21 protein-coding genes (1 of these 21 running past the window's edge) are annotated in these 57671 nt (G+C 72.9%); 4 read left to right on the forward strand and 17 right to left on the reverse strand.

Annotated features, from left to right (window positions below; translation table 11 throughout):
- Positions 1 to 18: 18 nt before the first annotated feature.
- The 6 genes from ABZ945_RS12965 to ABZ945_RS12990 all read right to left on the reverse strand — a co-directional run bounded on the left by ABZ945_RS12965 (position 19) and on the right by ABZ945_RS12990 (position 5443).
- A complete protein-coding gene (locus tag ABZ945_RS12965; RefSeq protein ID WP_361267664.1) occupies positions 19 to 252 on the reverse strand; it encodes an acyl-CoA carboxylase epsilon subunit in 234 nt (77 codons plus the stop codon).
- Between the two features lie 10 nt (positions 253 to 262).
- Positions 263 to 1810 carry an acyl-CoA carboxylase subunit beta gene (locus ABZ945_RS12970; protein WP_361267666.1) on the reverse strand — a complete coding sequence of 516 codons (1548 nt, stop codon included), beginning with the start codon at positions 1808 to 1810 and terminating at the stop codon, positions 263 to 265.
- A gap of 115 nt (positions 1811 to 1925) precedes the next feature.
- Positions 1926 to 2687 (reverse strand): helix-turn-helix domain-containing protein, encoded by a 762-nt coding sequence (locus tag ABZ945_RS12975; protein ID WP_361267668.1) that lies wholly within the window; start codon positions 2685 to 2687, stop codon positions 1926 to 1928.
- The gene (locus ABZ945_RS12980; protein ID WP_361267670.1) at positions 2684 to 3628 is read right to left on the reverse strand and encodes an ACP S-malonyltransferase; all 945 of its coding nucleotides are present in this window, start codon (positions 3626 to 3628) and stop codon (positions 2684 to 2686) included. Before ABZ945_RS12980 ends, ABZ945_RS12975 begins: the two co-directional genes overlap by 4 nt.
- A gap of 188 nt (positions 3629 to 3816) precedes the next feature.
- Positions 3817 to 4608, reverse strand: coding sequence for a TrmB family transcriptional regulator sugar-binding domain-containing protein (locus ABZ945_RS12985; RefSeq protein ID WP_361267672.1), 792 nt, complete (start codon positions 4606 to 4608; stop codon positions 3817 to 3819).
- A 55-nt stretch (positions 4609 to 4663) separates the two neighbouring features.
- Positions 4664 to 5443 (reverse strand): LuxR C-terminal-related transcriptional regulator, encoded by a 780-nt coding sequence (locus ABZ945_RS12990; protein WP_361267674.1) that lies wholly within the window; start codon positions 5441 to 5443, stop codon positions 4664 to 4666.
- Between the two features lie 666 nt (positions 5444 to 6109).
- Between ABZ945_RS12990 and ABZ945_RS12995 the strand changes: the two genes are divergently transcribed.
- Genes ABZ945_RS12995 through ABZ945_RS13005 form a run of 3 tightly spaced genes read left to right on the forward strand, consistent with a single transcriptional unit; the run spans position 6110 to position 10357 of the window.
- Positions 6110 to 8944 carry a non-ribosomal peptide synthetase gene (locus ABZ945_RS12995; RefSeq protein ID WP_361267676.1) on the forward strand — a complete coding sequence of 945 codons (2835 nt, stop codon included), beginning with the start codon at positions 6110 to 6112 and terminating at the stop codon, positions 8942 to 8944.
- Entirely contained in the window at positions 8938 to 9876 is a 939-nt protein-coding gene (locus tag ABZ945_RS13000) for an NAD(P)-dependent oxidoreductase (RefSeq protein ID WP_361267678.1), read from the forward strand. The genes ABZ945_RS12995 and ABZ945_RS13000 overlap by 7 nt, the downstream gene beginning before the upstream one ends.
- A gap of 10 nt (positions 9877 to 9886) precedes the next feature.
- A complete protein-coding gene (locus tag ABZ945_RS13005; RefSeq protein WP_361267680.1) occupies positions 9887 to 10357 on the forward strand; it encodes a nuclear transport factor 2 family protein in 471 nt (156 codons plus the stop codon).
- A gap of 77 nt (positions 10358 to 10434) precedes the next feature.
- On the opposite strand, the gene ABZ945_RS13010 is transcribed toward ABZ945_RS13005, so the two are convergent.
- The 5 genes from ABZ945_RS13010 to ABZ945_RS13030 form a co-directional block, all read right to left on the reverse strand.
- Complete coding sequence (locus tag ABZ945_RS13010; protein WP_361267682.1) at positions 10435 to 11463, reverse strand: polyprenyl synthetase family protein; 1029 nt, start codon at positions 11461 to 11463, stop codon at positions 10435 to 10437.
- 190 nt (positions 11464 to 11653) lie between these two features.
- Entirely contained in the window at positions 11654 to 25861 is a 14208-nt protein-coding gene (locus ABZ945_RS13015; RefSeq protein WP_361267684.1) for an amino acid adenylation domain-containing protein, read from the reverse strand.
- Between the two features lie 241 nt (positions 25862 to 26102).
- Positions 26103 to 27362, reverse strand: coding sequence for a cytochrome P450 (locus tag ABZ945_RS13020; RefSeq protein ID WP_361267686.1), 1260 nt, complete (start codon positions 27360 to 27362; stop codon positions 26103 to 26105).
- A gap of 55 nt (positions 27363 to 27417) precedes the next feature.
- Positions 27418 to 39162, reverse strand: coding sequence for an amino acid adenylation domain-containing protein (locus tag ABZ945_RS13025; protein ID WP_361267689.1), 11745 nt, complete (start codon positions 39160 to 39162; stop codon positions 27418 to 27420).
- A gap of 284 nt (positions 39163 to 39446) precedes the next feature.
- Positions 39447 to 50453: an amino acid adenylation domain-containing protein gene (locus ABZ945_RS13030; protein ID WP_361267691.1), complete on the reverse strand. Its 11007-nt coding sequence runs from the start codon at positions 50451 to 50453 to the stop codon at positions 39447 to 39449.
- A gap of 217 nt (positions 50454 to 50670) precedes the next feature.
- Here ABZ945_RS13030 and ABZ945_RS13035 point away from each other — a divergent pair, with 217 nt between their 5' ends.
- Positions 50671 to 51900, forward strand: a complete 1230-nt coding sequence (locus tag ABZ945_RS13035) for a cytochrome P450 (protein ID WP_361267693.1) — start codon at positions 50671 to 50673, stop codon at positions 51898 to 51900.
- Between the two features lie 142 nt (positions 51901 to 52042).
- Here the strand turns inward: ABZ945_RS13035 and ABZ945_RS13040 are convergent, their stop codons facing one another.
- From ABZ945_RS13040 to ABZ945_RS13065, 6 genes are all read right to left on the reverse strand, one after another.
- Entirely contained in the window at positions 52043 to 52645 is a 603-nt protein-coding gene (locus ABZ945_RS13040) for a hypothetical protein (RefSeq protein WP_361267695.1), read from the reverse strand.
- Positions 52642 to 53445, reverse strand: a complete 804-nt coding sequence (locus tag ABZ945_RS13045; protein ID WP_361267697.1) for an ABC transporter permease — start codon at positions 53443 to 53445, stop codon at positions 52642 to 52644. The genes ABZ945_RS13040 and ABZ945_RS13045 overlap by 4 nt, the downstream gene beginning before the upstream one ends.
- Complete coding sequence (locus ABZ945_RS13050; RefSeq protein WP_361267699.1) at positions 53442 to 54455, reverse strand: ATP-binding cassette domain-containing protein; 1014 nt, start codon at positions 54453 to 54455, stop codon at positions 53442 to 53444. The genes ABZ945_RS13045 and ABZ945_RS13050 overlap by 4 nt, the downstream gene beginning before the upstream one ends.
- Before the next feature lie 67 nt (positions 54456 to 54522).
- On the reverse strand, positions 54523 to 55767 hold the full coding sequence (locus ABZ945_RS13055; protein ID WP_361267701.1) for a cytochrome P450: 1245 nt from the start codon (positions 55765 to 55767) through the stop codon (positions 54523 to 54525).
- Between the two features lie 144 nt (positions 55768 to 55911).
- Entirely contained in the window at positions 55912 to 57048 is a 1137-nt protein-coding gene (locus tag ABZ945_RS13060; RefSeq protein ID WP_361267703.1) for a prephenate dehydrogenase, read from the reverse strand.
- Positions 57045 to 57671, reverse strand: the 3' portion of a protein-coding gene (locus ABZ945_RS13065; protein ID WP_361267705.1) for an aminotransferase class I/II-fold pyridoxal phosphate-dependent enzyme. It continues 1875 nt past the right edge of the window; the window shows 627 of its 2502 coding nt (coding positions 1876–2502); its start codon lies off the right edge, out of view; it ends in the stop codon at positions 57045 to 57047. Before ABZ945_RS13065 ends, ABZ945_RS13060 begins: the two co-directional genes overlap by 4 nt.

Genomic DNA, 57671 nt, shown 5'->3' on the forward strand with positions numbered 1-57671 from the left:
CGGCAACGACCGTGGCACCTAGCTGCCACCCGGGTGGCCGGCGGCCCTCCAGGACAGCGGCGGGAAGGCCTCGGGACGCCGCCAGCCGGCGGTGCGCACCGCCCGCGTGGGGCCGGCGCCGGCTTCGGCCGCGGCGGCCGCCAGCGCGGTGAACAGCGCGGTGAGGGCGGCGAGTTCCTCCGCCGACGGGGTGCCGCGGACGACCTCCAGGAGGGCGGGGCCGAGTGGCCCGTCGGACGCCGGCGTGATCATGCGGTCTCCTCTACACAGGGGGGTTGCCGTGCTTGCGGGAAGGCAGCGGAGCGTGCTTGGCGCGGAGCATGGACAGGGCGCGGGCCAGGGCCGAGCGGGTGTCCGCGGGGTCGATCACATCGTCCACGAGGCCGCGCTCCGCCGCGTAGTACGGGTGCATCAGCTCGGACTGGTACTCCTTGACCAGCCGTTCCCGGGTGGCCTCCGGGTCGTCGGCCTGCTGGATCTGCCGCCGGAAGACCACATGGGCCGCGCCTTCGGCGCCCATCACGGCGATCTCGTTGGTCGGCCAGGCCAGCGACAGGTCCGTGCCGATGGAGCGGGAGTCCATCACGATGTACGCGCCGCCGTACGCCTTGCGCAGGATCACCTGCACCCGGGGGACCGTGGCATTGCAGTACGCGTACAGGAGTTTGGCGCCGTGCCGGATGATCCCGCCGTGCTCCTGGTCGACCCCGGGGAGGAAGCCGGGCACGTCGACCAGGGTGATCAGCGGGATGTTGAAGGCGTCGCACAGCTGGACGAAGCGGGCGGCTTTCTCCGAGGAGTGGATGTCGAGCACGCCCGCAAAGGACTGCGGCTGGTTGGCGACGACACCGACCACCTGGCCGTCGAGCCGGGCGAGGACCGTGATGACGCTGGTGGCCCAGCGTTCGTGTACGTCCATGTACTCGCCGTCGTCGACGATCTCGGTGATCACTTCGCGCATGTCGTACGGGCGGCTGCCGTCCGGCGGGACCAGTTCCAGCAACCGCTCGCAGCGCCGGTCGGCCGGGTCCTGTGCCCGCGTGGCCGGCGGCATCTCACGGTTGTTGGCCGGCAGCAGGGAGAGCAGGTAGCGGACCTCGGCGAGGCAGCTCTCCTCGTCGTCATAGGCGAAGTGCGCGACTCCGGAGGTCTCCGCGTGCACGTCGGCCCCGCCGAGGCCGTTGTGCGTGATCTCCTCACCGGTGACCGCGCGCACCACGTCGGGGCCGGTGATGAACATCTGGGATGTGCCGCGGACCATGAAGACGAAGTCGGTCAGCGCCGGGCTGTAGGCCGCGCCTCCCGCGCAGGGGCCGAGTATCACGCTGATCTGCGGGATCACGCCGGACGCCTTGGTGTTGCGCTGGAAGATGCCGCCGTAGCCCGCGAGGGCCGAGACGCCCTCCTGGATACGGGCGCCGGCACCGTCGTTGAGGGAGACCAGCGGGGCCCCGGCGGCGATCGCCAGGTCCATCACCTTGTGGATCTTGGCGGCGTGGGCCTCGCCCAGCGCGCCGCCGAAGATCCGGAAGTCATGGGCGAAGGCGAAGACCGTACGGCCCTCCACCGTGCCCCAACCGGTCACCACTCCGTCGGTGCGCGGTCTCCTGGCCTCCAGGCCGAACCCACTGGCCCGGTGCCTGCGCAGCTGTTCGATCTCGGTGAAGGAGCCTTCGTCGAAGAGGAGCGCGAGGCGTTCGCGCGCTGTCAGCTTCCCCCGGTCGTGCTGGGCCTGGGTGGCCCGGGGCACTCCTTCGAGGACCTCGTCGCGGATCAGCGCCAGCTCGCTCACCCGGTCCTGCATCGTCATGGCAGACTCCTCATCTCGTCCGGCTCGTACCTGGGGCGACGACGTCGCACAGCGCGCGGAGTACCCGCGTGCGGGCAGGGAGGGCGGTTCGCCGCTGCCGGCGGGGCCGCAGCGGCTAGTGGGCCCGCGAGCGCAGCAGCATCCCGGATCTCACCATCTCGTCCCCGAGCTCGGCGGCGGCGTCGATCAGCGCCCCGAGCAGCGGCCGGCTGGGTGCCGGGAGCATCCGGGGCTGCGGCCCGGTGAGGGAGAGCGCGGCCACCACCCGGTCCCCTCTGGCGCGAACCGGCACCGCGAGTGACACATGGTCCGGCACCAGCGCGTCCGGGCCGTGGGCCCAGCCGCGGCGCCGTACGAGGGAGAGCTGGGCGGCCGTGAAGCGGGCGTCACGGAGCCGGTCGTACAGCTCCTCGGGCTCCGCCCAGGCCAGCAGGGTCTGAGCGGACGGGCCGGCCGTGACCGCGCGTGCCGAGCCGACCGGCAGATCGTCTCCGGCCTCGGTCGCCTCGACCGAGGTACCGACACAGATCTGCACGGCACCGCGGCGCCGGAAGAGACGGGCGTCCAGACCGGTCAGGGCCTGCAGGTCCGCGAGGACGGTCGGCGCGACACCCATCAGCCGGTCGTGCTGCACCTCGACGGCCATGTATCCCAGTCGCGGGCCGAGGACGAACCGGCCCTGGTAGTCCCGGTCGAGCAGACCGAGGTTCTGCAGCCCCTGCGCGATGCGGTGCACGGTCGGGCGCTTGTATCCGCTGGAGGCGACCAACTCGGCGAGGGACGCCGGGCCCTTCTCCACCAGTTCGAGAATGGCCGAGGCCTTGTCGAGCACCCCGATCCCGCTGATCCTCGCCGGCTGCTCCACCGCGACGCTCATCGCTCCCCCACCGGACGGGTGGGCAGGGCGGCCGGGGAGTCCACCGACAGGACGTCGGCGTCCGGGTGGATGCGCCGGATCATCCCGGCCAGGGACCGCCCGGGGCCCAGCTCGACGAGCCGGCGGCAGCCGAGTGGACCCGTGAGGGTCCGTACGCTCCGCTCCCACAGCACCGGGGAGGTGAGCTGCCGGACGCAGCGCGCCGCCCATCGGCCGTCGTCCGTGTACGGCGTCGCGTCGACGTTGGCCACGACCGGTAGGCGCGCGGGGGCGAAGGCCATCGTCAGCAGCGCGTCGCGCAGTGCCTCGGCGGCCGGGGCCATGCGAGGGCTGTGAAAGGCCCCGCCGACCTGGAGGCGGATCAGCTTGCCCCCGATCGACGGGGCTCGCTCCCCGAGTTCCGCGATCGCGTCGGGCGACCCGGAGACCACGGTCTGACCAGGTGCGTTGACATTGGCGATCCATATCTCGCCACCCTCCGCACGCATCTCGCCCACCAGCGCCTCCACCTCCGCCAGCGGCGCCGCCACCACCGCGCCCATCGTGCCCTCGCGGGCCGAGGCCGCCTCCCGCATGGCGCGTCCGCGAGTGGCCACCAGGGCCGCCCCCACGCCGACGGTGAGGGCTCCGGCCGCGACGAGCGCGGTGTACTCACCCAGGCTGTGCCCCGCGCAGGCGACGACGGGCCCGCCGAACGCTTCGGCCCGTACCGCTTCGGCATGAGCGATCAACGAGATGGTGAAGACCGCGAGTTGGGCCAAGTCCGTGCGCCGGAGCTGCTCACCGGAGGTGTGCAGGAGCAGTTCGGAGAGGTCTTCCCCGGTGGCAGCGGACACCTCCGCGGTGAGCTCCCAGGAAGGGGTGTTCCGCCAGGGCTCGCCCATTCCCTGTTTCTGTGTCCCCTGCCCGGGGAACACCAGACCGACCGGTACCTGATTCATCAACACGCCTTCCGCACGACGCTCATCGGGTGGCAGGCGGAGCCGGTCATCCGATGAGGGTGACCGGCTCCGCACGCGCCGACGGCATAGCCGGGGGTACCAGCCGCCGGAGAAGGGGCCGTCGTCAGGACGGCCCCTTCCTGGCGCTTCATACAACTGCGCGCGGCGGCCGGGCGGCAACGTACCTTTCAGGAAATTGCCAGGGAACCGCCGTACTCCGTGCCCGGACCCGCCGTCGGTGGCAGCAATCCCAGCTCGGCGGCCCGAACTCCCGCCTGGAAACGCGAGTTCGCCCCCAGGATGTTCATGATCTCCGCGACATGGCGTCGGTAGGTGCGGACGGAGACCGTCAGTTCACGGGCGGCCACCTCGTCCGTGACACCGCTCTGGAGCGCACCCAGTATCTGCCGGGCGAGCGCTGCCCGGTAGCGGTCTCCGAAGACCATGCGCTCGCCCGCGGGAACCGCACGGACCCACACGTTCTCGAAGAGGGTGTGCAGCGTGTTGAGCAGCTCCGGAACCCTGATCAGCGAGGCCCGGCGGCCGACCGCGGACTCCGCCACGACCAGCGCGGTGCTGCCGTCCACGATCAGCGCCTGCAGCGGGGGTACCCGGGCGACCCGGATGGCCACCGGGTTCTCTCGGCCCAACTGCTCGCGGACGTAGTCCTCGTCGAGCAGGGTGGGACTGGACAGCAGCCGCACACTCACGCCGTCTCGTGCCTCGTAGATCAGTTCCCGTTCGCTGCGGTCGGATCTCTCCTCGGAAGCGAGTCGACGTGCGTGCACGATGTCGATGCTCCGCGTGGCGCTCGCGATGAGCTGCTGCGCCTGGTCGAGAATGTCTTCGTAGCCGCTGTCGATGACGGTGATCAGGCTTTCCTGAAGACTCAGATCCCTGTGCAGGACGACTGTGGACTCGATCATCGCCCTCACCTGGAGCAGGGCGTCCTCCAACTCGTCGCCACCCCGGCTGGACATGCCGCATTCACCACCTTGCTTCTCACCTCGTGTCTCTGTCGGGTACGTCGCGGTGCTACGCCGAGAGCAGCCCGAACTCCATGGCCCGCACTCCGGCCTGGAAGCGGGAGCTGGCGTTGAGTTCGCGCATGATCTCGGCGACATAGCGCCGGTACGTCCGCAGGGACACATTGAGTTCGCGCGCCGCCGCCTCGTCGGTGTTGCCCGTACGCAGCCGCTCCAGGATGCGCACGGCGAGTTCGGTGCGGAGCCGGGGGCTCAGCTGGAGATGCTCGTCGAGCCTGCGGCCGCGGGACCAGGCGCCGGCGAAGAGCAGCTCCAGGGCCCGGACCGTGGCGGCGTCGTTGACGATGGCGTCCTGGCCGCCCGGGGTCTCCCTGGCGGGCACCAGCGCCGTCATGCCGTCGACCACCAGCGTCTCGCGCAGTTCGCTCTCCGACACCCGTACCTCGAACCGGCTGTCGGCCAGCTGGGCCAGCCACGGCAGCGAGGAGCTCGTCGTCGCGCTGGTGCACAGGATGCGCACGGCCGCCCGCTCGGGAATCCTGGCCAGCGACCGGGTCACGGCGTCGGCGAATCCGCTGGTCCCCGTCAGCGCGACGCAGACCGTGTGCTGCGTCCGGCCGATGAGCGATTCCAGTGCGTCGCCCAGGGGTACCACGCCGGTGCGGGCCACGGGCGTCGGTGACCCCGAGCGCTGCCGGTGCAGCAGCACCGTGGAGTCGATCAAGGCACTGGCCAGTAAAAGCGCCCGCTCCAGTCCGGCGGAGGTGTCGACCGCCGTCGACCCTCCCGCCCGGCCCCGGGCCCCTTGTTTGACTGCGGCATCCAACATCAAGCTCCCCCTTGGTTGGCTGGAACTCCCCGTCCGTACGGTGACGGCGACCGCGGACGTCCCAGCGCGCGACGACACAATCCGACCACCGGAACTGTTGAACACTGGATTGACTGCGCCGGCCGGACGGCCTGGCCAGTTCCAATGGCGAGATCACTCTACTGGTTGGTCACGCCTGACTCGATGGGTCGGATGCTGAACACCGGCCTCCGTATACAGGCCGGAATTCCTCGAAGTCCCGTGTCAGCAAACTGCACGGAAACCCGCGGAAGCGGCGGTTCGCCTTCCGCTTGCATCATGCTACTGCGGCGTAATATGTACGGAACGTCATGCCGCTGTCCGCTTGCGGCCAACCGTTTCGCCATGCGGTCAGGCTCTGCCTAAGGTCCCGCCGTGGCCATGCGGCGTGCACACGTCGGCGACCATTCCCGCACCGCGTCCGGTCGGCCGTCAGGTCGCGGGAATTCGGGTCAATGATCAGAAATGTCCATATGTGGGCAGCGCAGGCCGGCAGTGTCGATTCCCCAGCTTTCCTTCTTGATCATCCGAGGAATTCCGCGAGATTACTTCCCCGCATGCGTCTTTCGCCGTTAGCGCGTCCCGTTCCTCCTTCCTCGACGCGCGGGGGCCGCCTGACTGATGCGTCACCCGGTACTGGAGGCACACATGGAAAGCACATCCCAGAACATCGCCGACCTTCTCCTGCGTGCCGCGCGGCACCACCCCGCCTCCGGTATCCGCTACTGCCTCGGATCCGCGGGCGCCGACGCCCAGGACCAGAACCATCCGGAACTCCTCGACGACGCCCTCCGGGTGCTCGGCGCGCTGCGGGCCCGAGGCCTGCGCCCCCAGGACAAGGTCGTCCTGGTCCTGGAGCGGCCCCGGCAGTTCCTCACCGCGTTCTGGGCCGCGGTGCTCGGCGGTTTCGTCCCCTGCCCCATGGCACCGTTGCGGGGTGACCGGGAGCGGTGGGCCGCCCGACTGGCCCACGTCAACGACCTGCTCGACCGGCCCCTGATCCTCACCAGCGAGTCCCTGGCCGCCGAACTGCCGCCGGTGCCCGGGCTCGCGGTCGGCCAGCTGGAGCGGATGTACGCCGACGAGCCCGCCGAGCCCCATGCCGCGGCGCCCGAGCACACCGCGCTGCTCGTGCTGACCTCGGGTTCGACCGGGGACTCCAAGGCGGTCGTACTCAGCCACGCCCATCTGCTGGCCGCCATGGCGGGGAAGAACGGACACCACCGCCTCACGGCCGCGGACACCACACTGAACTGGGTCTCCTTCGACCATGTGGCCGCCCTCCTCGAATGCCATCTGCTTCCGCTGTCCACGGGCAGCCGCCAGCTGCACGTGGAGCCCGAGGTGATCCTCGAAGACCCGATGCGGTTCCTCCGGCTCAGCTCCCGGCACGGCGTGACCATGACCTTCACACCCAACTTCCTCCTCGGCCGGCTGAACGCGGCGGCGGAGCGGTCCGGCGCCGGTGGCGAACCGCTCGACCTGAGCCGTCTGCGGCACATCATCAGTGGGGGAGAGGCCGTGGTCCGGGCCACCGGCGAGGCCTTCCTCGCCCACTTCGCACCGTACGGGCTGGCCGCCGACGTGCTGTGGCCGGCCTTCGGGATGACCGAGACCTGCGCCGGCAGCGTCTACTCCCGCAAGGCCTTCCCCGAGGTGGACCGCGACAGCGAGTTCGCCTCCCTCGGCACCCCGGTGACCGGGCTGCGCATGCGGGTCGCCGACGCCGGTGACCGCGCGCTGCCCGAGGGGGAGGTGGGGGAGCTGCAGCTCGCCGGCCCCATGGTCACCCAGGGGTACTACAACAACCCCGCCGCCACCGCGGCCGCGTTCACCGCCGACGGCTGGTTCCGCAGTGGCGACCTGGGCCGGATCGACGCCGGGCGGCTCTCCCTGGTCGGCCGCAGCAAGGACAGCGTCATCGTCAACGGCGTCAACCACTTCAGCCACGAGATGGAAACCTCCGTCGAGCGGCTGACCGGTGTGACCGGCTCCTATGTGGCCGCCTTCCCGACCCGCGCGGCGGGCACCGACACCGAGCAACTGGTGATCGCCTTCCACCCGGACACCCCCGAGGGCGACGACGCGGCGCTGCACCGCGTGCTCGCGGCGGTACGCGACAGTGTCGTGCTGCGCTGGGGGTTCAGACCGGCGCACATCCTGCCGCTGCCCAAGGAGGCCTTCCCCAAGACCAGCCTCGGCAAGATCCAGCGCACCCTGATGCGCGAACGCATGGAGTCGGGCGCGTACGACGCCACCCGGCGTGCGGTCGCCGACCTCACCGCGCGGATGCGAGGCGACCACGTCGCACCCGAGGGCGCCACCGAGCAGGCCCTGTGCGAGATGTACGCGGAGATCCTCGACGCCGTCCCGGGCTCGGTCGGCGCGGGCGCCGACTTCTTCGCCATGGGCGGCACCTCGCTCGACATCCTGCGGCTGCGCAGCCTGGTGTCCCAGCGCCTCGGCATCACCGACCTGGAGATCATCACCCTGCTCAGGGCCCCCACGGTCCGCGCGCTGGCAGCGCGGCTCACCGACCGGGCGGCACCCGCCGCGGAGGCGTACGACCCGGTCGTGCCGATGCAGACGGACGGATCCAAGACGCCCCTGTTCTGCGTCCACCCCGGGGTCGGCGAGGTCCTGGTCTTCGTCAACCTGGCCAAGTACTTCGCGGGGGACCGGCCGTTCCACGCCCTGCGCGCCCGCGGCTTCAACGCGGGTGAGAAACCCTTCGCCACCTTCGAGCAGATGGTCGACTGCTATGTGGACGCCGTACGCGCGCGGCAACCGCACGGCCCGTACGCGCTCGCCGGCTACTCCTACGGCGGGGCGGTGGCCTTCGAGATGGCCAAGGCGCTGCGCGCCCAGGGCGAGCGCGTCGACTTCATCGGCAGCTTCAACCTGCCGCCGCACATCAAGTACCGCATGGACGAGCTCGACTTCGCCGAGACCGCCGTCAACCTGGCCTTCTTCCTGGCCCTGATAGACGGGCGGCAGGCCGCCGAGCTGCCCGCCCCGCTCCGCGGCCTGCCCCGACGGGAGCAGGTGGAACGGCTCCTGGACCTCGCACCGCGTGATCGCCTTGCCGAACTGGACCTGGACGGGGACCGGTTCGAGGCCTGGGCCGAACTTGCCGACCACCTCACGGACCTGGGCCGCTCCTATCAGCCCAGCGGAACGGTGCCGTCCATGAGCGTCTTCTGCGCCATCCCCCTGCGCGGTACCAAGGAGGACTGGCTCGACAACGAACTGCGCCGCTGGGACGAGTTCACGACCGGGCCCAACCGCTATATCGAGGTCCCCGGCGAGCACTACACGCTGATGAGCCCGCGGCACGTCGGGTCCTTCCAGGCGATCCTGCGCCGGGAACTCGACCGGGCCCTCGCCGACGCCGACCGCGTCGCCATGGCCCGCGCCCTACCCCCGGACCTCGGCACCGACCGGGGCGCCGGCCCCTCCACAGAGACGGAGCGACCATGCTGAAGGGCAAGAAGATCCTGGTCACCGGAGGTTCCGGGCAGGTCGCCCGGCCGGTGGCGGAGGCACTCGCCGAGCACAACGAGGTCTGGTGCCTGGGCAGGTTCGGCACACCGGGCGTCGAACGGGAGCTCAACGACAGATCCGTCATCACCCGGTACTGGGACATGGAGGACCGCTCGCCGGACGGCCTCCGAGGCCTGTCCGAGGACTTCACCCATGTCATCCACTCCGCGGTGCGCCGAGGCGAGGACGGCGACTTCAACGCGAGTGCCGAGGTCAACGCGGTGGCGGCCGGCCGCCTGATGGCGCACTGCCGCGGTGCCGAGGCGTTTCTGTATGTGTCCACCGGTGCCCTGTACGCCCGCCGGACCCTCGACCACGCGTACACCGAGGACGACCCCGTGGACGGGGTCGCCGACTGGCTGCCCGCCTACCCGGTCGGAAAGATCGCGACCGAGGGGGCGGTACGGGCCTTCAGCCAGGTCCTCGGCCTCCCCACGACGATCGCACGGCTCAACATCGCCTACGGACCGGGAGGTTACGGAGGCGTGCCGATGCTGTACTTCAAGCGGATGCTCGCCGGCGAGCCGATCCCGGTGCCGATGAGTGGGCAGAACTGGTGCTCTCCGCTGCACACCGACGACCTGGTGGCTCAGGTCCCGCACCTGTGGCAGGCCGCGTCCACCCCCGCGACGCTCGTCAACTGGGGCGGCGACGAGGCGGTCGGCATCACCGACTGCGTCCGGTACCTGTCCGAACTGACCGGTGTGCGAGCCACCCTGGTGCCGAGCGAGGTCACCCGGGAGACGTACCGGTTCGACCCGTCGCGGCGCCGTGAACTGACCGGCCCCTGTGCGGTCTCCTGGCGGGACGGCATCCGCCGCACCCTGGAGGCCCACTTCCCCCAGCACGTCCGCCTGCTCGCCCGCGACTGAGGAGACCTCCATGCCCGCGTCCGACAAGCGCGCGAAACAGCGGCCCGCCGAGGCGCGGGAGTCCGCGCCGTCCGCGGCTCCGGCCGCCTCGCCCCACATCGAGCTGGTCCAGGCCGCCTACCGGGCCTTCCACCGTCGCGACCTGCAAGCCCTCCTGGACCTCCTGGCGCCGGACGTGCGGTGGGTCCACCCCGACGGCATGTCCGAGTTCGGCCTGGGCGGGACCCGGCACGGCCATGCCGGCGTCCGGGACTTCCTGGCCCGTGTGCCCTCGGTGCTGAACGGAATGCGCCTGGAGCCGGAGGAGTACGTGGAGGCCGGCGACCGTGTCGTGGTCTTCGGCGTACGCGAGGTGACGTCGAGGCGCGGTCACCGCGAGCGGCTGAGGTTCGTCCACTCCTGGACGCTGAGCGAGGGGAAGGCCGCGGTCATGGAGGACATCTTCGACACCGTCCTCTTCCACCGCCTCATCGGAAGCTGACCGGCGGGCGCGGAGCGCTCCGGGAACGATGAGGGCCCCGCGCCGGACCGGCGCGGGGCCCTCACCCGTCCTGGGCGCTATGCCGTCCGGGTGCCCACGAAGTCGCAGAGGGCGTCCAGGGCCTGCCGCGCCGGACCGGGGGGCAGCGAGGTCAGCACCGCGCGCGCCCTGGCGAGCCGCTCGTCCATCAGGGCACGGGCGCGGCCCATGGCCTCGGAGCGCTGGAGCAGCGCGAGCGCCCTGGCGTGCCGGCCTCCCCGTAGACCGGCGGGCTCGGACAGCAGGGCCCGCAGTTCGTCGTCCTCCGCCCCCACCCCCTCCAGTACCAGCAGAGCCGGAAGGCCGGCCACTCCCACCGCGAGGTCCTTGCCCTGCTCCTTGCCGAGGTCGGCCGAGGGCGACGCGACGTCGAGCACGTCGTCGGAGATCTGGAACGCCATCCCCAGCTGTTCGCCGTACTCCGCGAGCGCGTCGCTCACCTGGGCGGGCGCGCCCGCCTGGACCGCGCCGAGGCGCAGTGAGAGCGAGATCAGCGACGCCGACTTGTCGGAGATCACGTCGAAGTAGTGAGGCAGACGGTCCTCGGGCAGGGCCGGACCGACGAGTTCGCGCAGCTGGCCCTGGACGAGGCGTTGCGACGCCTCGGCGCGGAGCGGCGCCGACTCGCCGGTGAGCCCTGCCGACAGCCGGGCCGCCTTGGCCAGCAGCCAGTTGCCGGACCTGACCGCGACCCTGTTGCCCCAGCACGCGTTGACACTGGTCACCCCGTGCCGGACCAGGGCCTCGTCCATGACGTCGTCATGGTGGAGGGAGGCCGTGTGGACGAGTTCGGAGAACACGGCGGCCTCGACGACCCCCTCGGCCCAGGCGTCCCCGAACTCGGCCCCCAGCAGGGTGAGCAGCGGACGCACACGTTTGCCGCCGGCCGCGATCAGATGGCCGACGACCGTGGCCAGGCGCGGATCGTCCACCTCGCGCGTGCACTCCAGGAGCCGGATCTCCACCTGGTCGAGTCTCCGGAGCACACGGCGCTCCAAAGCCTTGTCCCGCAGGGTCAGGCGGGTGACGATCGACCGTCTCCGCTCGGTCGCGGCCGGCGCTGACATACCTTCCTCCCCGCCTCGCGGCCCATGGCCGTTCCTCTTCCCCACCGGAGCGTAGAAACGTTCCGCCGCCCCCGGGCAGGATGGGTGGGGAGGCTGTCCACAACCGGACACCCGTCCCGGGAGACCGGGAGGCCGACCCGGGAGCCCGGACGATGACTGGCATCAACCTGCAGGCAGGTGGGCGCCCCTGCTACCACTCTCCTTCGAGCATCTCGATCTCGGCCTGCTCCAGTTCGGCCAGGGCCAGGTCGGACGGGGTGTGGCCGCCCGCCTCCGGCCGGTCCACATGGCTGATCAGCGCGTCCAGGACGCGCAGCCAGGCATCGCTGATCTTCCTGGTGTCCGCCTCGGACAGCGGCCCCCCGGCCGGATACGACCAGGTCGCGAGGAGCTCAGGGCCGCCAGGCCGGTCCAGGGTGACGGCGTCGAGCTCCAGGGCGTGGGCGGTGCCCGGGCCGTCCGGCGCACCGGCGTCCAGTCCCGCCGCCTCCGGGGCGATGTCCCAGTCGGTGCCCTCCTGTGCCGTCCCCGGCGCGGCGACGCGGCCCAGGTAGTTGAAGCCGACCCGCGGTGTCGCCAGCCGGGCCAGCGCCGCGCCCGCCTCCTCGTCCAGGTGGCGCAGCAGCCCGTATCCGATGCCGGTGCCGGGCACCGCGCGCAGCTGTTCCTTCACCCGCTTCATCACCCGGCCGAGGTCCGGACCACCCGCCCACAGCTCCGCCCAGTTCGTCGGGCCGGGGTCCAGCCGCACCGGGTGGAGGCTGGTGAACCAGCCGACGGTGCCGCTGAGGTCCGCTCCGCCGACGGTCTCGTCGCGCCCGTGCCCCTCGACGGTGACCAGCACCGAGGTGCCCGTGCCCCCGGTCCTGCGGGAGCGGTCGACCAGGGCGATGGCGAGCGCGCTGAGGAGCACGTCCTGGACGCCGCAGTGGAAGGCCTCGGGCACCCGGCCGAGCAGCGCCTCGGTGCGGTCGGCGGGCAGTGCCGCGGTGACCGTCGCGGCGGACCCGGCGGAGTCGTCCTCCGGGGCGCGGGACCGGCCGACGAGCGCCAGGTCCGGGGCGCTCAGCAGCTCCGTCCAGAAGCCGAGCTCGGCCTGTCGTTCCGGCCTGCGCGCCTCGGCGGCCAGCAGCTCGCTCCAGCGGCGCATGGAGGTTCCGCCGAAGGCGGGTTCCGGTTCGCGCCCCTCCTCGGCCGCCGCCCACACCTCGGCGAGGTCCCGCAGCAGGACCCGCCACGACACGGCGTCGACCACCAGGTGGTGGAGGACGAGCAGCAGCCGCCCGGGCCGGTCGGGCCCGGCGTCGAACCACACCGCGCGGACCACCTCGCCGTTCCGCGGGGCGAGCAGGCCGCGGGCCTCGGCGAGGTGCCGCTCGATCAGCGTGCCGAGGGAGGAGTCCGCGGTCCCGGACACCTCGACCCGCAGGACCCGGCCCGCCGACGCGATGGTTCCCGCGGGCGCCGCGCTCAGCCGCCAGTCGCCGGAGTCGTCCTCGACGAGGCGGGTGCGCAGGGCGGCGTGCCGGTCGTGGACGGTCTGCAGCACGGCGTGCAGGGCCGGCAGGCGCAGCCCGGCCGGGGTCCGCACCAGGAGGTGCTGGCTGAAGCGGTCGACGCGGCCGCCGCGCTCACGCAGCCAGTGCATGACCGGGATGGGCGCGAACTCGCCGTCGGCGATGTCGGGCCGCCGCTCGGCGCTGTCGTCGAGGGCCTTGGCGACCTGCGCGATCCCGGCGACCGTCCGGTGCTCGAAGACGTCGCTGACGGCGAACACCAGCCCGGCGGCGCGGGCCCGGGCGACCAGTTGGGTGGAGACGATGCTGTCGCCGCCCAGCTCGAAGAAGCTGTCGTCGATGCCGACCGACGGCAGGCGCAGCACCTCGGCGAAGGCCGCGCAGAGATCCTTCTCCAGCGGGGTGCGGGGCGCCCGCGAGTCGACGGCGGCCCGGAACTCCGGAGCCGGCAGCGCCTTGCGGTCGAGCTTTCCGTTCGGGGTGAGCGGCAGCTCGTCCAGGGCGACGAACGCGGAGGGGACCATGTACTCGGGCAGCGAACCGGCCAGATGGGCCGCGAGTTCCGGGCCGTCCGGGGCCGCGGCGCCCGCCGGCGGGACCACATAGGCCACCAGGCGGGTGCCGACGCCCTCGGTGGTGCGGGCGACCACCACGGCGCGGCCGACCGCGGGGTGCCGGGCCAGGGCGCTCTCGATCTCGCCCGGCTCGATGCGGAAGCCGCGCACCTTGACCTGGTGGTCGGAACGGCCCGAGAAGTGGATCCGCCCGTCGGAGGTCTGGCGGACCACGTCACCGGTGCGGTACATGCGTGCGCCGGGAACGCCGAACGGGCAGGCCACGAACCGCTCCGCGGTGAGACCGGGCCGGTCGTGGTAGCCGCGGGCCACGCCCGCACCGGCGATGTAGAGCTCCCCGGACACCCCCGGCGGCACCGGAGCCAGCCGCTCGTCCAGGACGTACACCCGGGTGTTGCGGAGGGGGCCGCCGATGGAGGGGGTGCCCTGGGTACGCGTCAGATCGGCGGCGGTGGACCAGATGGTGGTCTCGGTGGGCCCGTACAGGTTCGTCAGCTGCCCGGCCAGCTCGCGCAGTCGGCCCGCGAGGCTCTCCGGGAGCGCCTCGCCGCCGGCCAGTACCCGCAGACCGCGCAGTGCGTCCGGGTCCGCGGTGAGAAGGCCCTGCCAGAGCGAGGGGGTCGCCTGGACGATGCCGGCCCCGGACCGCCGGGCCAGCCGCAGCAGGGCGGCGGGGTCGCGCACGGTGTCGTGGTCCGCCAGCACCACGGCCGCTCCGGACAGCAGGGGGAGGTAGAGCTCCAGCGCCGCGATGTCGAAGGACACGGTGGTGACGGCCAGCAGGCGGTCGGCGGAGGCGAGCCCGAACCGGTGGCCCATGTCGTCCAGGAAGTTGGTCAGCGCGCCGTGCGGGACCACCACGCCCTTGGGCCGGCCCGTGGAGCCCGAGGTGTAGATCACGTACGCGGGGTTGTCCGGCGCGCACGCCGCGACGGGCGCGGAGGTGGGCGCCGCCGCGAGCGCCGCCCGTGTCGAGTCGGTGTCCAGGACCAGCAGGGGCACGCCGGTGCCCGCCAGCAGCGCCTCGGTCTCCGAGGTGACCACGGCCAGGGCGGGACGAGCGTCCTCCAGGGTGTAGCCGATCCGGTCGAGCGGGTGCTCCGGGTCCAGCGGCAGGTAGGCCGCGCCGGTCTTCAGCACGGCGAGGAGCGCCACCAGCAGGTCGGCGGAGCGCCCCAGGACCACCGCGACCAGCTGCTCGGGGCCCGCGCCGCGGGCGGTGAGCAGCGCGGCCAGCCGGTTGGCGCGCTCGTCGAGCCGCCCGTAGGTGAGCTCGGTGCCGGCCGAGACCACCGCGGTGGCGTGCGGGGTGCGGGCCGCTCGCAGCGCGATCAGCTCGTGGACCCGCTGCGCGGAGATCGGCTGAGTGGTGGCGTTCCAGTCGTTCAGCACCAGCTCGCGCTCCGCCGCGAACAGGACGTCGACGGCGCCGAGGCGCGACCGCGGATCGGCCACGACGGCTTCGAGCACCCGCACGAACCGCCGGGCGAGGACGGCCGCGGTGGCCTCGTCGAAGAGGTCGGTGCTGTACTCGACGACGCCGGACAGGGCGCCGGGCTCCCGCTGTCCTCCCGGCCGCTCGCCGAAGGCGAAGTGGAGGTCGAACTTGGCGGCACCCAGGTCGACGAGTTCGGGCCGGGCGGCCAGAGGGCCGAAGGAGTCACCCGGAGCCGGGGTGTTCTGGACCGTCAGCATGACCTGGAAGAGCGGGTGCCTGGCCCGGGAGCGCTCCGGCTGGACCGCTTCGACGAGCCGTTCGAAGGGCACGTCCTGGTGGGCGTACGCGTCCAGAGTGGTGTGCCGGACCCGGGCGAGCAGCTCGGCGAACGTGGGGTCGCCGGAGGTGTCGGTGCGCAGCACCAGCGTGTTGAGGAACAGGCCGACGAGATCCTCCAGGACCTCGTCGCCACGCCCTGCGACGGGCGTGCCGAGCGGGATGTCCTCGCCCGCGCCCAGCTTGGTCAGCAGCACCGCGAGTGCCGACTGCAGGACCATGAAGAGGCTGACGTCGTGGGAGCGCGCCAGCTCGGCGAGACCCCGGCTCAGCTCAGGGCCGATCGGGCACTCCAGGGTCCGGCCCCGGTAGCTGCTGACGGCGGGGCGGGGCCGGTCCGTGGGCAGGGTCAGCTCGTCGGGGAGCCCGGCGAGCGCGCCGCGCCAGTAGCGCAGCTGACCCGAGATCAGGCTGTCCGGATCCTCCCGGTCGCCGAGGTGGTCCCGCTGCCACAGGGCGTAGTCGGCGTACTGGAAGGGCAGCGGCGTCCAGTCCGGTGCCCGGTCGGCGCAGCGCGCGGTGTAGGCGGCGGCGAGGTCCTTCAGCAGCGGCGCTTCGGACCAGCCGTCGGTGGCTATGTGGTGCACCACCAGGACCAGTACGTGCTCGGTGGCTCCGAGCCGGAACAGGGTGGCCCGCAGCGGGAGCTGCACGGTGAGGTCGAAGCCGCGGGTGGCGGCGGCCGAGAGCAGGCCGGGCAGCGCGTCCTCGTCGGTGTCCACCACGGCCAGCGGCACGGCGGTCTCCGGACCGTGGATGTGCTGGCGTGGGGTTCCGTCGGTCTCCGGGAAGACCGTGCGCAGGCTCTCGTGCCGGACGACGAGGTCGGCGAGCGCCTTCTCCAGCGCCGAGTGGTCGAGGCCGCCGGTGAGGCGGAGCACGGTCGGCACGTTGTAAGTGGCGCCGGCCCCCTCCAGCCGGTTGAGGAACCACAGCCTGCGCTGGGCGTGCGAGAGCGGGAGGGTCTCGGGGCGCTCCTGCGCGCGCAGCGGCTGCCGGGCGCCCTCGACCGTGTCGGTTCTGCCCGCGAGGGCGGCCACGGTGGGCGCCTCGAAGAGGGTCCGGACGGTGAGTTCCGCCCGCAGGACGGTGCGGACGCGGTTGACGAGCCGCGCCGCCAGGAGCGAGTGGCCGCCCAGGTCGAAGAAGTTGTCGTCGATGCCCACCTCGGGTCTGTCGAGCACCTCCGCGAAGAGGGCGGCGAGCAGCTCCTCCCGTGGAGTGCGGGGCTTGCGCGCATCCCGGGGCGAGGAGTGCCCGGGTGCCGGCAGCGCCCCGCGGTCCAGCTTGCCGTTGTGCGTCAGCGGCAGGGCGTCGAGGGCCAGGATCGCGGACGGGACCAGGTAGGAGGGCAGGGTGCGGGCGAGCGCGTCCCGCAACTCCGAGGCGTCCGGACAGGCCGCGGTCTCGGCGACCACATAGCCGACGAGCCGCTGCGTACCCGCGGCGTCCTGGTGGACCGCGGCCGCCGCCGCGGCGACGCCGGGCAGGGCCTCCAGAGCCGCCGCGACCTCGCCGGGCTCGACCCGGAAGCCGCGCAGTTGCACCTGGTCGTCGACGCGGCCCAGGTAGAGCAGCTGGCCGTCGGCCTGCCGGCGGACCAGGTCGCCGCTGCGGTACATGCGGGTGCCGGGCGCGCCGAACGGGTCGGCGACGAACCGTTCGGCGGTCAGGCCGGGGCGCTGCCGGTAGCCGCGGGCCAGGCCCTCTCCCGCGAGGTACAGCTCACCGGGCGCCCCCGGCGGCACGAGGCGCAGCGCGTCGTCGAGAACATAGCCGCGGACGCCGCGCAGCGGACGCCCGACCACGGGGTGCCCGGCGGCGCTCAGAGGTGCGCCGAGGGCGTCGACGGTGGCCTCGGTGGGGCCGTAGTAGTTGTGGGCGACCGTGCGGGGGGCCGCCGCGCGCAGCCTGTTCCACAGCTCCGGTCCGATGGCCTCGCCGCCGACCATGATGACGGCGGGAGCGGTGGCCTCGTCGTCCAGCAGGCCCGCGTCGACGAGCTGGGTGCAGTAGGACGGCGTGATGTCGAGGAAGCCGATGCCGTGTTCGGCGACATAGGAGACGAGGGCCTGGGCGTCGCGCCGCACGTCGTCGTCGACGAGGTGCAGCTCGTGTCCGGCCAGCATCCACATCACCGAGTCGAACGCCGTGTCGAACGACGGGGACGCGGTGAGTCCGGCCCTGATCCGGTGCCCAGCGGCCCGGGCCGACGGCTCGACCAGGTCGCGCCGGTGGGCGGTGAACAGGTTCATCAGCGAGCGGTGCTCGACGGCGACGCCCTTGGGAACGCCGGTGGAACCCGAGGTGTGGATCACATAGGCGAGGTTCTCCGGGCGTACCGCGCCGTTCAGTTCGGCGTCGGAGACCCGGTGCGAGGGGAGCGCGTCGAGAGTGGCCCGGACGTCCTCGTCGTCCAGCAGCAGGGTGTGCGTGCCGGCCAGCGCGGAGGCGAAGGCGCCCGCCGGCTCCCGGGTGGTGAGCACCACGACCGGCGCGGTGTCCTCGATGACGAAGCGCACCCGGGCCTCGGTGAGCGTGATGTCGACGGGTACGTAGGCGCCGCCGACGGCGGCCACCGCCAGAGGGGCGGCGACCATGTCGAAGGTGCGCGGCAGCAGCAGCGCCACGCAGGTGTCGGGTCCGACGCCGCGGCCGGCGAGCCAGCGCGCCAGGCGGTTCACCCGGGCCAGCAGTTCGGCGTAGGTGAGCCGCTCCGTCGCGGTGCTGACGGCGACGGCGTCCGGCGTGGCCGCCGCGGCGGCGGCGAGCAGGTCGAAGGTGGTCGACGGGCGCCCCGGCACCGGCTCGGCGCCCTGCCAGGCCTCCAGCAGCGTCTCACGCTCGCCGGGTGCGAGCAGGTCGAGCTCCGACAGGCGTACGGCGGGGTTGGCGGCGACCTGGTCGAGGAGCCGGGTGAACCGCTCGACCATCGACTCGGCGGTGGCCCGGTCGTAGAGCTGGGTGTTGTACACCAGGCTGCCCGTCATGCCGGCCGCCGCACCCGATCCGTCGACGGCCTCGCCGATCGAGAAGTCGAGGTCGAACTTGGCCGATCTGACGTCGGCCGGGTGCAGACGGGTGTCCAGACCGGGGAAGCGCAGGGTGAGCCGCGGGATGTTCTCGAAGGTCAGCATGGTCTGGAACAAGGGGTGCCGGGAGAGCGACCGATCCGGGCTGAGCCGCTCCACCAGGAGGTCGAACGGCACCTCCTGGTGGGCATAGGCCGCCAGGTCCGCCTCCCGGACCCGCTCCACCAGCTGCCGGAACGTGGGATCACCGGACACGTCGTTGCGCAGCACCAGCGTGTTGACGAAGAAGCCGACGCTCTCGGTGAGGGCCTCGTCGTTGCGGCCCGCGACAGCCGTGCCGAGCGGGATGTCGGTGTCGCCGCAGAGCCGGGACAGCAGGGCGGCGAGAGCCGCCTGGACGACCATGAACAGACTGGCGCCGCTGGCGCGGGCGATGTCGTTCAGCGCCCGCTGCTGCTCGACGCCGAGCGCCAGCGGAACCAGGTCGCCGTCGGAGCCGAGGACGGCGGGGCGCGGACGGTCGGTGGGCAGGGCGATCTGCTCGGGGAGACCGTCGAGAGCCTCCTCCCAGTAGCCGATCTGCTCGTTGAGGCGGCTGTCGGGGTCGTTCTCGCTGCCGAGGTGCTCCGACTGCCACAGGGTGTAGTCGCCGTACTGGACGGACAGCGGTTCCCAGCCGGGTGCGCCGCCGGTGCGCCGCGCGCTGTAGGCGGCGGCGAGGTCGGCGACCATCGGGGTCAGGGACCAGCCGTCGGAGACGATGTGGTGGATGACGATGAGGAAGACCTGGTCGACCGGGCTCAGCACCAGCAGGTCGGCCCGGATCGGCAAGTCGCCGGCGAGGTCGAAACCGCGCCGGGCCGTCTCGCTGAGCGCGTCGTCCAGATCGCCCTCGGCGACCTCGGTCACCGGGATCGCGGGCCGGGCCTCGGCCGCGGGCACGATGCGCTGGTGGGGCACGCCGCCCTGGTCGGGGAAGACCGTACGCAGGCTCTCGTGGCGGGCGATGACGTCGTAGAACGCCTCGTACAGCGCGTCCCGGTCGAGCTGCCCGGTGAACCGCAGGGACACACCGAGGTTGTACGTGGGGCTGGGGCCCTCCATCTGGTTGAGGAACCACAGGCCGCGCTGCGGCAGCGCCAGCGGGAGCAGTTCGGGGAGGTCCACGGCCTCCAGCGGGGCGCGGCTGCCGGCGGCCTGGTCGACGAGGGCCGCCAACTGGGCCACGGTCGGAGCGTCGAACAGGTCGCGCACGGCGACGTCGACGCCGAGGACGGCCTGGATCCGCAGCACGAGCCGGGTGGCCAGCAGGGAGTGCCCGCCCAACTCGAAGAAGTTGTCGTCGATGCTCACGGTCGCCGACGACGGTTCGAGGATCTCGGCGAACAGACCGCACAGCACCTGCTCCTGCGGGGTGCGGGGCTGCCGTCCGCCTTCAGCGCCCGTGACGTCCGGAACGGGCAGCGCCTTGCGGTCGAGCTTGCCGTTGGGGGTCAGCGGCAGCGCGTCGAGGGCCATGACGGCCGCCGGCACCATGTAGTCGGGCAGTTCGGCGGCGAGTTGTCCGCGCAGCCCGGCGAGGTCGGGCCGGTGGCCCGCCGCGGGCACCACATAGGCGACGATCCGCTTCTCCCCGGGCCGGTCCTCGCGCAGGACGACCGCGGTGGAGCCCACGCCGGGCTGCCGGCCCACGGCCGCCTCGACCTCGCCGAGCTCGATGCGGAAGCCGCGGATCTTGACCTGGTCGTCAGCGCGGCCCCCGAAGACGAGGGCACCCTCGGCGTTCCACCGGACCAGGTCTCCGACCCGGTACATGCGGCTGCCCGGAGGGCCGAACGGGTCGGCCACGAACCGCTCGGCGGTCTGACCGGGCGCGTGCCAGTAGCCGCGGGCCAGCCCCTCTCCCGCGAGGTAGAGCTCGCCGACGATACCCGGTGGCACGGGGCGCAGCCCCGCGTCGAGGACATGGGCGCGCATGTTGTCCAGCGGACGGCCGATCGGCACGGCGTCGGGGACGTCGTCCGGGGACGTCACGCGGAAGTTGGTGGCGAACGAGGTGGTCTCGGTGGGCCCGTAGGTGTCCCGGAAGACGATGCCGGGGTGGCGGGCCAGCAGGTCGCGGACGGCGGAGCCGGGCACGACGTCACCGCCCGCGAGGAGTTCGCGCACCCCCTCCAGGCAGTCGAGGTCGTTCTCCGCGACGACCCGGAACAGCCCCGCGGTCAGATGGAGTCCGGTAACGCCGTGCTCGGCGACAAGGCGGCGCAGGGTGGCGACGTCCATGTCGTGGGGTGGAGCCACGACGACGGTCCCGCCGGTGAGCAGCGGCACCCACAGCTCGTAGTTGGCGGCGTCGAAGGCATGGGGGGCGTGCAGCAGCACGCGGCGGTGCGCGTCGGCCGCGAAGCACTCGTCGAGCGCGAAGGCGAGCAGGTCCCGGTGGGTGACGGCGACCCCCTTGGGGCGGCCGGTCGAGCCGGAGGTGAACATCACGTACGCCAGCTGCTCGGGATGGCCGGGGACGGCGGGCAGCCGCAGGTCGGACTCCGGCACGTCCTCCACGTTGACCACCGTCGCGGTGTGGTCGAAGTCGAGAACCGGCTGGGCGTCGTCGACGAGCAGGACCGACGCCTCGGTCCGGGCGAGGACCAGTTCCCAGCGGGACTGCGGGGCGCGGGCGTCCAGCGGCACATAGGCGCCACCCGCCTTGAGGACGCCGAGCAGCGAGACGACGAGGCCGGCCGAGCGCTCCTGGAGGACGGCGACCCGTGACTCCGGGACGACGCCGGCGGCGAGCAGCCGGCGGGCGAGCCGGTCGGCCCGCTCGTCGAGCTCCCGGTACGTGACGGTGACGCCGTCGTCGGTGACGAGTGCGGCCGCGTCAGGGGTGGCCGCGGCCTGGGCGGCGAAGCGTTCGTGGACGGTCGCCGCGAGCGGGGGGACGTCCCGGACGGTGCCGGTGCCCTGGGCGGCGAGCAGCGCGGTCTCCTCCGACCGCAGCAGTTCGATGTCGGCGATGCTCGCGTCGGGCCGCTCGGTGACCGCCCGCAGGACCCGCACCAGGCGGTCGGCCATGGTACGCGCGGTGGCGGCGTCGAACAGATCGGTGGCGTAGAGGATCTGGCCGCGGATTCCGGCCGGTTCGCCGTCTGCTCCGTACCGCTCACTGAAGTCGAACTGCAGGTCGAACTTGGCGATGGTGAGGTCGCCTGGCGAGACCACCGCCGTCAGGTCGGGCAGTTCAGGGGCGCGGTCGACGTCCTCCTGCATGCTGAGCAGGACCTGGAAGAGCGGGTGGCGGGCGAGCGAGCGGTCCGGGTTGAGGATCTCCACCAGCCGCTCGAAGGGAACGTCCTGATGCGCGTAGGCGGCGAGGTCGGTCTGCCGCACACGCTCCACGAGTTCCCGGAACGCCGGGCGGCCCGAGGTGTCGGTCCGCAGGACGAGCGTGTTCACGAAGAAGCCGACCAGTCCGTCGAGCGCCTCGTCGGTGCGGCCCGCGATGGGGCTGCCGATCGGGATGTCGTCGCCTGCCACGAGCCGGGAGAGCAGCGTGGCCAGGGCCGCCTGGAGCACCATGAAGACACTGGCGCCGGTGGAGCGGGCCACCGCGGTGACCGCGCGGTGCAGCTCGGGGTCCAGCTCGCAGTCGACCACCGCGCCCCGGTGGCTGGCGACGGCGGGCCGCCCCCGGTCGACGGGGAGCCCGATCTCGTCCGGGAGGCCGTCGAGTGCGGCCTTCCAGTGGGCGAGCTGGCGGGCGAGCGGGCTGTCGGCGTCGGCCTCGTCGCCGAGGAGTCCACGCTGCCACAGGGTGTAGTCCGCGTACTGCACGGGCAGCGGCGCCCAGGCGGGGGCCGCGCCGCCATGCCGGGCGGTGTAGGCGGTCGACAGGTCCTCGACCAGCTGCGGCAGCGACCAGCCGTCGCTCGCGATGTGGTGCACCACGACGGAGAGCACATGCTCGCTGCCGCCGAGCCGGAAGAGGCTCGCGCGAAGCGGGAGTTCCGTGCCGAGCGCGAAGACATGGCGCTCGGCGGCGGACAGCTCGTCGGCCAGTCCTTCGGCCGTGGTGTCGAAGACGCCCAGAGGATCAGGCAGTTCGTCGGCGCCCAGGACGCGCTGCCGCGGCACACCGCCCTCCTGAGGGAAGACGGTGCGCAGGCTCTCATGGCGGAGGAGGACGTCACGCAGCGCGCAGCGCAGGGCGGAGACGTCGAGGTCGCCGGTGAGGCGCAGCACGAACGGGATGTTGTAGGTGGGGCTCGGGCCGTCGAGGCGGTCCAGGAACCACAGGCGCTGCTGGGCGAAGGAGAGCGGGACGGGGTCCGGCCGCTCGGCCGGGACGAGTGCGGTCCTGGCGGTGAGCGCGGAGTCGACGCGCTCGGCGAGCCCGGCCACGGTCGGACTCTCGAACACGTCGCGCACGGCGAGTTCGACGCCGAGCACCGACCGGGCCCGGCTCACCAGCCGGGTGGCGGCGAGCGAGTGGCCGCCGAGGGCGAAGAAGTTGTCGTCGGCACCGGCCGCGGGCGTGCCGAGCACCTCGCCGAACAGCGCGGCCAGGACCTGCTCGTTGGGGGTGCGGGCCGTGCGCGCGCCGAGGGCCGGGCCCACCTCGGGCACGGGGAGGGCGCGTTCGTCGAGCTTGCCGGACGGGGTGAGGGGCAGGGTGTCCAGGGGCATGAACACGGCGGGCAGCATGTGGTCGGGCAGGGTGGCGGCGAGGGCTTCGCGCAACTGCGCCGCGTCCGGTGCGTCCGCGGCGTCCCTCGGTACGACGTAGGCGACCAGCCTCCGCTCGCCCTGCCGGTGGTCCTGCGCGACCACGGCGCAGTTGGCGACGCCCGGGCAGGCGGAGAGCGCGGCCACGATCTCGCCGGTCTCGATGCGGAAGCCGCGGATCTTGACCTGGTTGTCGGCGCGGGCGAGGTATTCCAGGACGCCCCCCTCGTGCCACCGCGCCAGGTCGCCGGTGCGGTACATACGGGTGCCGTCGCCCGCGAAGGGGTCGGCGACGAAGCGCTCGGCGCTCAGCGCGGGGCGCTTGTGGTAGCCCTGGGCGACACCGCCGCCGGCCACGTACAGCTCACCCGTGACACCGGGCGGCACCGGGCGCAGCGCGGTGTCGAGGAGATAGACGCGCAGGTCGGGGATGCCCTGGCCGATGAGGCTGCCCACGCCGGCCGCGGCGGCGTCCCGGTCGAGCGGCAGATGGCTGACATGCACCGTGGTCTCGGTGATGCCGTACATGTTGACCAGTACCGGACTGTCGTCGGGGTGCCGTTCGTACCAGTCCGCGAGGCGTCCGAGGTCGAGCGCCTCGCCGCCGAAGACGACATACCGCAGCGCGAGCCGGCCACTGGTTCCGCGGTCCTCGCGATCGGCCTGGGACAGCTGGTAGAAGGCGGAGGGCGTCTGGTTGAGCACCGTGACACCCTCGTCGGCGAGCAGCCGGAGGAAGCTCCCGGGGGAGCGGGACACGTCGTACGGAACGACGACGAGCCGGCCGCCGTGCAGCAGCGGTCCCCACAGCTCCCAGACGGAGAAGTCGAACGCGGTGGAGTGGAAGAGGGTCCACACGTCGTCCGCGCCGAAGCGGAACCAGTGGTCGGTGGCCGAGAACAGCCGTACGACGTTCTGGTGGGAGACGACGACGCCCTTGGGGCGGCCGGTCGAGCCCGAGGTGTAGATGACGTACGCGGGCGTGGCGGGCAGCAGCGGGGAGAGCCGGTCGGCGTCGGTGAGGTCGGTGGGCGGCCGTGCGCCGACGCGCTGGGCGGTCCCGGTGTCGTCCAGGACGACGCGGGCCGTCCCGTCGGGGAGCAGGGACTGGGACCGCCGGTCGGTGACGGCGAGCACGAGCTCGACGTCGGAGACGGTGTACGCGATGCGGTCGGCGGGGTACGCCGGGTCGATCGGCACATAGGCGGCGCCGGTCTTGACCACCGCGAGCAGCGCTACCACCAGATCGGCCGAGCGCGGCAGCACCAGGCCGACGAAGCGGCCCGGTCCGGCACCGCCGTCGACGAGGTGGCGGGCCAGCGCGTTGGCGCGGGCGTTGAGTTCGGCGTACGTCAGGTGCTCGGTGCCGAGGGTGAGGGCGCGGGCGTCGGGGGTTTCGCGCACGCGCTGCTCGAACAGCGCGGGCAGGGTTGCCGGTTCGGCGGCCGGGGCGTCGCCGTTCCACTCCACGAGGACCTGCCGGCGCTCGTCCTCCGTGGCGATGTCCAGGAGTCCGACGGGCCGGTCGGGATCGGCACGGCCGAAGGCCCGCAGCAGCGCGCAGAGCCGGGCGCGGTGCCGGTCGAGCTCGTCGGCGGAGTACAGGTCGGGGTTGGCGTTGAACTCCAGGCGAAGCCCGCCGGCGCGGTTGTCGACCACGAGTGTCAGGTCGTCGTCGTGGCCGATGGCGAGGTTGCGCACCGTGGACCCGGCCCCGCCGAAGTCGAGGGCGGTGTCGGACATGATGAGGTTGACCCTGGGCCCGACCAGACGTGCGCCGCCGGCGAGCCCGCCCGTGTCGCGGACCAGGTCCTCGTAGCGGTACCGCTGGTGGCGCAGGGCGCCGCGCATCCGCCGCGAGGTGTGCGCGAGGAGTTCGGCGAGGGTCGCGTCGGGGCGCACGGTCAGCCGGAGCGGCACGACGTTCGCGACCATCCCGGGCACCTGGTCCGGGTGGCCGCCGGGGCGGGCCGCGACCGGGAGGGCGAGGACCACGTCGGTGCGGCCGGTGACCCGGTGGAGGTAGAGGGCCTGGGCGGCGATGATGACGATCGGCCAGGCGGCGCCGGACTCCCGGGCGAGGTCGCGGATCGCCTCGGCCTCCTCGGCGCCGAGGACGGCGGTCGAGCGCAGCAGCGGGGTGCTCGGATAGCGCGTGGGCTGGTCCGCCAGCCCGGCGGCCTCGGGGCGGCCGGCCAGCTCCTCGGCCCAGAACGCGCGGTCCCGCTCGAAGGTCTCGGACCCGCGGTAGGCGGCGTCGGAGGCGATCAGCTCGGCGAGCGAGGAGCCCGGGGCCTCGGGCACCGGCGTGTCGGCGGCCATCGCGGAGTAGACCTCGGCGACGCGGCGGGCGACCAGATGGGTGCTCCGCCCGTCCAGCGCGATGTGGTGGTGGCGCCGGTACCAGACGTGCCGGCCGGGTGCCAGGGTGAAGAGGGCGAACGTGAAGAGGTCGTCCTCGGCGAGGTCGACCGGCCGCTCCAGGTCGGCCGCCGTCCACCGGCGGACGGCGGCCTCCGGGTCGGGCTCGCGGGAGACGTCGAGCGCGTGGAACGTCCAGGCGGGATCGGGGAGGACGAGCTGGTAGGGCCCGTCGGCGTCCTGCCCGAACCGCAGCCGCAGGGACTCGGTTTCGGCCACCACGTGCCGCAGGGCGGACTCGAACAGCGCCGCGTCGACCGGTCCTTCGATGTCCACCCGCTCCGCCAGGCCGAAGAGCGGGTTGGCGGGGTCGCCCTGGACCGCGTACCAGATTCCCTGCTGTCCGGCGGTCAAGCGAAAACGAGCACCCTGTGGGTCAGACATTCACTCTCTCCACAATCGATCAAGCAACCGAACGGAAATGCTGGCCAGTTCGCAGCCTCCCCGAGGTGTTTCGGGGCCGACAACGACAGTGCAAAGAATTGAGTCCTCCCGCCGAGGAGGCAGGACTCCGGTGCGGAGCCGCGCGGCGAAGGCGCACGCCGGCGTCCCCGAAACCGCGGCGCGGCGGCTCGGGGACGGCGGTGGGACCGGGTCAGCCCGCGGCGAGGCCCCGCTCGTCGGGGACGTAGCGCATCGGCAGGTACGACATGCCCTGCATGAGGTTGGAGTGGATGCGGCGCGGTTCCCCGGCGACCTCGAAGCCCTTGCTGAAGGTGCGCAGGGCGTCCAGCATCTCCTTCACCTCGACCCGGGCCAGATAGGCGCCGATGCAGAAGTGCGGGCCGTAGCCGAAGGTGATGTGCTTGTTGGGGGTGCGGGCCAGGTCCAGGGTGTACGGGTCCGGGAAGACCGTCTCGTCGCGGTTGGCCGACATCTGCCAGAGGGTGACGATGTCCCCCTCCTTGATCTGCCGGCCGTGCAGCTCGAAGTCGGTCGTGGCGTGGCGCCCGAAGTTCATGGCGGGCGTCGCCCAGCGCAGGATCTCCTCGGTGGCGGTCTCCAGGTCCACGGCGCCGTCGCGCAGGCGCTGCCACTCGCCGGTCTCGCGGCTCAGCGTGTACAGCGTCTCGATCATGGACAGGCGGCTGGTCTCGTCCCCGCCCAGCAGCAGGCTGTAGCAGTTGAAGACGATGTCCTGGTCGCTCAGCGGCACCCCCTCGATGTCGCTCCGGGTGAGGGTGGAGATCACGTCGTCCTGGGGCTTCTCGCGCCGCTCGGCCACCAGGTCGCTGAAGTAGAGCAGGATCTCGTTGCGCGCCAGGAACGCCTCCTCGGGCGCCTGGTCCGCCTCGTCCGAGCTGAGGCACGACTTGGTGAGGTTCAGGAGGTAGGGGTGGTCGGCGACCGGCACCCCCAGCAGACCGCCGACGGTGGTCATGGGGACCACCGAGGCCACGTCGGCGGCGAAGTCCCCCTCGCCGCGGCGGATCGCCTCGGACAGCAGCCGGCGCGTGTTCTCCCGCACGATGCCCGAGACCTTGGCGAGGGCGCGCGGCGAGAACGCCTTGAGCATGACGTTGCGCAGGTTCTTGTGGCGGCGGCCGTCCGTCACCGCGAGCATCTTGCCCGCGGCCGAGTCGCCGCCCGCCAGCAGCGTCACCAGGACGTTGCCCCGCTCCGAGGTGAGCCGCTTGTTGTCGCGGAACAGCGCCTGCACATCGGTGTACCGGCTGACCACCCAGAAGCCGCGCCGCTCCGGCGTCGCGGGCTGCCAGTACACGGGATGGTCCGCGCGCATCCGGTCCCAGTAGGCGGCCATGTCGTTTTCCAGGAAGGTCTTCGGGTCCACCAGGTCCAGCACGCCCGGATCGCCGGGAACTCCTCGCTGGACTTCCGTGGTCTGCACGCTCATGTCTCCACCGTTTCTCGCATGAGGCGGGTCGTCGCCCGAGCGGCGGCCGGCCGCGTCATTTGATTTCCCGGAGCTTCTCGTTGAGGATCCGGCCGATCTCGGCGGCCGGTCCGGGTTGCAGCATGTGCGGGTGCTCGCATCCGATCACCCGGTGTTCGACGCGCCCCCCGACGAGGGGGCGCCAGAGCCCGGCCCGCGCGGCGAGTTCCGCGGCCGGCACGGAACGCTTCTCCTCGGCCACCAGGACCAGCAGGTCCGCGCTGTGGCGGGCGGGCTCATAGGCCTCGAACAGACGCCGGTTGTTGGCGAACACCGCCGCCAGCGCGGCGATGTCGCCGGCGTCCAGGCTGGCGAGGACGGACTGCCGGGCACGCAGCATGGCGGCCACCTCGCCGTGGTCCAGCGGCCCCTCGCCCAACGCGTCCACGTCGTAGCCGACATGGTCGAGCATCATCCGCAGGGCGTCCTGCTCGTCCGGGGTCCGGTCGGGCCCCGGCCGGCTGCGGTCGAGCGGGTACTCGTCGAGGTTGACGAGAAGGGCCACGTCGTCGCCCTGGGACTGCAGCAGCGCCGCCATCGCGTGGATGACCTGTCCGCCGAACGACCAGCCGAGCAGCACATAGGGCCCGGCCGGCTGGACCCCGCGGATCTGCTCGACGTAGTCGGCCGCCATCTCCTCCAGCGTCGCGGGGAGGGGGCCGCTGCCGCCGATTCCCCGGGCCTGCAGTCCGTAGACCGGGTGCTCGGGGTCGATGTGCCGCAGCAGGGAGGAGTAGTTCCAGCTCAGGCCGCCCGCGGCGTGTACGCAGAACACGGCGGCGCGGGTGCCCGCGGTGCGCAGGGGCAGCAGCACCGCCAGGGAGTCGTGGTCCTCCTCCTCGCCGCCGAGCCACTCGGCCAGTTCGGCCACGGTCGGAGCGGTCAGTACCGTGCGGATGGTCAGCTTCGCGCCGAACACGGACCGGACGCGACCCGCCAGGCTCATCGACATGATGCTGTCGCCGCCGAGGTCGAAGAAGCTGTCGTGGACGCCCACCACGTCCAGCCCCAGCACCTCGCGGAAGAGGCCGCAGAGGACCTCCTCCCGGGGGTTGCGCGGTCCCGTCCACTCCCGGGGGTTGCGGTCCGGAGCGGGCAGCGCCCTTCGCTCCACCTTGCCGTTGGCGTTGAGCGGGATCTCCGGGAGCGTCACGAACGCCGCCGGGACCATGTAGCCGGGTACGGCGGTGGCCAGACGCTCCCGTACGGCGGCCGTGTCGAGGGCACCGCCCGCCGCGGGCACCAGGTAGGCGACGAGGCGCCGGCCCACTCCGAGGTCGTCCCGGAGGACGACCACGGCCTGGCCGACGGCCCGGTCGGCGGTCAGCCGGGCCTCGATCTCGCCGAGCTCCACTCGGTACCCGCGTATCTTGACCTGCTCGTCGACACGGCCCAGGTAGTCCAGGGCGCCGTCGGCGCGCCGGCGGGCCAGATCACCCGTGCGGTAGAGCCGGGACCCCGGCCCGCCGAACGGGTCGGCGACGAAGCGGGACGCGGTGAGTCCCGGCCTGCCGAGATAGCCGCGGGCCAGCTGGTCACCGCCGATGTACAGTTCGCCGGTGCTGCCGACCGGAGCGGGCCGCAGCCGTGTGTCCAGCACGTACAGCCGGGTGTTCGCCGTGGGACGGCCGATCGGCACGGGACCCGAGGGGGTCGGGTCGCCCGGCTCCAGCCGGTGCACGGCGCAGCCGACGGTGGCCTCGGTCGGGCCGTACTCGTTGACGACGGCCACGTCCGGATGGGCGCGGCGCCAGGCGTCGAGCGTCTCACCGAGGAGCTGCTCGCCGCCGATCACCAGCTCACGGCGGGGCGAGAGCTCCGGGTCGGAGCCGGTCAGCAGCGGCAGGTGGGATGGAGTCACCTTGAGGAACGGCGGCTGAAGGCGCCGCTCCGTGGGCTGCTCCAGTTCGGCGACCTGCACACAGCCGCCGCTGACCAGCGGCCCGAACAGCGCGGTCACCGACATGTCGAAGGAGACCGGGGAGTGCAGGAGCGCCCGCTCACGCAGTGACGGATAGGCGCGTACGGCGTGGTCGAGGTACTGGGCCAGCGAGCGGTGCTCGATCACCACGCCCTTCGGCCGGCCGGTGGAGCCCGAGGTGTAGATGACATACGCCGGGCTCTGGGCGTGCGGGCCGCCGCCGTCACGGGCCGCCCGGCCGGTGCCGGCGCCGTCGGCGTCCCGCCGGTCGAGCAGGAGCACCGGGGCGGAGGTCGACGGCAGCGCGGCCGCGATGTCCGAGCGGGTCAGCACGAGCACCGGGGCGGCGTCGGCGATCACGTACTCCAGCCGGTCACCGGGGTCGGCCGGGTCGACCGGCAGGTAGCCGCCGCCGGCCTTGAGGACCGCGAGCGCGGCGGTCACCAGGTCGGCCGAGCGCGGCAGCGCCAGCGCCACCAGCCGCTCGGGACCGACCCCGGCGGCGGCCAGCTCCTCCGCGAGCCGGTCGGCCGCGGCGTTCAGCGCGGCGTAGCCGACCTCCGTGCCGTCTTCCAGCCGCAGCGCCGGAGCCTGAGGGGTGCGGGCCGCCTGGGCCTCGAAGAGCTCGTGGACGAGTGCCGTCGGGGCGGGCGCCGCCGTGGCGTTGAAGCCGTTGAGCAGGGTGTCGCGTTCCTCGGCGGTGAGCAGGTCGAGGTGGTCGAGCCGCTGTCCGGGCGCGTCGATCAGGGACCGGATGGCCCGCTCGACACGTCGCCCGATGACCTCGACGGCGCCGTGTTCGAACAGGTCCGTGCGGTAGCTGAAGCGCAGCCGCAGGGTCCTGCCGGGCATGGCGACCAGGCTGATCGGGTAGTGGTTGGCGTCCGTGCCGTAGCCGCCGACGATGCGCGGCCCGTCCTCCTCCCGGGGCGCTCCGCCGACCTCCACCGGGAAGTTCTCGGTGACGACGATCGTGTCGAACAGCTGGTCCGAGTCGACCAGGCGCAGGATGTCCTGGAGTCCGAGGTAGTGGTGGTCCATCACCGCCGTCTGCCGGTGCTGAACCTGCTCCAGCAGACCGGCCCAGGTGTCGCCGGGGACCAGCCGGACGCGGGCCGGGACGGTGTTGATGAACAGGCCGACCATGGTCTCCACGCCGGGGATGTCGGCGGGCCGGCCGGAGACGGTCACGCCGAACACCACGTCGTCGCGGCCGGTGAGTCCGCCGAGGACGACGCCCCACACCGCCTGGACGGCCGTACTGAGGGTGACACCGTGGTGGCGGACCAGCCTGGTCAGCTCCTCGACGGTCTCCTCCGGAAGCTCGACGAGCAGATCGCCCGGGACGTCGCCGCTTCCGCCGGCACCGTCGGCGGCGACCAGCGTGGCGCCGTCCACATCGGCCAGCACACCGCGCCAGGCCTCGCGGGCCGCCTGCTTGTCCTGCTGCCCCAGCCACTCCAGGTAGTCCCGGTAGGGGGTCGGCCTCGGCAGTACGGACTCGTCGCCGTCCGCCTCGTAGAGCGCGAACAGCTCGCGTACCAGGAGCGGGCCCGACCAGCCGTCCAGCAGCAGATGGTGGTTGGTCATCAGGAAGCGGACCAGGCCGTCGCCCATGCGTATCAGGGTGAAGCGCAGCAGCGGGGGGCACTCCGGGTCGAAGCGGCGCACCCGGTCCTCGTCCATCAGCGCGTCCAGCCGCGCCGCCCGCTCCGCCTCCGGCAGAGGGGTCAGGTCCAGCTCGGTCCAGGGCGGTTCCAGGTCGCCGACGACGATCTGTACGGGGCGGCTCAGCCCCTGCTGGAGGAAGCCGGCCCGCAGGTTGGGGTGGCGGCGCAGCAGGGTGGCCACGGCGCCGCGCAGCCGGTCGGTGTCCAGCTCGCCCGCCAGGTCGATGCCGAGCTGCACCGTGTAGATGTCCGGCCGGTCCTCGTCGAGCTGGGCGTGGAAGAGCAGGCCCTCCTGCATGGGCGTGAGCGGCAGGATGTCCTCCAGCCGGGACGTCGCGGCGGACTCCACCGCGTCGATCTCCCGCTGGGTGAGCGGGACCAGGGTCAGGTCCGAGGGGCTGTAGCCCCCGGACTCGGGGCGCTCCACATGGGCGACGAGCGCGGTGAGCGCGGTGAGCCAGTTCGCCCCGAGCTCCCGGATCTCCTCCTCGCCGAACAGCTCGCCCGCCCAGGACACGTCCGCGACCAGCCGCGGTCCGTCCGGCAGGTCCTGGGTCATGGCGTTGACGTCGATGGCGTGCGCCAACGGGCGGTCCGGATCGCCGCCGCCGTCGAGGTCGAAGCCCTCCGGGGCCGGCCCCCAGTCGGCCGGGCCGGCCTGGCCGGTGTCGTCGGCCCCGGCGAACCGCCCCAGGTAGTTGAAGCTGATCTGCGGGTCGGGGCGGCCGGCGAGCGCCGCCGCGGTCTGCGGGTTGAGGTGGCGCAGCAGTCCGTATCCGAGGCCCTTGTCGGGCAGGGCGCGCAGCTGTTCCTTGATCCGCTTGAGTACGTCGCCGACGGCCCCTCCGCCGGACCGGAAGTCGTCCCAGTCGTACCGTCCCGGGTCCAGACGGACCGGGAAGAGACTGGTGAACCAGCCGACGGTACGGGAGAGGTCGACGCCCTCGTGGAGCTCCTCGCGCCCGTGCCCCTCCAGGTTGACCAGCACCGGCCCGTCACCGCGGTTCCGCCCGGCGCGCCACTGGCCGACGGCGACCGCGAACGCGGTCAGCAGGACGTCGTTCATCCGGGCGTGGAAGGCCGCGGGCACCGTGGTGAGCAGCGCCGCGGTCTGCTCGGCGGGCAGCTCCAGGACGATCCGCCCGGCCGTCGACGTGACGTCGCGGCGGGGGTCCAGCGGCCGGTCCGCGAGCGAGGGGCCGGGGTCGGCGAGGGCATCCAGCCAGTAGGGGAGCTCCTCGACCCGCTCGGGCCGCTGGGCGTCCTCGGTGAGCAGCTGCGCCCACGCGCGGAACGAGGTGCCGACGGAGTCCAGCCGGGGCGCCGCGCCGCTGGCCCGCCCGGCCCACGCCTGCCGGAGGTCCGGCAGCAGGATGCGCCAGGAGACACCGTCGACCGCCAGATGGTGGATGCTGAGCAGCAGCCGCCCCGAGGCCTCGGGACCCTTGTCGAACCAGACGGCTTGGACCATGGACCCGGCCTCCGGGTCGAGCCGGTCCCAGGCGCCGCGGGTCTCCCGTGCCATCCGTTCCAGGGCCTGTTCGGCGTCGAGCCCGGACAGGTCGACGCGGTGCAGGCAGTCGGCGGCACGGACCGTTCCGGGTGCGGGAATCCCCAGGCTCCACACCACTCCGCCGACGCGGGTCAGCTTCATGCGCAGCGCGTCATGGTGGTCGAGCAGGTCCTGCAGGGCGGCCTCCGCACGGCTTTCGCCGAGGTCGGCCGGAACCACGATCATGTGGGTCTGGCTGAAGCGGTCGACCCGCCCGCCCCGTTCGCGCATCCAGTGGATGATCGGGGTCAGCGGCAGAGTGCCGATCCCCGCCGGCACCGGCGCGGCGGGTTCGGGCGCGGCTGGGGACTGGGCCGAGCTCCCGGCCACCGCGCCCTGGTCGGCGGTGGCCTCGGCGAGGCCCGCCACCGTCTTGTACTCGAACACGTCGCGCGGGCTCAGCCTGATGCCCGCGTTGCGGGCCTTGCGGACGAGCTGGATCGACATGATGCTGTCGCCGCCGGTGTCGAAGAAGCTGTCGTGGACACCGATGGTCTCCAGGCCGAGGACCTCGGTGAACAGCGAGCACAGCAGCTCTTCGCGGGCGTTGCGCGGTCCCTCGGTCTCCGCGGCCGTCGCGTAGCCCGGCTCGGGCAGTGCCCTGCGGTCGGTCTTCCCGTTCGGAGTGAGCGGCAGCGCGTCCAGCACCACCACCGCCGCGGGCACCATGTACTCCGGCAGTTCGGCGGCGAGCAGTGCCCGCAGGTCGGCGCCCTGGAGCGGGGCCGCGTCGGGCCTGGCCACCGCGTAGGCGACCAGGCGCTGATCGCCGGGGCGGTCCTCGCGGACCAGTACCTCGGCCTGGGCCACGGCCGGCCGGCGCAGCAGCACCGAGCGGATCTCACCCGGCTCGATGCGGAAGCCGTGCAGCTTGATCTGCTCGTCCGCGCGCCCGAGGAACCGCAGTTCACCCTCGCGGGTCCATGTGGCGAGGTCACCGGTGCGGTACATGCGCGATCCCGGGGAGCCGAACGGGTCGGCGACGAAGCGCTCGGCGCTCAGACCGGGGCGGCCGAGGTAGCCGCGGGCCAGGCCCTCGCCGCTGACGTAGAGGTCGCCGGGGGAGCCCGGTGGGACCTCGCGCAGCGCCGCGTCCAGCACGTACACCCGGGAGTTGGGCACGGGGCGGCCCATGGGGGGCTCCACGGCCCCCGCGAGCGGGGCGCTGATGGTGGCGCAGACGGTGGTCTCGGTGGGGCCGTAGGCGTTCACCATGCGACGGCCGGCGGACCAGCGGCCCGCGACCTCCGGGGGCGTCGCCTCGCCCGCGACGAGGAGGGTGAGCCCCGCGGGCACGTCGTCGTCGGCGAGCGCACCGAGCGCCGCGGGGGGAATGGTCGCCTGGGTGACGCGCTGTTCGGAGAGGAGCGCCGCGAGCGGAGCACCGAGGGCCAGACGGGCGGGTGGCGCCAGCACCAGCGTCGAGCCGGAGAGCAGTGCCTTGCACAGCTCGGCGAAGGCGGCGTCGAAGCTCGGGGAGGCGAATTGCAGGACGCGGCTGCCGGGGCCGAGGCCGAGCGCCTCCACATAGCCGGTGAGCAGGGAGCCGAACCCGGAGTGCGGGACGACGACCCCCTTGGGCCTGCCGGTGGAGCCGGAGGTGTAGATGAGGTACGCGGGGTTGCGCGGGTCGAGCGCGGCGTCGGGGGCGGTGGCCGGCGCCGCCTGGACGCGGGCGGCGGTGGCCTCGTCGTCGAGGACGAGCACGGTCGCCGAGCCGGTGTCCGGTAGCGAGGCGGCGATCTCCCGGGTGGTCACCAGCACACCGGGGGCGGCGTCGCCGAGCATGTACGCGATGCGCTCGGCCGGGTAGCCGGGGTCGACCGGCAGATAGGCCGCGCCCGCCTTGTGGGTGGCGAGGACGGCGGCGGGCCAGTCGGCGGAGCGGGGGAGGGCCAGGGCGACGAAGCCCTCGGGACGGGCGCCGGCCTCGCGCAGGACGTGGGCGAGGCGGTTGGCCCGGCGGTCGAGTTCGCCGTAGGTCAGCTCGGTGTCCTCGAAGACCACGGCGAGGTTGTCGGGCGCCGCCGCGACGCGCCGGGCGAACAGTTCCGGGAAGGTGCCGGTCGGCACGGCGCGGGCGGTGTCGTTGGCGGCCGCCAGCAGACCGCGCTCGTCGGCGGTGAGCAGCGAGACGTCCCCCACCCGCAGGTCCGGGTCGGCCGCGACGCGTTCCAGCAGGTGCACCAGGCGCCCGAACAGGGCCTCGACGGTCTCCCGGTCGAACAGGTCGAGCCGGAAGTCGATCAGCGCACGCAGGCCGTCGGGGCTGCCGTCGGCCGAGGCCAGCTCGTTGACGGTGAACGCCAGGTCGAACTGCGTGGCGTTGACGGGCACCGGGTAGGCCTCGGCGTCGATGCCGGGAATGCCGACCGAGGCGCCGGTGGCGTCCGCGACGTTCTGCACGTTGAGCCAGACCTGGAACAGCGGGTGCCAGGACAGCGAGCGCTCCGGGTTGAGCAGCTCCACCAGCCGTTCGAAGGGGACCTCCTGGTGGGCGTACGCGGCGAGGTTGAACTCGCGGACGCGCGTCAGGAGTTCACGGAAGGTCGGGTCGCCCGAGGTGTCGGTGCGCAGCACCAGCGTGTTGGCGAAGAACCCGACCATCGACTCCAGGGCCTGGTCGTTGCGCCCGGCGATCGGGGAGCCGAGGGGGATGTCGTCGCCCGCGCCGAGCGCGGACAGCAGGGACGCCAGACCGGCCTGGAGCACCATGAACAGGCTCGTCCCGGTCTGCCGGGCGACACCGGCCAGCTCGCGGTGGAGCCGTGCGTCCACGTCCACCACGACGGTGTCGGCGGTGTAGTCCGCCTCGGGCGGCCGGGGCCGGTCGGTGGGCAGCGCGAGGACGTCGGGGGCGCCGCGCAGGCGCGCCTTCCAGAAGTCGAGCTGCCGGGCGACCAGGCTGCCGGGGTCGTCCTCCTCGCCGAGCACCCGGTAGTTCCACAGCGTGTAGTCCGCGTACTGCACGGGCAGCGGCTCCCAGTCCGGGGCCCGGCCCGCGGATCTGGCCCGGTACGCCGCGCTGAGGTCGGTGGCCAGCGGGCCGGCCGACCAGCCGTCGCCCGCCACATGGTGGAGCAGGATGAGCAGCAGGCTGTGGTCCGGGGCCATCCGCAGCAGCGAGACGCGCAGCGGCGGCTCGGTCGACAGGTCGAAGTCGCGTGCCGCGTGCTCGGCGACCACCGTGTCGAGGTCCTGTTCCCGCACGTCGACGACGGCCAGTGCGGGGAGGTGCTCCTCGGGGGTGAGAACGCGCTGCCGGGCCACCCCGTCGGTCTCGGGGTAGATGGTGCGCAGCACCTCGTGCTGGACCGACACGTCCCGTACGGCGGCGCGCAGGGCATCCTCATCGAGGGCCCCGCGCAGCCGCAGTCCCAGACTGATGTTGTGCGCGGCGGCGCCGTGTTCGAAGCGGTTGAGGAACCAGAGCCTGCGCTGCGCGTACGACAGCGGGATGTGCTCCGGGCGTTCGACGGGCAGCACGGGCGGGCGGGCCTCGTCGGCGCCGCGCAGCCTGGCCGCCAGCTCGGCGACGGTGGGCGCCTCCCACAGCAGCCGCAGCGGCAGCTCCACCGAGAAGGCGACGCGGATCCGGCTGACCAGCCGGGTGGCGTGCAGGGAGTGCCCGCCCAGGGTGAAGAAGTCGTCGTGGACACCGATGGACGGCACATCGAGGATCTCCGCGAACAGACCGCAGAGGATCTCCTCCTGCGGAGTGCGCGGACCGGCGCCGGCGACGGACAGCGCGCCGAAGTCCGGGGCGGGCAGCGCCTTGCGGTCCGTCTTCCCGTTGGGGGTCAGCGGCAGTGCGTCCAGGCTGACGAAGGCGGCGGGCACCATGTACTCCGGCAACCGGGCGCCGATGCCCTCGCGCAGCTCGGACGCCGACACCGGGAAGCCGGGAGCGGCGACGGTGTAGGCGACCAGGCGCGTCTCGCCCGCGCTGTCCGCCCGCGCCACCACGGCGGCCTGGGCGACTCCGGCGAGTCCGCACAGGACGGTCTCGATCTCGCCCGGCTCGATGCGGAAGCCGCGCACCTTGACCTGGTCGTCGGTGCGGCCGGCGAACTCCAGATCGCCGTCCGGGGTCCACCGCGCCACGTCGCCGGTGCGGTACATCCGGGAGCCGGACGGACCGAACGGGCAGGCGACGAAACGCTCGGAGGTCAGGCCGGGGCGGCCGGAGTAGCCGCGTGCCAGGCCGTCACCCGCGATGTACAGGTCACCGGGCACACCGGGAGGCACCGGTGACAGCCCGCCGTCCAGCACATAGACCCGGGTGTTGGCGATCGGTCTGCCGATGACCGGCGCGCCGTCCACCTCGTCGATCCGGGCCGCGGTGGACCAGATGGTCGTCTCCGTGGGGCCGTAGACATTGGTCACCCGGTCGGCCAGTTCGGTGAGCCGGGCCGCCAGTGCCGCCGGCAGTGCCTCGCCGCCGACGAGGACCCGCAGTCCGCCGAGCGCCTCGGGGCACTGGGCCACGAGCGCCTGCCACAGGGTGGGGGTGGCCTGCATCAGGGTGGCGCCGGTGCTCCTCAGCAGCGCGGCCAGCCGCGGGATGTCGATGACCTCGTCACGGGTGGCCAGCACCACACCCGCCCCGGAGGTGAGCGGCACGTACAGTTCGAGGCCCGCGATGTCGAACGCGATGGTGGTGACGGCGGCCAGCCGGTCGCCCGGTCGTACCTCGCACCGCTCGCGCATGTCCGCGACGAGGTTGGTCAGGGCGTCGCGGGTGACGACCACGCCCTTGGGCGTGCCGGTGGAGCCGGAGGTGTAGATCGTGTACGCCGGGTGGTCGCCCGGCACCGGCACCGCCTCCATGGGCCCGCCGGACAGCGCGGCCAGCCGGCCGGCCACCCCGGGGTCGTCGAGCAGCACCCGCACGGCCCCCTCGGCGGCCGGCACCGAGGTGACGGTGGAGTCGGTGACGATGACGGCGGGCGAGGCGTCGGCGACGATGTACCGGACCCGCTCGGCCGGGTATTCCGGATCGAGCGGGATGTACGCGCCGCCCGCTCTGCCGACGGCCAGGAGTGTCGCCACCAGGTCGGCGCCGCGCGGCAGGGCGACCGCGACACGCACCTCGGGGCCGACGCCGAGACCGGTGAGCAGCCGCGCGAGGCGGTTGACGCGGTCGTCCAGCTCCCCGTAGGTGACGTCGGCGCCCCGCGTGACGAGCGCGACGGCATCCGGGTCGGCCGCGGCGGCGGCGGTGAACTGCTCGGGTACGGAGGTGACGGGCACCGCCGCGGCGGTGTCGTTCCATTCGGTGAGGACGGTCCGCAGCCGCTGTGGCGAGAGCACCTCGGCGCGGCCGACCGGGAGCGAGGGGTCGGCCTCGATCTGCTCCAGGAGGCGGCAGAGGGTGTCGAGCAGCTCCTGGGCGCGCTCACGGGTGAAGAGGTCGGGGCGGTACCCGACGCGCAGGCGCAGGGTGGGGCCGGGCGTGGGGAACAGGGTGATCGGGTAGTGCGTGGCGTCCTGGCCGGTGACGTCGGTGATGCGCGGTCCTTCGGTCTCCTCGGCCATCTCCGCGGAGTTCAGGGGGTAGTTCTCGAACACGACCAGGGTGTCGAACAGCTCACCCCTGACCTGGGTCGACTCCTGCACGGCGGACAGCGGGAGGTGGTGGTGGTCCAGCAGCCCGGCCTGCTGCCGCTGGACCGCCGCCAGCAGCTCGCTCCAGGAGGCACCGCGGTCGATGCGGACGCGCACCGGGAGGGTGTTGATGAACAGGCCGACCATCGACTCGACGCCGGGGATCTCCGCGGGGCGCCCGGACACCGTCGCGCCGAAGACCACGTCGTCGCGGCCGGTCAGCCTGCCGAGCAGCACGCCCCAGGCGCTCTGCACCACGGTGTTGAGCGTGACGCCGCAGCGGCGGGCCAGCTCTCCCAGGCGGCGGGTGAGGTCCTCGGGCACCTCGCCGACCAGGTCCTCGGGCGGTACGGCCGTGTCCGGGTCGGCGCCGGGCACCAGCAGGGTCGGTGAGTCGACGCCGTCGAGCACCGAGCGCCACGCCTCCCTGGCGGCGTCCTTGTCCTGCCTCTTCAGCCAGGCGAGGTAGTCGCGGTAGGGGGTGGCACGCGGGAGGGACGCGTCCTCGCCGCCGGCGCGGTAGTGCTGGAACAGCTCCCGCATGACCAGCGGCGACGACCAGCCGTCGAGCAGGATGTGGTGCCCGGTGAGCATCAGCCAGAAGGCGTCGGGAGCGACCCGGATCGCGGTCAGGCGCAGCAGCGGCGGTTCGGCCATGTCGAAGCGCCGTGCGCGGTCCCGAGCGGCGAACTCCTTCACCCTCGCGCGTTGCTCCTCCGCCGGACTCCCGCTGAAGTCCAGCTCCTCAAGGGGGAGTTCGACATCCCGGAGCACGACCTGCACGGGCTCGCCGCTCTTGCGCCGGCGGAAGCCGGCGCGCAGCCCGGCGTGCCGGCGCAGCAGCGTGGCGGCAGCGGTCCGCAGCGCCGCGAAGTCGGCGGGGCCCTCGATGCGGACGGCCAACTGCACCGTGTAGACGTCCAGGGCGTCCTCGGAGTACTGCGCGTGGAAGAGCAGCCCCTCCTGGAGCGGTGACAACGGCAGAAGGTCCTCGATGCGTGACTGCTTCACTGCACATGCTCCCTGGGCTTCTTCGAGATGCGATGGGGGTCGGGGTCTGTCGGCCCGGCCGGACGGCTCGGGCCGTGCGCCGGCTGTCACGCCCCGCCACTGGGGCACGCCTGATCACTCCCTGGGGCTCATGCCCGGGCAGGAGGAGAACGGTGGTGAATGCGACGCTAGCCTTCCTGCGACCGGATGGCGGAGGCAGATCAACAACTCGGAATCAGCCGGCGGCGCCCGCTGCCCCCGCCCTCCGTGTCCGGCCCGTCACCCGGGCCGGACACGGAGGGCGGTCACCCGTCGAGCTCGCTCGCGAGGTCGTCCAGCTCCTCCTGGCTGACCTCCAGCAGGTCCATGTCGGACGGGGTGTAGCGCATACCGCCCGGTGCCTCGGCATGGGTGGCGAACGCCTCCAGCACCCTGACCCAGGTGTCGGCGAGGTCGGCGACCACCGCCTCGTCCAGGAGTGCGGCCGGCCACTGCCACACGATGGAGAGGACGGGGCCCTCGGGGCCGTCCTGGGCGGACGACGTGAGCTCCAGGGCATGGGCGGCCGGCATGTCCGGGTCCTCGCCACCGATCGCCCCGGCCTCGGGCGCGAGCGCCCAGTCCACCGCGTCGGGCGCCGCCGACGTCCCGAAGCGGCCGAGGTAGTTGAAGCCGATCTGGGGCTCGGGCAGTGCGCTGAGCGACGGTGCCGTGTCCGGATTGAGGTGCCGCAGCAGCCCGTAGCCGATGCCGTTGTCGGGCACCGTGCGCACCTGCTCCTTGATCCGGGTGAGCACGTCCCCGACCGCCGGACCGCCTTTCCAGATCTCGCTCCAGACGATCCGGCCCGGGTCCAGGCGGACCGGGTAGAGACTGGTGAACCAGCCGACCGTGCGGGACAGTTCCGCGTGCTCCACCACCTCCTCGCGCCCATGGCCCTCCAGCGAGACGAGCAGACCGCGCCCCGCGCCGCCGTGGCGGCGCCTGCGCCAGTCCGCGACGGCCAGCGCCAGTCCGGCCAGCAGCACATCGTTGGCCGACCCGTTGACCAGCGCGGGGAGCCGGTTGAGCAGAGCCGTGGTGGTAGCCGCGGACAACCGGGTGGTGAGTGTGCGCAGGGTGCGGCTCAGATCCCGCTCGGAGTCGAGGACGAGTTCCGCCAGCGGCTCGGGGGCGTCGGCCATCCACCGCTGCCAGAGCGGGAGTTCGGCGACCCGCTCGGGCCGCACGGCCTCCTCCTCCAGGGCCTGCGCCCAGCGGCGCAGCGAACTGCCGACCGGTTCGAGCTCAGGAGTGCGACCGGCCCGCACCGCCTCCCAGGCCGTCGTGAGATCGGGGAGCAGGATCCGCCAGGAGACGCCGTCGACCACCAGGTGGTGCGCCGCGAACAGCAGCCTGCCGCGCTCCCCGGGTCCGGCGTCGAACCAGACGAACTGGAGCATCCTGCCGTCGTCGGGGGCGAGCCGGCCGAGCGCCGCGGCACCCTCCTCGGCGTACCGCACGCGGCGCCCGGCGTCGTCCAGCCCGGCCACGTCGACCCGGCGGATCATGTCCTCGGCCCGGACGGCGCCCCGCTCGGGCACCACCAGGGTCCAGGTGCGCCCGGTGCGCTTCAGCCGGGCGCGCAGCGCGTCGTGGTGATCCAGCAGGCTCTGCATGGTGCGGGCCAGCCGCTCCCCGTCGAGTGCCGCGGGCGCCTGGAGGAACATCGACTGGTTGAACCGGTCGATCGGCCCGTTCCGTTCGCGCAGCCAGTGCATGATCGGTGTGGCGGGCACCTCCCCGACACCCGCGTCCGGGGCCTCGTGCCGGGACTCGGGCAGCGGGGTGGCGACGGCCGCGAGCGCGGCGGCCGTCTGGTGGCGGAACACGTCCTTGGGGGTCAGGACGAGACCGGCCGCACGGGCCCTGGCCACGAGCTGGATGGAGACGATGCTGTCACCGCCCAGGTGGAAGAAGCTGTCGTCCACACCGACCTCGGCCAGCCCCAGGACCTCGGCGATGATCCCGCAGAGCAGCTTCTCCGGCCCGGTGGCCGGCTCGCGCTCCGAGACGCTCGCCCCGAAGTCGGGGGCGGGCAGGGCGCGTTCGTCCAGCTTGCCGTTGACCGTCTTCGGCAGGGCGGTCAGTTCCACGAAGGCGGAGGGGACCATGTAGTCGGGGACCGAGCCCGCCAGGTGCGCCCGCAGGACCGCCGCGTCCGCTCCGCCGCCGGCCGGCACCACATAGGCGACCAACTGCCGGCGGCCGGGCGTGTCCTCGCGGACCCGGACGACGGCCTGGGCCACCTCGTCCCGCTCCAGCAGACAGGCCTCGATCTCGCCGGGTTCGATGCGGAAGCCCCGGATCTTGACCTGCGCGTCGGCCCGGCCGGCGTACCGCAGCTCGCCGTCCCCGTCCCAGTGGACCAGGTCACCGGTGCGGTAGAGCCGGGACCCCGCCGGACCGAAGGGATCGGCGACGAACCGCTCGGCGGTCAACCCGGGCCGGCCGAGGTAGCCGCGCGCCAAGCCGGGCCCGCCGACGTACAGTTCGCCGACGACGCCGGGCGGCACCGTGCGCAGCGCCGTGTCGAGGACGTACAACCGGGTGTTGGCGACCGGACGGCCGATCGGCGGTACCCCCGCGCCGACGAGCGGGGAGCTCATGGTGGCGGCGACCGTGGTCTCGGTCGGACCGTAGGCGTTGACCATGCGCCGCCCCGGGGCGAAGCGGCCGACCAGCTCGGGCGGGCACGCCTCACCGCCCACGGCCAGGGTCATGCCCTCGGGGAGGGAGCCGTCGGGAAGGGCGGAGAGCACCACCGGCGGGATCAGCGCGTGGGTGATTCGGTGCCGGGCCAGCAGTCCGACGAGGCCGTCCCCGGGCGCCAGCTCCTCGACGGGGGCCGCGACCAGGGTGGCGCCGGACAGCAGACCGGCGCACACCTCCCAGAACGCGGCGTCGAAGCTGGGGGAGGCGAACTGCAGCACGCGGTGCCCCGGCCCCACCCCGAACCGGTCGATCTGGGTCTCCAGCAGGCCGGACACACCGCGGTGGGTGACCACGACCCCCTTGGGGCGGCCGGTGGACCCCGAGGTGTAGATGACATAGGCGGGACTGTCCAGGGACGGCGGCCCCGGCAGATCCCCCGAGTCCGGGAACGGGCACTCCGCGGCCCCCTCGGAGTGCGGGTCCCCGGTGTCCAGCAGCACCCGTTCGGCGTCGGCGGGCGGAAGCCGGTCCGCGACTTCGCTGCTGGTGAGCAGCACGGCGGGGGAGCTGTCCCGCAGCATGTGGGCGATACGGTCCGCCGGGTAGTCCGGGTCGACGGGCAGATAGGCGCCGCCCGCCCGCGTCACCGCCAGCAGGGACACGATCAGCTCGGGCGATCGGGGCAAGGCCACGGCCACGATCGACTCGGCCCCCACGCCACGCGACGTCAGCAGCCGGGCCACCCGGGACACCCGGGCGTCGAGTTCGGCGTACGACAGCTCCAGGTCGCCGAAGCGCAGCGCGGGCGCGTCCGGAGTGCCGCGCACCCAGTGGCCGAACATCTCGGGAACGGTGGCCCGCGGCACCTCGCGCGGTGTCTCGTTCCACTCGCCGAGCAGGCGCGCCCGCTCCTCCGGCAGCAGCATGTCGAGCCGGTCGACCGGTCGGCCGGGGTCGGCGGCGACCGCGCCGAGCACCTGGACCAGCCTGCGGACCAGCAGCTCGACGGTCTCCCGCTCGAACAGGTCGGAGCTGTACGAGACCAGGCCGTCGATGCCGGCGGGCGCACCGTCGGCCCCGTGGTTCTCGGAGAGGCTGAAGGACAGGTCGAACTTGGCGACGTCGAAGCCGATCTCCTGGGGGCGGGCGGCCACCCCGTCCAGGTCGAGCACGGCCCGGGCGTTGTTCTCCAAGGACAGCATCACCTGGAACAGCGGGGTCCTGGCCAGGGACCGCTCGGGGTTGACGAGCTCGACCAGCCGCTCGAACGGCAGGTCCTGGTTGGCGTACGCGGCCAGGTCGGTCTCGCGGACCCGGTCCAGCAACCGGGCGAAGCTGGGCGAGCCGGAGAGGTCGGTGCGCAGGACCAGGGTGTTGACGAAGAACCCGACCAGGTCGTCGAGCGCGTCGTCGGTACGGCCCGCGACCGCCGTGCCGATCGGGATGTCCACACCCGCCCCGAGGCCGCTGAGGAGCGTGGCCAGTCCCGCCTGGACCGCCATGAACAGGCTCGCACGGCGCTCGCCCGCCAGGTCGAGCAGCAGGCGGTGCACCTCGGCGCCGACGGCGAAGGGCACGGTGCCGCCGCGGTGGCTGGGGGCGGCCGGGCGCCGGTGGTCGGCGGGCAGCACCAGCTCGTCCGGGGCCCCCGCGAGAGTGGTGCGCCAGAAGGCGGCCTGCCGGGCGATGACGCTTTCCGGGTCGTCCTCGTCGCCGAGCATCGCGTGCTGCCACAGCGTGTAGTCCGCGTACTGCACCGGCAGCGGGTCGAATCGCGGTGCGCGGCCCGCCGCCCTGGCCTGGTAGGCGGCCGACAGGTCCCGGCCGAGCGGGGCCATGGACCAGCCGTCCCCGGCGATGTGGTGGACCACCAGGAGCAGGACATGGTCGGTCTCGCTCAGGGCGAACAGCCAGGCGCGCACCGGGGTGTCGGTCCGTATGTCGAACCGGTACGCCGCCGCTTCGCCCACCGCGGCGGCGAGTCCCGCCTCGTCGGTCTCGACGACGGTGAGCTCGGGCACCGCGTCGAGGACGACCTGGCGGGGGCGGCCGTCGGCCTCGGGGAAGACGGTGCGCAGGCTCTCGTGCCGGTGGACCGCGTCGGCCACCGCCCGGGCCAGCGCCGAGCGGTCCAGAGGTCCGGTCAGCCGCACGGGGACCGGCAGGTTGTAGGTGGAGTTCGGCCCCTCGAAGCGGTTCAGGAACCAGAGCCGGCGCTGCGCGAAGGAGAGCGGAACCTCCTCGGGCCGCTCCCGGACGGCCACCGCCGGGCGGGCCTCGCTCGCGACCGCCACCAGGGGCGCGAGACCCGCGGGGGTCGGGGACTCGAACAGGTCGCGGACGGCCAGCTCGACCTTCAGGACCGTACGGATACGGCTGATCAGCCGGGTGGCGAGCAGGGAGTGGCCGCCGAGCTCGAAGAAGCCGTCGTCGACGCCGACTTCGGGCAGCCCGAGCACCTCGGCGAACAGCCCGCACAGGGCCGCTTCCGCCGGCGTCCCGGGGGCGCGCCGCCCTTCCCGGGCCGGGACCGGGGCGGGCAGCGCCCTGCGGTCGAGTTTGCCGTTGGGGGTCAGCGGCAGCGCGTCCAGGGTGACGAAGGCCGAGGGAACCATGTACTCGGGCAGCGCGGCGGCCACCTGCGCGCGCAGTTCCGCGGCGCCGGGCGCCGACCGGCCCGGGCCGGGGACGACATAGCCGACGAGCTGCCGCACACCCGGCCGGTCCTCCCGGGCGAGTACCGCCACCGACGCCGCGTCCTGGTGCCCGGCGAGGACCGACTCGATCTCGCCGAGCTCGATACGGAAGCCGCGCACCTTGACCTGGTGATCGGCGCGCCCGACGAACTCCAGTCGGCCGTCCCTGCCCCAGCGCACCAGGTCGCCGGTCCGGTAGAGGCGGGAACCGGCCGGGCCGAACGGGTCGGCGACGAAGCGCTCGGCGGTGAGAGCCGGCCGGTGGAGGTAGCCGCGGGCGAGACCGGTCCCGGCGAGGTACAGCTCGCCGACGACCCCGGTGGGGACCGGGCCGAGGGTGCCGTCCAGGACGTACACGCGGTCATTGCCGATCGGGCGGCCGATCGGCGCCGCGGCCGGCCAGTCGCCGGGAGCGGCGGGCAGCGTCGTGCCGGTGACCACATGGCTCTCGGTGGGGCCGTAGTGGTTGTGCAGCCTCAGCCCCGGCCGGGCGGCGCAGAACTCACGCAGTCGCGGTGTGAGCACCAGCGCCTCGCCGGCCTGGGCGACGGTGCGCAGCTCGGTGAGGGCGACCCCCTTCTCCAGCGCGGCCTCCACCACGGCGTCGATGACCAGGTTGGGGGCGTACAGCTCGTTGATCCGCTCCTCGTCCAGCCAGCGGGCGAACGCCTCCGCGTCCTTGCGGGTGCCGTCGTCCGGGACGACCAGGGTCTTCCCGGTGAGCAGGGCGGAGAGGATCTCCTGGGCGGACACGTCGAAGCTGATCGCGGTGAACTGCGCGACGCGCGTTCCGGCCGTGCCGCCGACCTCGGCGTGGTGCCAGGCGACCAGGTTCGCCATCGCCGCCGAGGGCATCACCACCCCCTTGGGCCGGCCGGTGGAACCGGAGGTGTAGATGACGTAGGCGGGGCTCTGCGCGTCGAGAGGCCGGACCCGGTCGGAGTCGCCGGGGGAGGTGTCCGGCTGCGCGGCGAGTGCTCGCACGGTGTCCGCGGCACCGAGGCCGAGGACCTGCCCGCCGTACCCGTCCGGCAGGACGCCGGCATCGGTCAGCACCACCGAGGGCGCCGCGTCGGCGAGCATATGGGAGACGCGGTCCGCCGGATACCCGGGGTCGATCGGCAGGTAGGCCGCTCCCGCCTTGAGTACGGCCACCACCGCCACCAGCAGGTCGGCCGAGCGCGGCAGGGCGATGCCGACGATGTCCTCCGGGCCGATCCCGCGGCCGATGAGCAGCCGCGCCAGCCGGTTCGCCCGCGCGTCGAGCTGCGCGTAGGTCAGCCGCTCGGTGCCGGCCACCACGGCCGGGGAATCCGGCAGGGCCCGCACCTGGCGCTCGAAGAGCTCGGGCAGGTGGGCCCGGTCGACCTCGCGGCCGGTGTCGTTGTACGCGGTGACCAGGCGATGGCGCTCGATCGGGTCGAGGATGTCGAGTGAGCCGATGGTGCGCTTGGGGTCCTCGGCAGCCGCGGCCAGCACCCGCGTCAGGCCCTCGGCGAGCCGTTCCGCGGTCTCCCGGTCGAACAGGTCGGAGCTGTACTCGATCCAGCCGGTCATGCCGTCGGGCCGGTCGTCGGCCCCGTGCCGCGCCGCCAGCCCCACGAACAGGTCGAACTTGGCCGTGCCGCCGAAGTGGTCGTACGGCTCCACCCGCAGTCCCGGCAGGCGGAGTTCGGCCCGCTGGTTGTTCTGCACGGTGAACATCACCTGGAACAGGGGGTGCCGGGACAGCGAGCGGTCGGGGTTGAGCTCCTCGACCAGCCGCTCGAAGGGCACGTCCTGGTGGGCGTAGGCCGCCAGGTCCGTCTCCCGCACCCGGTCGACGAGCTCGCGGAAGGTCGGGTTGCCGGAGGTGTCGGTGCGCAGCACCAGGGTGTTGAGGAAGAACCCGATCAGGTCGTCGACGGCGTCGTCGCCCCGTCCGGCGATCGGGGTGCCGATCGGGATGTCGTGCCCGGCCCCCGAGCGGTCGAGCAGTACCGCGAGCCCCGCCTGGAGCACCATGAACAGGCTGGCCTGGGAGGTGCGCGCGACGGCGAGCAGCCGCTGGTGCAGCTCCTCGGACAGCTGGAAGTGGACGGTGTCGCCGAGGTGGCTGGCCAGCGCCGGGCGCGCGCGGTCGACGGGCAGGTTCAGCTCGTCGGGCAGGCCGTCGAGGGCGGCCTTCCAGTAGGCGAGCTGCCGGGAGACCGTGCTGTCGGCGGCCGACTCGTCGCCGAGCACCCGCTCCTGCCAGAGCGTGTAGTCGGCGTACTGCACCGGCAGCGGGCTCCACTGCGGCCCGGTTCCCTCCAGGGCCGCCGCGTAGGCCGCCGAGAGGTCGTTGCCGAAGACCCCGAGCGACCAGGCGTCGCCGACGATGTGGTGCATGACCACGAGCAGCACATGGGAGTGGGGCCCGGTGCGGAAGGCCCGCACGCGCAGCGGGATCTCCTCGGCGAGCGAGAACCCGGCCCCGGCCTCGGCGGAGAGCGCCTCGGCGAGTCGGCCGGGGTCGTCGCCGAGGTTCACGACGGCGAAGTCCAGGGTGGCCTCGGACGGGTCGAGCACCTGCTGCCGCGGAGTGCCGTCGGTCTCGGGGAAGACGGTGCGCAGGCTCTCGTGCCGGGCCACCACGGAACGGAAGGCGGCGCGCAGCGCGGCCACGTCCAGCTCGCCGCTGACGCGCACCGTGAGCGGGACGTTGTAGACGGACTTCGCGCCGTCGAAGCGGTCCAGGAACCAGAGCCTGCGCTGGGCGAAGGAGAGCGGGACGTGCTCGGGGCGGGCCCCCGCCTCCAGCGGGGGTCGGTCGGCGACGGCCTCGTGCAGCCGGCGGGCGATGGCCGCGGGGGTCGGCGTCTCGAACACGGCACGCAGCGACAGCTCGACGCCGAACACCGCGCGGGCCCGGCTGACCAGCCGGGTGGCGAGCAGGGAGTGGCCGCCGAGCTCGAAGAAGTCGTCGTCGACGCCGACCGCGCCGACCCCCAGGAGTTCGGTGAACAGCGCGCAGAGGATCTCCTCCTGCGGGGTGCGCGGCGCGCGCCCCGCGGGCTCCGCGGCGATCTCCGGATCGGGCAGCGCCTTGCGGTCCAGCTTGCCGTTGGGGGTCAGCGGGAACGCGTCGAGTGCGACGAACGCGGACGGCACCATGTACTCGGGCAGCCGGGCGCCCGCGTGCTCGCGCAGTACCGCCGCCTTGGGCACCTGCGCTCCCTCGGCGGGCACGACATAGGCGACGATCCGCTTGTCGCCCGGAGTGGGTTCGCGCAGTACGGCGAGCGCGCGGTCGACCTGGTCGTGCGAGGCGAGCACCGACTCGATCTCACCGAGTTCGACGCGGAAGCCGCGGATCTTCACCTGGTCGTCGACGCGCCCCGCGAACTCCAGGACGGATCCGGCGTCCCCGGCCTTCCACCGCGCCAGGTCGCCGGTGCGGTACATCCGCTCGCCGTCGCGGGAGTACGGGTCGGCGACGAAGCGCTCGGAGGTCAGCCCCGGCCGGTTCAGATAGCCGCGGGCGACGGAGGGGCCGGAGACGTACAACTCGCCGGTGACGCCCGGCGGGACCGGCCGCAGGGTGCCGTCCAGGACACGCAGCCGTGCGGTACCGATGGCGGTGCCGATGGGAGGGGCTGCGGCGCCCGAGAGCGGTGCGCTCATCGACGCGCAGACCGTGGTCTCGGTCGGCCCGTAGGCGTTGATCAGCCGGCGGCCCGCCGACCACGCCTCGACCAGCTCGGGCGCGGACGCCTCGCCGGCGACGACGAGCAGGCGCACCGAGGGGAGGTCGTCCGGTGAGAGCACGGCCAGCGCCGCGGGGGGAATGGTGGCATGGGTGATCCGGTGCTCGGCGGCGAGCTCGACGAGCGCACGGCCGGGGCGCAGCCGCTCGGCCGGGGCGAGGACGAGCGTGGCGCCGGTCAGCAGTCCCATGTAGGTCTCCCAGACCGCGGCGTCGAAGCTGGGGGAGGCGAACTGCAGGACCGTGCTTCCGGGACCGACGTCGAACCGGGCCACCTGCGTGGCGACCAGGCCCGCCAGACCGGTGTGCGTGACCACCACGCCCTTGGGGCGCCCGGTGGATCCCGAGGTGTAGATGACATAGGCGGCGTTGGCGGGTGACAGCGCGCCGAGCAGCTCGTCCGCCGTGAGCGCGGAGTCGGCGTGGACGTGCGTCACGCGCAGGGTGGCCGGGTCGTCCAGGAGCACGAGCGGCGCGGTGCACGCGTCGGGCACGACGGCTGCCGACTCGGTGGTGGCCAGGACCAGCGCGGGGGCGGAATCCCCGAGCAGATAGGCGATCCGGTCGGCCGGGTAGGAGGTGTCGACCGGCAGATAGGCCGCTCCGGCCTTGAGCACCGCCAGTGTGGCGACGACCAGTTCGGGTGAGCGGGGCAGGGCGAGCGCGACCAGCCGCTCGGGCCCGGCACCGCGTTCCGCCAGCGTGCGGGCCAGCTGGTTGGAGCGGCGGTCCAGTTCGTCGTACGAGAGGGTGGTGTCCTCGAAGACGAGCGCCGGGGACCGCGGGGAACGGCGCACCTGCTCGGCGAAGAGCGCGGGGATGGCATCGCCGGCGGGGAGCGGCTCGTCGGGGGTGCCCAGGCCGAGCAACGCGGCCTCCTCCGCGTCCGTCAGCAGGGGCAGGCGGCCCACCAGGCGCCGCGGGTCGTCGGCGAAGACCTCGAAGAGACGGCGGAAGCGCTCTCCGATCGCCTCGATGTCGGTCTGCCGGAAGACGTCCTGCCGGTAGCCGAAGTGGAGGCGCAGGGCGTCACCCGGGAGAGCGGCGATGCTCAGCGGGTAGTGGTTGGCGTCCGTCCCCTTGGCGCCGGTGAGCGTGAGGTCGCCCGGCAGCGCCTTGAGGTCCTCCCCGCCCAGCGGGTAGTTCTCCGTCACCGTGAGGGTGTCGAAGAGGCCGGAGGACCCGGCGGCACGCTGGATGTCCGGGAGGCTGAGATGGTGATGCGGCATCATCCTGGTCACCTGGCGCTGCACATCGGCCAGGGTGTCGAGCAGGCTCCGCTCGGGCCGCACCCGGAGCCGTACCGGCACGGTGTTGATGAACAGGCCGACCATGGACTCCATGCCGGACAGCTCGGCCGGCCGGCCGGAGACGGTCGAGCCGAACACCACGTCGCCGTGTCCGGACAGATGCGAGAGCAGCAGGGCCCAGCAGCCCTGGAACACCGAGTTGAGCGTCAGGTCGTTGCGGCGCGCCGTCTCCAGGACCCGGGCGGTGAGCTCCCGGGGGAAGGTGACGGTGAGTTCGGCGGGCGCCACCGTGGCCCCCGGGTCGCCGGGGGCGATCAGGGTGGGCTCGGCGATGTCGCCGAGCACCTCGCGCCACGCCTCGGCGGCGGCGGGTCGTGACTGGCCGGCCAGCCAGCCGAGGTAGTCGCGGTAGGGAGTGGGCTTCGGGAGGCCCGAGGCGTCGCCGCGGCGCGCGTAGATCTCGAAGAGCTCGTGCAGCAGCTGGGCGGTCGACCAGCCGTCGAGCAGGATGTGATGGGAGTGGAACATCAGCCGGCTGCTGCGCTCGCCCCGCTTGACCAGGGTGAAGCGCAGCAACGGCCCGGCGGCCAGGTCGAACTGGTGGGCGGCGTCCTCGGCCGCGAGCCGCTCCAGCTCGTCGCTGAGGGCCTGCTCGCCGAGCCCGGTGAGGTCGAACTCGCGCCAGGGCACCTCCACATCGCGCGGAATGACCTGAACGGGCTTGCTCAGCTTCTCGTAGCGGAAGCTCGCCCTCAGGTTGGCGTGCCGGCGCAGCAGCGCGGCCACCGACTCCCGCATGGCCCGGGCGTCCAGTTCACCTTCGAGGTCGATGACGATCTGGGCGACATAGACATCGAGGTTCCGCTCCTCGTACAGGGCGTGGAACAGCATCCCTTCCTGCAGCGGTGACAGCGGAAGGACGTCTTCGATGGCTGCTCGCGTCATTGAGAAACTCTCCACATCTCTTTCCGGAACCGAACTCGTCCTGGCCGGCGCGAATTGTCCTGCTCCGGGCGGCCGCCACATGGGATGACGACTCTTGTCCCCGGGCCGCATTCCATCAACGGCGCTGCAAAAAATTCGTTCTGCGCATGGCTCGTCGGCTGCCGCGTGACAGCATCGGCGGGTCGAGAGTTATGTGGAAATTCCGAAGGGAGCGCGGGTGAAGGGCACCGGCACGCTGTCCAAGTACTGGATGTTCAGTGACGACTACACGCAGAATCCCTATCCCATGCTGGCCCGGTTGCGCCAGGAGCAACCGGTGGCCAAGGTGGAGACGCCGGACGGGGTGCGGGCCTGGGTGGTCACCCGCTACGACGATGTGCGCACCGCGCTTTCCGACCCCCGGCTCAGCCGTGACATCGGCCGGCTGTACGGAGCGCTGGGCAGACAGCTCGGCCGAGAGCTGCCGACCACCGACGAGATCAGCAACCACCTGGCCAACTCCGATCCGCCCCGGCACACGCCGCTGCGCAGGGCGCTCAGCTTCGCCTTCACCCCGAAGCGGGTGAAGGCACTGCGCGAGGGCTGGCACCAGGTGGTCGACGACCTGGTCGACGAGATGGTGCGCACGGGCGGGAAGGACCTGAACCGAGGTCTGTCCGAGCCCCTGCCGATCATCACGATCGCCCAGCTGATGGGCGTCCCCGACAGCGACTGGCCGCAGTTCCTGGTGTGGACGGACACGCTGCGACGGGTCGACGCCAGCGACCCGACCGGAATCAAGGCCCGGCACACCAAGGAGCTGTCGGACTACATCCGGGACCTCATCGCCCGCAAGCAGCGCCGTCCCGAGGACGATCTGATCTCCGCCCTGGTCCACGCCGACGAGGACAAGCGGCTGGACGCCAAGGAGGCGCTGTCCACCGCCTTCGCGGTGATGACCGGTGGCAACGACACCACGACCAGCCTGCTGAACGGCGCGTTCACCGCGCTGCTGACACACCCCGCCGAAGCGGCGAAGATCAGGGCCGACCCCGGTCTGCTGCCCGGGGCCGTCGAGGAGCTGCTGCGCTACACGGCGCCGGTGATCAACTCCCTGCAGCGGGTCACGCTGGAGCCGGTCGAGCTGAGCGGGGTGCGGATCCCGCGGGACGAGATCGTCATCATCTCCATCGCGTCGGCCAACCACGACCCGGACGCCTTCCCCGACCGTCCGGACGAACTGGACGTCACCCGCAAGCGGCCGGCGCACCTCAGCTTCGGGCACGGCATCCACTACTGCCTCGGCAACCACATGGCCAAGGCGCTCACCGAGATCGCCGTCCAGCGGGTCTTCGAGCGCTTCCCCGGCGTCCGGCTGGGGGTGGATGCCTCGGAGCTGCGCTACCAGCCCGGCTTGATCGTCCGCCCGCTGGTCTCGCTCCCGGTGGTCCTCGGGCCGCCCGCGTAGTCGGAGGAGAACGGGAGGAGGGGCCCGGGTCCGCTACGGCGGACCCGGGCCCCTCCTCCGTCGTGTCCGCGGCGGCAGACGCCCGACCCCGCGGCCTCGAACCGTGTCCGGCCCCGTCCACGCCGGGGGCGCGGACGAGTCGTCACCCGCGGGTGCGCCGACGGTAGTACGAGGCGGTGACGGCGCCCAGCAGCGGCCCCCAGGCCAGCAGGGGCGCGTAGCAGACGGTGACCACCGTGTTCTGCAGCGGGGTGCCGAGCGGCGGCCGCACGGCCCACTGGTAGACGGCGTATCCGCACAGGGCGGTGACCGCGGCGGACCCGGTCCCCGCGACCACGACCGGCACCATGACGGGGATCCGCCGGCCGCCGAGGCCCGGCACCCAGCGCGGCACCACCTCGCCCCACGGCCGCACCAGGCCCAGCGTCGCGAGGGCGAGCCCCTCGGTGGCGAGGGAGAGCCCGAGGATGTACGTCCGTTCTCCCGCGCCGGCGTCGATCCGCGGCACGACCTTGGGCACCCCGGCCACCAGAGCCACGCGCCACAGTCCCGAGGGCAGGGTGACCCCGGCCGCCAGGCGCGCCGCGGTCGTCGCCCACCGCGGCACGTCCGACGGGCGGAAGGCCTGCGGCGGGGGCCCGGCCGGCCGCGCCCCCGCCGCGGGCCGGGGGAACGCGGGCCGGGGCCGGGCGAAGAGCCCGCGCAGCACGGTGCGCCCCGCGCCCGGGGCCGAGGGGCGGCTCACTGGGCGGTCGCGCGCCGGTAGGCGCGGTTCGCCAGCGGGACCACCACGGCCAGGAGCACGGCGATCAGGATCAGCGCGCACGGTACGGGGTTCCGCAGCGGGAACGCCGGATCGCTGCCCAGGCCCGTCGGATTGCCCCACAGTTCCCGCATGGCGGTGACCACGGTGGTCACCGGGTTCCACTCGGCCACGGTGCTCAGCCAGCCCGGAAGGTTGCCCAGGGGATAGAACGTCGCCGACAGGAAGGCCAGCGGCATGGTGATGACCATGGCCACCGAGTTCACGGACTGCGGGTCGCGCAGCGCCAGTCCGGTGAGCACACCGAGCCAGGCCATGGCGTAGCCGAGGAACATCAGCAGCAGGAAGCCCGCGACCACGTCGAGGACGTCCGCGTGCAGCCGCCAGCCGATGAGGAAGCCCACCGGGATCATGGCCGCGCAGGAGATCGCGTTGAGCACCAGGTCGGAGACGGTCCGGCCGACCAGGACCGAGAGCTGGACCATCGGCAGCGAGCGGAACCGCTCGACCAGCCCGTTCCGCAGGTCCTCGGCCACGCCCACACCCGTGTTGATGATGCCGGAGAGCATCATCTGGGCGAAGATCCCCGCCATGATGTACTCGTGGTAGTTCCCCTGGGGCACCTGCATCGAGCTGCCGAACAGGTAGCCGAAGAGCACCACGAACATGATCGGCATCAGCGTCACCGCGATGATCTTCTGCGGTGTGCGCTTCAGATGCGTCATATGCCGCCCGAAGAGGGCGGCCGAGTCGCTCAGCAGGTCGGAGTACGCACTGCTCATCGCGGAGCCACCTCCAGCTCGCTCGTGCCGCGTTCCGGCTCGGCCGGCAGCCGGGACCCGGCGGTCGCGGTGCGGCCCTTGTGACCGGTCAGTTCGAGGAACACCTCGTCCATCGAGGGGCGGCGTACGACGAAGTCGACGACCTCCACCGCGTTGAGCTGCAACTCGGCCGCCGCCTTGGAGACCCCGGCGAACCCGGTCTCCAGCGCCGCCGACACCCGCAGCCCCGTGTCATCGATCACCGGCGGGGCGGAGCCCGCGGAGGAGAGCGGAGCCAAGGCGGCGCGCGCCATCTCCGGGGTGCGCACGGTGATCTCCAGCCGTTCACCGCCCACTCTGCTCTTCAGCTCGTCGGGTGTGCCCTCGGCGGCCACCGTCCCCTGGTCGATCACCGCGACCCGGTCGGCGAGCTGGTCGGCCTCCTCCAGGTACTGCGTGGTGAGCAGGATCGTCACACCCCCGGCGACCTGCTCGCGCACCATGTCCCACAGGGCCGTCCTGCTCACCAGGTCGAGCCCGGTCGTCGGCTCGTCCAGGAAGACCACCGGAGGGCTCGCGATCAGACTGGCACCGAGGTCGAGCCTGCGGCGCATGCCGCCCGAGTAGGTCCGCACCGGCCGGTCGGCGGCATCCGTGAGGTCGAACCGCTCCAGCAGCTCCTCCGCACGGCTCCGCGCCCGCTTGCGGCCGAGGTGCATCAGCGTGCCCAGCAGCACCAGGTTCTCCCGGCCGGTCAGCTCCCCGTCCAGCGCCGCGTACTGCCCGGTCAGGCCGATGCGCCGGCGCACCTCGTGCGCCTGGGTCACCACGTCGTAGCCCACCACCTGGGCGGAGCCCGCGTCGGGCCGGAGCAGCGTCGCCAGCATGCGCACCATGGTCGTCTTGCCCGCGCCGTTGGGTCCGAGGACCCCGTAGACCGTGCCGGCCTCGACGGACAGCCCGACGCCCTTCAGCACCTCATGGTCGCCATAGCGCTTCCGCAGACCTTCTGCGGAGATTGCGATATTCATCAGACTCCTCGAAATGAGTGGTTCGAATTCTTCCGACCAGCCGGCCCGACGGGCCGGCCGGTCGGACTCAGGAGCCGGAGCCGGAGCCGAGCCGCACCGGCAGTGCGTCGAGACCGCGCGTCGCGTTCATCTGGTACCGCAGCTCATCCGGCTTGACCGCCAGTTCGACGCGCTCGAAACGGTCCAGCAGCGCGCCCACGGCGAGCTCCGTCTGCGACCGTGCCAGGGGTGCCCCCATGCAGTGGTGCAGACCGTGGCCGAACGCCAGGTGCCCGCCGGGCGGCCGGCGGATGTCGAAGCGCTCAGGGTCCTCGAAGCGCCGCGCGTCGCGGTTGGCGGAACCGAAGGAGACCAGGACGAACTCATCGGCCGGGATGCGCACGCCGCCGATCTCGACCGGCTCCGCGGTGACGCTGAGCGTGGAGAGGTGCAGCGAGTTGTCGTACCGGCAGAACTCCTCCACCGCGGCCGGCAGCAGGGACCGGTCGGCACGCAGCGCGGCGAGCTGTTCGGGGTGGCGCAGCAGGGCCAGGACGCCGTTGCCGATGAGGTGCGCGGTCGTCTCGTACCCCGCGACCAGGAGTTGGAAGACCATCGACACCAACTCGCTCTCGCTCAGCCGGTCGTCGTCGTCGCGGGCCTGGACCAGGCCGGTGATCAGATCGTCCGCGGGGGCGGCCCGCCGCTCGTTGATGAGTCCGACCAGGTAGTCGGCCATCCGGTCGGCCGTCTGCCGCAGTTCCTCGGGCCGGCCCGCCATGGTCAGGGTGTCCGCCCACGCGCCGAAGTCGGCCCGGTCGGCCTCCGGCACCCCGATCATCTCGGAGATCACGGCCATGGGCAGCGGGTAGCCGAGGACCCGGAGCAGATCGACCTCCTCCCGCCCCGCGACGGCGTCGAGGAGCCGGCCCGCGGTCCGCTCGATCCGCGGGCGCAGGCCCTGGATCTGCCGGGCGGTGAAGGCCTTGGCGACCAGCTTGCGCAGCCGGGTGTGGTCCGGGGGGTCCATGTTGAGCATGTGGTCCACCAGCATGCGCTCGCCGAGCGACTTCTCGGGTTGCCCGGCGGGTTCGACACCCATGTGCCGGGCGACCACCCGGGCGGCCAGCTCGGCGTCCTTGACCACCCCCGGCGCGGTCAGCGCGGCGCGCGCCTCCTCATGGCGGACCACCAGCCACATCGGCACGCCGTTGAGGACGACATGGGCGACCGGTGTGCGCTCCCGGAGCCGGGCGTACACGGGGTACGGGTCGAGGAGGAAGTCCTCGTCCAGCACCTCGGGCTCCGTCAGGTGCAGGGCGTCCTGTGGCATCTCGCGGGTTCCTTCCGTCGGTCCGCCCCGCGCGGCGCGGACGTGCGTGTGCGAGGGCTTCCGTGTCCGGCTGCTGTACGGCCGCGCGGCGGTGGGCCCGCGCACCGTTGATACCAGCGCTCCCGGCGGGCGCCGGAGACTGCATCAAGGACTTCGATGTACCGCCGCGTCCACCACCGGGGGCCCCAGCGGCAGGTCCTCCTGCCAGGTCCAGCCGTTCTCGTCGAGCAACCGCCGGACGCTCGGCACCGACGCGGCGTCGACGAGCAGTTCCACCAGTCCGCGGGGCCGGTCGAGAGAGTGCTCGATGCGCACGTCCTCGATGTTGATGCCGGCGCCGCTGACCGACGAGAACAGGTGGGCGAGCGCACCGGTCTTGTCGGGGACGGCGACCGGCACGGCGATGAACTCCGCGGGCACCGAGCTGCGCTTGTCCGGCACCCTGGCGTGGCCCCGGTGGCCCCGCCACAGCAGCTCCCGCACCTCCGCGGTCGCCTTCTCGCGCGTGGGCGCCTCCTCGCCGCGCTGGGCCCGGAGCGCGCGGATCATCCGGTCCAGGTCTGCCGCGTACGCCTCCAGGACGTCGGCGACCGCGTCCGCGTTCGCCGTCAGGATGTCGCTCCACAACGCGGGTTCGCCCCCGGCGATCCGGGTGACGTCCCGCAGGCCCTGCCCCGACACCCGGATGTACTCGCCCTGTGCCTCCGCCAGCCTCGCCGCCATCATCGAGGAGACCAGGTGCGGGGCGTGCGAGGTCAGGGCCACGGCCTCGTCATGGGCTTCGGTGTCCATGAGGATGGGCACGGCGCCGCAGAGCGAGACCAGTTCCAGGGCCTGGTTGAGAACCGCGCGGTCGGTGTGCGGCGAGGGCGTCAGGACCCATGGCCTGCCCTCGAAGAGGTCGGCACGGGCGGCCAGCGGTCCGGAGCGCTCGGAACCGGCCATCGGGTGCCCGCCGACATAGGTGGCCGGGTCACCACCGGCGGCACGTACCGCCTCATGCGTCCGTGCCTTGACGCTGGCCGCGTCCGTGTAGGCCCGGGCCGCGCCCCTCCGCTGGCAGTCGGCGAGCACCGCGCCGACGTGGGCGGGCGGCACGGCGAGCACGGCGAGGTCGACCGGGGCCGGTGGTGTCTCCAGGGAGCCGGCGCCGAGTGCCTCCGCCGTCCGGACCGCGGTCGTGTCCCGGTCGTCCAGATAGACGGTGGCCCCGCTGCGACGGAGCGCCAGGGCTGTCGACGTACCGATCAGCCCGGTTCCGACGATCAGCACGGTCCTCATGACGCGTCACGCCCTGGGCGGGGCCCTGCCGCGGAGCGATCGGTCCGGGCGCGGAGGAAAGCCGCCAAGCGGCCGATGCCCTCCTTGATCTCCTCGTGGCCGAGCGAGCTGAAGGAGAGCCGGATCGCCCGCTCGCCGCCCCCGGCCGGGTGGAAGTACGACATGGGCGTCCAGATGACGCCGAACTCCCGGGCCGAGCAGAGCAGCGCGGCCTCGTCCGCGTCGAACGGGACCCGCACCGTGAGGAAGAAGCCGCCGCTGGGACGGTTCCAGCCGACGCCGCGTTCTGTGAGGCCCGCGGCGGTGAACTGCCGGTCGAGTTGGTCCAGCACACACTGCAGGGCGTCGCCGTAGTGCTTGGCGGAGACCTCGCTGTGCGCGGTGAGGCTGCCGCCCGAGGCCAGCAGCGCCCCCGCGACCACCGCCTGGCTGATCGCCGGGGTGTTCACCGTGACCATGCTCTTGAGTCTGCCGAGCTCGTCGGCCAGCAGACCGCTGCTCCGGTCGTCCACGACGGGCTGGTCGGCGACGACGAATCCGACCCGGGCGCCGGGGAAGACCGTCTTGGAGTACGAGCCCAGATGCACCACCCGGTGTCCGCGGTCCAGCGACTTCAGCGTGGG

The sequence above is a fragment of the Streptomyces sp. NPDC046887 genome, assembly GCF_040644755.1.
Taxonomy (GTDB): Bacteria; Actinomycetota; Actinomycetes; order Streptomycetales; family Streptomycetaceae; genus Streptomyces; species Streptomyces lichenis.

Excerpts from the sequence above, each read along its gene's own strand:
- ABZ945_RS13005 (WP_361267680.1), top strand. The coding sequence starts at position 9,887 with ATGCCCGCGTCCGACAAGCGCGCGAAACAGCGGCCCGCCGAGGCGCGG.
- ABZ945_RS13010 (WP_361267682.1), bottom strand. The coding sequence starts at position 11,463 with ATGTCAGCGCCGGCCGCGACCGAGCGGAGACGGTCGATCGTCACCCGC.
- ABZ945_RS12975 (WP_361267668.1), bottom strand. The coding sequence starts at position 2,687 with ATGAGCGTCGCGGTGGAGCAGCCGGCGAGGATCAGCGGGATCGGGGTG.
- ABZ945_RS13045 (WP_361267697.1), bottom strand. The coding sequence starts at position 53,445 with ATGAGCAGTGCGTACTCCGACCTGCTGAGCGACTCGGCCGCCCTCTTC.
- ABZ945_RS13050 (WP_361267699.1), bottom strand. The coding sequence starts at position 54,455 with ATGAATATCGCAATCTCCGCAGAAGGTCTGCGGAAGCGCTATGGCGAC.
- ABZ945_RS13030 (WP_361267691.1), bottom strand. The coding sequence starts at position 50,453 with ATGACGCGAGCAGCCATCGAAGACGTCCTTCCGCTGTCACCGCTGCAG.
- ABZ945_RS12970 (WP_361267666.1), bottom strand. The coding sequence starts at position 1,810 with ATGACGATGCAGGACCGGGTGAGCGAGCTGGCGCTGATCCGCGACGAG.
- ABZ945_RS12990 (WP_361267674.1), bottom strand. The coding sequence starts at position 5,443 with ATGTTGGATGCCGCAGTCAAACAAGGGGCCCGGGGCCGGGCGGGAGGG.
- ABZ945_RS13055 (WP_361267701.1), bottom strand. The coding sequence starts at position 55,767 with ATGCCACAGGACGCCCTGCACCTGACGGAGCCCGAGGTGCTGGACGAG.
- ABZ945_RS13000 (WP_361267678.1), top strand. The coding sequence starts at position 8,938 with ATGCTGAAGGGCAAGAAGATCCTGGTCACCGGAGGTTCCGGGCAGGTC.
- ABZ945_RS13060 (WP_361267703.1), bottom strand. The coding sequence starts at position 57,048 with ATGAGGACCGTGCTGATCGTCGGAACCGGGCTGATCGGTACGTCGACA.
- ABZ945_RS13020 (WP_361267686.1), bottom strand. The coding sequence starts at position 27,362 with ATGAGCGTGCAGACCACGGAAGTCCAGCGAGGAGTTCCCGGCGATCCG.
- ABZ945_RS12995 (WP_361267676.1), top strand. The coding sequence starts at position 6,110 with ATGGAAAGCACATCCCAGAACATCGCCGACCTTCTCCTGCGTGCCGCG.
- ABZ945_RS12980 (WP_361267670.1), bottom strand. The coding sequence starts at position 3,628 with ATGAATCAGGTACCGGTCGGTCTGGTGTTCCCCGGGCAGGGGACACAG.
- ABZ945_RS12985 (WP_361267672.1), bottom strand. The coding sequence starts at position 4,608 with ATGTCCAGCCGGGGTGGCGACGAGTTGGAGGACGCCCTGCTCCAGGTG.
- ABZ945_RS12965 (WP_361267664.1), bottom strand. The coding sequence starts at position 252 with ATGATCACGCCGGCGTCCGACGGGCCACTCGGCCCCGCCCTCCTGGAG.